This window comes from Nocardioides sp. NPDC006303, from assembly GCF_040613175.1.
In the GTDB taxonomy this organism is placed as follows: Bacteria; Actinomycetota; Actinomycetes; order Propionibacteriales; family Nocardioidaceae; genus Nocardioides.
On record NZ_JBEXRR010000011.1, the window covers coordinates 1 to 57,521 of the forward strand.

At 67.8% G+C, this 57,521-nt stretch carries 52 protein-coding genes; 29 read left to right on the forward strand and 23 right to left on the reverse strand.

Annotation, left to right across the window (positions count from 1 at the left end):
• Positions 1–181 precede the first annotated feature (181 nt).
• Positions 182–655 carry a hypothetical protein gene (locus tag ABZY89_RS10975; protein WP_355227049.1) on the forward strand — a complete coding sequence of 158 codons (474 nt, stop codon included), beginning with the start codon at positions 182–184 and terminating at the stop codon, positions 653–655.
• Positions 652–1,254, forward strand: a complete 603-nt coding sequence (locus tag ABZY89_RS10980; protein WP_355227051.1) for a hypothetical protein — start codon at positions 652–654, stop codon at positions 1,252–1,254. Before ABZY89_RS10975 ends, ABZY89_RS10980 begins: the two co-directional genes overlap by 4 nt.
• 98 nt (positions 1,255–1,352) lie before the next feature.
• Here ABZY89_RS10980 and ABZY89_RS10985 read toward each other — a convergent pair whose 3' ends face one another.
• From ABZY89_RS10985 to ABZY89_RS10995, 3 genes are read right to left on the reverse strand one after another with little or no spacing between them, the layout of a single operon-like run.
• Positions 1,353–3,404 carry an FAD-dependent oxidoreductase gene (locus tag ABZY89_RS10985; RefSeq protein ID WP_355227053.1) on the reverse strand — a complete coding sequence of 684 codons (2,052 nt, stop codon included), beginning with the start codon at positions 3,402–3,404 and terminating at the stop codon, positions 1,353–1,355.
• A complete protein-coding gene (locus tag ABZY89_RS10990; RefSeq protein WP_355227054.1) occupies positions 3,401–4,915 on the reverse strand; it encodes an APC family permease in 1,515 nt (504 codons plus the stop codon). The genes ABZY89_RS10985 and ABZY89_RS10990 overlap by 4 nt, the downstream gene beginning before the upstream one ends.
• A 29-nt stretch (positions 4,916–4,944) precedes the next feature.
• A complete protein-coding gene (locus ABZY89_RS10995) occupies positions 4,945–6,429 on the reverse strand; it encodes an aldehyde dehydrogenase (protein WP_355227056.1) in 1,485 nt (494 codons plus the stop codon).
• Between the two features lie 99 nt (positions 6,430–6,528).
• Here ABZY89_RS10995 and ABZY89_RS11000 point away from each other — a divergent pair, with 99 nt between their 5' ends.
• Entirely contained in the window at positions 6,529–7,182 is a 654-nt protein-coding gene (locus ABZY89_RS11000; protein ID WP_355227058.1) for a TetR family transcriptional regulator, read from the forward strand.
• Positions 7,183–7,184: 2 nt separating this feature from the next.
• Here the strand turns inward: ABZY89_RS11000 and ABZY89_RS11005 are convergent, their stop codons facing one another.
• Entirely contained in the window at positions 7,185–7,772 is a 588-nt protein-coding gene (locus ABZY89_RS11005) for a GNAT family N-acetyltransferase (protein ID WP_355227059.1), read from the reverse strand.
• Positions 7,773–7,953: 181 nt separating this feature from the next.
• Positions 7,954–9,177 (reverse strand): MFS transporter, encoded by a 1,224-nt coding sequence (locus tag ABZY89_RS11010; RefSeq protein WP_355227061.1) that lies wholly within the window; start codon positions 9,175–9,177, stop codon positions 7,954–7,956.
• Between the two features lie 11 nt (positions 9,178–9,188).
• On the opposite strand from ABZY89_RS11010, the gene ABZY89_RS11015 reads away from it, so the two are divergent.
• From ABZY89_RS11015 to ABZY89_RS11055, 9 genes are all read left to right on the forward strand, one after another.
• Positions 9,189–9,860, forward strand: a complete 672-nt coding sequence (locus tag ABZY89_RS11015; protein WP_355227063.1) for an FCD domain-containing protein — start codon at positions 9,189–9,191, stop codon at positions 9,858–9,860.
• 133 nt (positions 9,861–9,993) lie between these two features.
• On the forward strand, positions 9,994–10,683 hold the full coding sequence (locus tag ABZY89_RS11020) for a hypothetical protein (protein WP_355227064.1): 690 nt from the start codon (positions 9,994–9,996) through the stop codon (positions 10,681–10,683).
• Between the two features lie 178 nt (positions 10,684–10,861).
• Entirely contained in the window at positions 10,862–11,515 is a 654-nt protein-coding gene (locus ABZY89_RS11025; protein WP_355227065.1) for an ANTAR domain-containing protein, read from the forward strand.
• A 60-nt stretch (positions 11,516–11,575) separates the two neighbouring features.
• On the forward strand, positions 11,576–12,175 hold the full coding sequence (locus tag ABZY89_RS11030; protein WP_355227067.1) for a chemotaxis protein CheB: 600 nt from the start codon (positions 11,576–11,578) through the stop codon (positions 12,173–12,175).
• A complete protein-coding gene (locus ABZY89_RS11035; RefSeq protein WP_355227068.1) occupies positions 12,175–14,100 on the forward strand; it encodes a CheR family methyltransferase in 1,926 nt (641 codons plus the stop codon). Before ABZY89_RS11030 ends, ABZY89_RS11035 begins: the two co-directional genes overlap by 1 nt.
• Positions 14,101–14,126: 26 nt before the next feature.
• Positions 14,127–14,975: a GAF domain-containing protein gene (locus ABZY89_RS11040; RefSeq protein WP_355227070.1), complete on the forward strand. Its 849-nt coding sequence runs from the start codon at positions 14,127–14,129 to the stop codon at positions 14,973–14,975.
• An 80-nt stretch (positions 14,976–15,055) separates the two neighbouring features.
• A complete protein-coding gene (locus ABZY89_RS11045; protein WP_355227071.1) occupies positions 15,056–15,934 on the forward strand; it encodes a DUF1295 domain-containing protein in 879 nt (292 codons plus the stop codon).
• The gene (locus tag ABZY89_RS11050) at positions 15,931–17,049 is read left to right on the forward strand and encodes an FAD-dependent oxidoreductase (RefSeq protein ID WP_355227072.1); all 1,119 of its coding nucleotides are present in this window, start codon (positions 15,931–15,933) and stop codon (positions 17,047–17,049) included. Before ABZY89_RS11045 ends, ABZY89_RS11050 begins: the two co-directional genes overlap by 4 nt.
• Positions 17,050–17,157: 108 nt before the next feature.
• A complete protein-coding gene (locus ABZY89_RS11055) occupies positions 17,158–17,868 on the forward strand; it encodes a hypothetical protein (protein WP_355227073.1) in 711 nt (236 codons plus the stop codon).
• On the opposite strand, the gene ABZY89_RS11060 is transcribed toward ABZY89_RS11055, so the two are convergent.
• The 7 genes from ABZY89_RS11060 to ABZY89_RS11090 form a co-directional block, all read right to left on the reverse strand.
• Positions 17,865–20,006 carry a hypothetical protein gene (locus tag ABZY89_RS11060; protein ID WP_355227075.1) on the reverse strand — a complete coding sequence of 714 codons (2,142 nt, stop codon included), beginning with the start codon at positions 20,004–20,006 and terminating at the stop codon, positions 17,865–17,867. The genes ABZY89_RS11055 and ABZY89_RS11060 overlap by 4 nt on opposite strands.
• A 190-nt stretch (positions 20,007–20,196) precedes the next feature.
• The gene (locus ABZY89_RS11065; protein WP_355227077.1) at positions 20,197–21,048 is read right to left on the reverse strand and encodes a class II fructose-bisphosphate aldolase; all 852 of its coding nucleotides are present in this window, start codon (positions 21,046–21,048) and stop codon (positions 20,197–20,199) included.
• Between the two features lies 1 nt (position 21,049).
• Positions 21,050–21,958, reverse strand: coding sequence for a hexose kinase (locus ABZY89_RS11070; protein WP_355227078.1), 909 nt, complete (start codon positions 21,956–21,958; stop codon positions 21,050–21,052).
• Positions 21,955–22,893 (reverse strand): ROK family protein, encoded by a 939-nt coding sequence (locus ABZY89_RS11075; RefSeq protein ID WP_355227079.1) that lies wholly within the window; start codon positions 22,891–22,893, stop codon positions 21,955–21,957. Before ABZY89_RS11075 ends, ABZY89_RS11070 begins: the two co-directional genes overlap by 4 nt.
• 4 nt (positions 22,894–22,897) lie before the next feature.
• A complete protein-coding gene (locus ABZY89_RS11080; RefSeq protein WP_355227081.1) occupies positions 22,898–23,818 on the reverse strand; it encodes a sugar isomerase in 921 nt (306 codons plus the stop codon).
• 91 nt (positions 23,819–23,909) lie between these two features.
• The gene (locus tag ABZY89_RS11085) at positions 23,910–24,692 is read right to left on the reverse strand and encodes a DeoR/GlpR family DNA-binding transcription regulator (protein WP_355227083.1); all 783 of its coding nucleotides are present in this window, start codon (positions 24,690–24,692) and stop codon (positions 23,910–23,912) included.
• Positions 24,693–24,730: 38 nt separating this feature from the next.
• A complete protein-coding gene (locus tag ABZY89_RS11090) occupies positions 24,731–28,591 on the reverse strand; it encodes an endo-alpha-N-acetylgalactosaminidase family protein (protein ID WP_355227084.1) in 3,861 nt (1,286 codons plus the stop codon).
• 105 nt (positions 28,592–28,696) lie between these two features.
• On the opposite strand from ABZY89_RS11090, the gene ABZY89_RS11095 reads away from it, so the two are divergent.
• Entirely contained in the window at positions 28,697–30,463 is a 1,767-nt protein-coding gene (locus ABZY89_RS11095; RefSeq protein WP_355227086.1) for a beta-galactosidase family protein, read from the forward strand.
• Between the two features lie 26 nt (positions 30,464–30,489).
• Entirely contained in the window at positions 30,490–32,184 is a 1,695-nt protein-coding gene (gene ilvD / locus ABZY89_RS11100; protein WP_355227087.1) for a dihydroxy-acid dehydratase, read from the forward strand.
• Here ilvD and ABZY89_RS11105 read toward each other — a convergent pair.
• Both ABZY89_RS11105 and ABZY89_RS11110 read right to left on the reverse strand, forming a co-directional pair.
• Positions 32,174–32,995, reverse strand: a complete 822-nt coding sequence (locus ABZY89_RS11105) for a TIGR02452 family protein (protein ID WP_355227088.1) — start codon at positions 32,993–32,995, stop codon at positions 32,174–32,176. The two genes, ilvD and ABZY89_RS11105, sit on opposite strands and share 11 nt — an antisense overlap.
• Before the next feature lie 78 nt (positions 32,996–33,073).
• Positions 33,074–33,901, reverse strand: coding sequence for an AraC family transcriptional regulator (locus ABZY89_RS11110; protein WP_355227090.1), 828 nt, complete (start codon positions 33,899–33,901; stop codon positions 33,074–33,076).
• Between the two features lie 18 nt (positions 33,902–33,919).
• Here ABZY89_RS11110 and ABZY89_RS11115 point away from each other — a divergent pair, with 18 nt between their 5' ends.
• Positions 33,920–34,285: a DUF4345 family protein gene (locus ABZY89_RS11115; RefSeq protein WP_355227091.1), complete on the forward strand. Its 366-nt coding sequence runs from the start codon at positions 33,920–33,922 to the stop codon at positions 34,283–34,285.
• A gap of 143 nt (positions 34,286–34,428) precedes the next feature.
• Positions 34,429–34,866, forward strand: a complete 438-nt coding sequence (locus ABZY89_RS11120) for an NUDIX domain-containing protein (protein ID WP_355016884.1) — start codon at positions 34,429–34,431, stop codon at positions 34,864–34,866.
• A gap of 68 nt (positions 34,867–34,934) precedes the next feature.
• Here the strand turns inward: ABZY89_RS11120 and ABZY89_RS11125 are convergent, their stop codons facing one another.
• From ABZY89_RS11125 to ABZY89_RS11135, 3 genes are read right to left on the reverse strand one after another with little or no spacing between them, the layout of a single operon-like run.
• Complete coding sequence (locus ABZY89_RS11125) at positions 34,935–35,339, reverse strand: Rid family hydrolase (protein WP_355227093.1); 405 nt, start codon at positions 35,337–35,339, stop codon at positions 34,935–34,937.
• A 52-nt stretch (positions 35,340–35,391) separates the two neighbouring features.
• Positions 35,392–35,769: a nitroreductase family deazaflavin-dependent oxidoreductase gene (locus tag ABZY89_RS11130; protein ID WP_355227095.1), complete on the reverse strand. Its 378-nt coding sequence runs from the start codon at positions 35,767–35,769 to the stop codon at positions 35,392–35,394.
• A 1-nt stretch (position 35,770) separates the two neighbouring features.
• Positions 35,771–36,253 (reverse strand): nitroreductase family deazaflavin-dependent oxidoreductase, encoded by a 483-nt coding sequence (locus ABZY89_RS11135; RefSeq protein WP_355227097.1) that lies wholly within the window; start codon positions 36,251–36,253, stop codon positions 35,771–35,773.
• 52 nt (positions 36,254–36,305) lie between these two features.
• Here ABZY89_RS11135 and ABZY89_RS11140 point away from each other — a divergent pair, with 52 nt between their 5' ends.
• The 3 genes from ABZY89_RS11140 to ABZY89_RS11150 all read left to right on the forward strand — a co-directional run bounded on the left by ABZY89_RS11140 (position 36,306) and on the right by ABZY89_RS11150 (position 37,874).
• Positions 36,306–36,689 carry an MmcQ/YjbR family DNA-binding protein gene (locus tag ABZY89_RS11140; protein ID WP_355227099.1) on the forward strand — a complete coding sequence of 128 codons (384 nt, stop codon included), beginning with the start codon at positions 36,306–36,308 and terminating at the stop codon, positions 36,687–36,689.
• A gap of 96 nt (positions 36,690–36,785) precedes the next feature.
• The gene (locus tag ABZY89_RS11145; protein WP_355227101.1) at positions 36,786–37,340 is read left to right on the forward strand and encodes a putative glycolipid-binding domain-containing protein; all 555 of its coding nucleotides are present in this window, start codon (positions 36,786–36,788) and stop codon (positions 37,338–37,340) included.
• A 123-nt stretch (positions 37,341–37,463) separates the two neighbouring features.
• Positions 37,464–37,874 carry an MmcQ/YjbR family DNA-binding protein gene (locus tag ABZY89_RS11150; protein WP_350665160.1) on the forward strand — a complete coding sequence of 137 codons (411 nt, stop codon included), beginning with the start codon at positions 37,464–37,466 and terminating at the stop codon, positions 37,872–37,874.
• A 379-nt stretch (positions 37,875–38,253) separates the two neighbouring features.
• Here ABZY89_RS11150 and ABZY89_RS11155 read toward each other — a convergent pair whose 3' ends face one another.
• Positions 38,254–38,679: a hypothetical protein gene (locus ABZY89_RS11155; RefSeq protein ID WP_355227103.1), complete on the reverse strand. Its 426-nt coding sequence runs from the start codon at positions 38,677–38,679 to the stop codon at positions 38,254–38,256.
• A 606-nt stretch (positions 38,680–39,285) separates the two neighbouring features.
• Between ABZY89_RS11155 and ABZY89_RS11160 the strand changes: the two genes are divergently transcribed.
• The 6 genes from ABZY89_RS11160 to ABZY89_RS11185 all read left to right on the forward strand — a co-directional run bounded on the left by ABZY89_RS11160 (position 39,286) and on the right by ABZY89_RS11185 (position 46,335).
• On the forward strand, positions 39,286–42,651 hold the full coding sequence (locus ABZY89_RS11160) for a hypothetical protein (protein ID WP_355227105.1): 3,366 nt from the start codon (positions 39,286–39,288) through the stop codon (positions 42,649–42,651).
• Positions 42,648–43,547 carry a hypothetical protein gene (locus ABZY89_RS11165; protein WP_355227107.1) on the forward strand — a complete coding sequence of 300 codons (900 nt, stop codon included), beginning with the start codon at positions 42,648–42,650 and terminating at the stop codon, positions 43,545–43,547. Before ABZY89_RS11160 ends, ABZY89_RS11165 begins: the two co-directional genes overlap by 4 nt.
• A gap of 233 nt (positions 43,548–43,780) precedes the next feature.
• On the forward strand, positions 43,781–44,359 hold the full coding sequence (locus ABZY89_RS11170) for an ISAs1 family transposase (protein ID WP_355227108.1): 579 nt from the start codon (positions 43,781–43,783) through the stop codon (positions 44,357–44,359).
• On the forward strand, positions 44,356–44,517 hold the full coding sequence (locus ABZY89_RS11175; RefSeq protein ID WP_355227110.1) for a hypothetical protein: 162 nt from the start codon (positions 44,356–44,358) through the stop codon (positions 44,515–44,517). Before ABZY89_RS11170 ends, ABZY89_RS11175 begins: the two co-directional genes overlap by 4 nt.
• Before the next feature lie 36 nt (positions 44,518–44,553).
• Positions 44,554–44,838, forward strand: coding sequence for a transposase (locus ABZY89_RS11180; RefSeq protein ID WP_355227111.1), 285 nt, complete (start codon positions 44,554–44,556; stop codon positions 44,836–44,838).
• A 582-nt stretch (positions 44,839–45,420) separates the two neighbouring features.
• Entirely contained in the window at positions 45,421–46,335 is a 915-nt protein-coding gene (locus tag ABZY89_RS11185) for a tyrosine-type recombinase/integrase (RefSeq protein WP_355227113.1), read from the forward strand.
• 287 nt (positions 46,336–46,622) lie between these two features.
• On the opposite strand, the gene ABZY89_RS11190 is transcribed toward ABZY89_RS11185, so the two are convergent.
• Positions 46,623–47,648: a hypothetical protein gene (locus ABZY89_RS11190; RefSeq protein ID WP_355227115.1), complete on the reverse strand. Its 1,026-nt coding sequence runs from the start codon at positions 47,646–47,648 to the stop codon at positions 46,623–46,625.
• A gap of 1,613 nt (positions 47,649–49,261) precedes the next feature.
• Positions 49,262–49,978 carry a hypothetical protein gene (locus tag ABZY89_RS11195; protein WP_355227117.1) on the reverse strand — a complete coding sequence of 239 codons (717 nt, stop codon included), beginning with the start codon at positions 49,976–49,978 and terminating at the stop codon, positions 49,262–49,264.
• Positions 49,979–50,343: 365 nt separating this feature from the next.
• On the opposite strand from ABZY89_RS11195, the gene ABZY89_RS11200 reads away from it, so the two are divergent.
• Positions 50,344–50,877, forward strand: a complete 534-nt coding sequence (locus tag ABZY89_RS11200; RefSeq protein ID WP_355227118.1) for a DUF1990 domain-containing protein — start codon at positions 50,344–50,346, stop codon at positions 50,875–50,877.
• Between the two features lie 92 nt (positions 50,878–50,969).
• Here ABZY89_RS11200 and ABZY89_RS11205 read toward each other — a convergent pair whose 3' ends face one another.
• The gene (locus tag ABZY89_RS11205) at positions 50,970–51,308 is read right to left on the reverse strand and encodes a S1 RNA-binding domain-containing protein (protein ID WP_355227120.1); all 339 of its coding nucleotides are present in this window, start codon (positions 51,306–51,308) and stop codon (positions 50,970–50,972) included.
• A 56-nt stretch (positions 51,309–51,364) separates the two neighbouring features.
• Positions 51,365–51,751 carry a hypothetical protein gene (locus ABZY89_RS11210; RefSeq protein WP_355227122.1) on the reverse strand — a complete coding sequence of 129 codons (387 nt, stop codon included), beginning with the start codon at positions 51,749–51,751 and terminating at the stop codon, positions 51,365–51,367.
• 386 nt (positions 51,752–52,137) lie between these two features.
• Between ABZY89_RS11210 and hrpB the strand changes: the two genes are divergently transcribed.
• Together hrpB and ABZY89_RS11220 are read left to right on the forward strand one after the other, a co-directional pair.
• Complete coding sequence (gene hrpB, locus ABZY89_RS11215) at positions 52,138–54,687, forward strand: ATP-dependent helicase HrpB (RefSeq protein ID WP_355227124.1); 2,550 nt, start codon at positions 52,138–52,140, stop codon at positions 54,685–54,687.
• A 37-nt stretch (positions 54,688–54,724) separates the two neighbouring features.
• Complete coding sequence (locus tag ABZY89_RS11220) at positions 54,725–56,458, forward strand: helicase (RefSeq protein ID WP_355227125.1); 1,734 nt, start codon at positions 54,725–54,727, stop codon at positions 56,456–56,458.
• A 134-nt stretch (positions 56,459–56,592) separates the two neighbouring features.
• On the opposite strand, the gene ABZY89_RS11225 is transcribed toward ABZY89_RS11220, so the two are convergent.
• Positions 56,593–56,925: a hypothetical protein gene (locus ABZY89_RS11225; RefSeq protein WP_141793738.1), complete on the reverse strand. Its 333-nt coding sequence runs from the start codon at positions 56,923–56,925 to the stop codon at positions 56,593–56,595.
• 192 nt (positions 56,926–57,117) lie between these two features.
• Between ABZY89_RS11225 and ABZY89_RS11230 the strand changes: the two genes are divergently transcribed.
• The gene (locus ABZY89_RS11230; RefSeq protein WP_355227127.1) at positions 57,118–57,507 is read left to right on the forward strand and encodes a hypothetical protein; all 390 of its coding nucleotides are present in this window, start codon (positions 57,118–57,120) and stop codon (positions 57,505–57,507) included.
• Positions 57,508–57,521: the final 14 nt, after the last annotated feature.

The following is a 57,521-nucleotide window of genomic DNA, read 5'->3' on the forward strand; positions in this document are numbered from 1 at the left end:
ACCCGGCCGCGGCCAAGAAGCACCTCACCGAGGCCGGCGCCGAGTTGCCGTACCCGATCACATTCACCAACCCGCAGAGCGACAGGGGTTACTCGCAGGTAACCCCTGTCGACCTCCCCGTCGTACCTGGACCTGTGGATAACTTCTGCGGGGAAATTCGACTCTGGGTGATGATCCCGGCATGCCCGTATCCGCTCAGGACTTCGAGCCGCAGGACTTCCACGGGAACCGGCCATGGCTCGTACGCCCTGTGCGCATCGATCCAGCCGGGAAGGTCGGGCCGACGCGAGGTCAGGTGGCCGGCAAGGGGTGGCGACGGGCGAGTCGGGGCTTCTACCTGCCCGCGCGGTACACCGCAGACACGCCGGAGCAGCGGATCGTCGAGGCCGCGATGGTGCTCGGCCCTCACGATGCAGTGACCGGGTGGGCGGCGCTTCGCTGGCTCGGCGCGGAGGCGTTCGACGGCCTCGAGGTTCGACGACCTCAGGACAACGGCTCGACCGCGAGCGGCCGGTTCCGCTCCTGGTGGACGGTCATCGGGTCGACCCGCCCCGGGGCGCGTTCATCACGGCCGAGAGGCGCCAGCTCGACGATCGACGGGTCGTCGATGGCTTGCCGGTCACGCATCCGCTCCGGTCCGTCTGCTTCGAGATGAGATTCGCATCCACGCTGGCCGAAGCGGTCCAGATCTTCGACGTCGCCGCGCAATCCGATCTGGTCTCGAAGCAGGAGGCCGAGACGTACGTCATGCGCCTGTCCGGTTGGACGGGCGTCGACCGATGCCGCGAGGCGATCGCGCTCGGCGACGAGAACACGTGGTCGCGGATGGAGACCGAGATGCGCCTGCTGTGGCGTGACATCGGCCTCGTCGACGTCGTCACCAACCATCCGGTGTTCGACGCGGCAGGCAACCACATCGGTACGCCCGATCTGCTCGACCTCGACCACGGCGTGGTCGGGGAGTACGACGGCGCATTACACCTCGAAGGCAAGCAGCGAGCCAAGGACATCCGCCGTGAAGGAGCATTTCGCCGCGTGGGTCTGGAGTACGTGACCATGGTCGCCGCCGACCGTCGCGATCCCGCCGACTTCCTCCGACGCACCCAAGACGCATGCCGGCGGGCCGGTCGAAATCGGACAACGGGGTGGACCCTGACCCCGCCAGATTGGTGGCTCCCGACAACCACAGTCGAACAACGCCGCTCCTTGACAAGAGATCAGCGCTCGAGAATCCTCCACCGCCGAGCCAGCTGACCCGTACCGGGTACGACGGGGAGTTCTGCAGGGGTTACTCGCGCGTAACCCCTGCAGAACTCCCCGTCGTACCTGTTTCGGCCGCAGAGACGGACGCCTCAGGCCAGCTGGGTCACCTCGCGCCGGAACGGCACCTCGTCGTTGGAGGGCAGGACGGCGTCGAACTCCTCGGCCGCGCGGCGGCCGGACCAGACGGCGGCCGCGATGGTGCCGGGGCCCCAGGAGTCGCCGATGCCGCGTACGGAGGCGATCTCGCCGGCGTCGCGACGGGCGAGCAGGTCGAGGTAGAGCTCCTCGCGCGGGAGGCGGGCGGTCACCATGACGACGGCGTCGCAGTCGAGATCACGCTCGATGCCGGCGTAGACGTCCTGCACCCGGACACCGCTGGTCCCGACCGACGTGACCGCGTGGTCGGTCACCCGGGTGATGCCGTTCTCGATGAGCCGACGCTGGATCCGGTTGATCTCGAAGGTGTTGTTGGTCCACGACGACACCTGCGCGCCGGTGGTGACGATCGAGACGTCGTAGCCCTTCTGCACGAGCAGCTCGGCGAGGACGCCGCCCAGGTAGTAGTGGTCGTCGTCGTAGACGACCACCTTCTTGCCGTCGGGCAGCCGGCCGGCGAAGAGGTCGTCGGGCCCGAGCACCTGCGCGCCCTCGGCGATCGGCATCGCGGTGGTGTGGAAGCGGGCGACGCCATCGGTACGCCACGTGGCACCGATCGCGGTGATGACGTGCTCGAAGCCGAACTCGACGATGTCCTCGGCGGACATCGGGCTCTCGCGGTAGATCTCGACGTTGGGGAGGTCGGCGAGGACGGCCTCGCGGTACTCCTTTACCCGGCCCCAGGCCGAGAGCCCGGGCAGCTTCGACTCGGCCGTCACCCGGCCGCCGAGGTCGCGGCCGGCCTCGGCCAGCACGACGTCATAGCCGCGTACGCCGAGCGCCCGGGCCGCTTCCAGGCCGGACGGACCGGCGCCGACGACGAGGATGCGGGAGTCGCTCTCCTTGGCCCGGATCCGCTCCGGGTGCCAGCCGCGGCGCCACTCCTCCCCCATGCTCGGGTTCTGGGTGCAGCGGATCGGCGACATGGTGAGGTCGCCGGAGACGCAGATGTTGCAGCCGATGCACTCGCGGATCAGGTTGAGCCGGCCGTCGCGGATCTTGTTCGGCAGGAACGGGTCCGCGATCGACGGGCGCGCGGCGCCGATCAGGTCGAGGATGCCGGCCTTGACCTGGCGCACCATCGCGTCCGGCGAGGTGAACCGGCCGACGCCGACGACGGGCTTGGAGGTGAGCTTCTTCAGCCCGGCGACGAACTCCTCCTGGCGGCCCTCGGGCGCGAACCGCGAGGTGACCGAGTCGCCCTCCCAGCTGCCCATCGCGAAGTCCCACAGGTCCGGCAGCTCGCCGAGCTCGCGCAGGACGCCCTCGATGTCCTCGCGGGTGATGCCGCCGTCGATCTCCTCCTCGACCGTGATCCGGCAGGCCACCGCGGCCCGGCCGGCGACCTCGTCGATGGTGTCCTCGAGGAGCTCGCGCAGCAGTCGCATCCGGTTCTCCAGCGAGCCGCCGTACGCGTCGGTGCGGTTGTTGTAGCGCCGCGAGAGGAAGTGGTGCGGGGTGCCGTAGCCGTGGGCGCCGTAGACGTAGACGACGTCGTAGCCGGCCTCGAGCGAGCGGCGTACGGCATTGCGGTGCCAGCGCCGCAGATCCTCGATGTCCTGCAGCGACATGGCCCGGGCCTGGACCGGCGCGATGGTGTCGGGAGCGACCGGGAGGTGCGCGGGCCCGAGCGGGGTCTCGCGGCTGAGCTGGTTCGGTGCGTTCATGCCGTTGTGCGCTAGCTCGATGCCGGCCAGGCCGCCGCCCTCGTGGATCGCGTCGGCGATCCGCGTGAGCGCGGGCAGGTCCTGGTCGTCCCAGATCCGCAGCTCGATGAAGGGCGCGATGTCGGAGGTCGCGTGGATCTCCACCTGCTCGGTGCACACCACCGACCAGCCGCCCTCGGCCTTGATCTTGCGCATCGCCGCCTGGGCGCTGGGGTCGCGGTAGCCCATGCCGTTGCAGTGGGGCACCTGGTAGAAGCGGTTCTTCGTGGTGAACGGCCCGATCTGCACGGGCTCGAACAGGATGTCGTACGCGGTCATCGAGTGGGCTCCTCGGTGGGAACGGACGGGACGGGGGCGCCGACCTCGGCGCGGACGCGGGCACCTCGGACGTACCCGATGCCGCAGAGCAGGAGCAGGCAGCCGAGGGTGCCGAGCGTGAAGACCTCGAAGGTCACCTGGCTCACGCCCCAGATCTCCTTGAACGGGTACGCCTCGCCGAACAGTCGCTCGAGGGTGCCCGGGAACACCGCGACCCACGAGCCGAGCAGGACCCAGGCGAAGGCCACCCAGCCGAGCACCGCGAAGCCGCGGTCGGAGACGGGGACGCGGAAGGGGCGCGGGCGGTCGGGGTAGCGGGTGCGCAGCCGGATCGCGGCCGGGATGACCAGCAGGTAGCTGAGCAGGAACGTGGAGATCGAGATGGTGAGTACGACGCCGAAGATCGACGCGCCCGAGCCGGTCACCTGCATCGCGACGAGCAGGAACACCGTCGCCACGACACCGGAGAGCATGTTGACCCGCACCGGCGTACCGAGGCCCTCGTGGAAGCGGCCGAAGAACCCGCCGAAGAAGGCACCGTCGGCAGCGGTCATCGCCTGCATGCGGTCGGAGATGATCATCCACGCCGCGCCCTGGCTCATCAGGATGTAGACGAAGACGACGGCGGTGAGCGTGAGCAGCGGCTCGGCCGCGGCGCCGTAGACGGAGTAGACGGTGCCGACGGCGTCGAGGAGGCCGCCGATGCCGGTGATGTCGTCGCTGGGGACGACGAGCAGGATCGCGAAGATCGGCACCAGGTAGCAGACCGCGGCGGTCGCGCAGGAGCGGAAGATCGAGACCGGTACGTCGCGGGCCGGGTTCTCCATCTCACCGGCGGCGCTGTTGGAGGACTCGAAGCCGAGGTAGGCGAAGAGCAGGATCGGGACGGAGCCGAACAGGCCGAGCAGGGTCGGGCTGAAGTCGCCGCCGCTGAGGTCGACGACGCCGTTCTTGGCGGCGTAGATGACCGTGGTCAGCACGAAGAAGGCGAGCAGGCCGACCTTGAGGATCGCGCCGCTGGTCGGCAGCCATTTGCCCTTGGCGAGGCTGGCGATCGCGGCGACCACGGTGATCCAGATGAACACGATCTTGAACAGATAGTCGCCGACCGAGCCGTGCTCGAGCGGGGTGATGTACACGCTCACGGTCTCCGCGGCGAGGAAGGCCATCGAGCCGCCGACCCACACCGGCTGGGTGATCCAGGTGAGGATCGCGGCCACCGCGGCGGCCGGTCGCCCGAAGGCGTCCCGGACCCAGGTGTAGGCCCCGCCCTCCTCGCTGAACGCGGCACCGGTTTCGGCGAAGATCAGGCCGTACGGCACGAGGAAGAAGACCGCGAGCACGAGGGCCCACGTGAACGCCTCGGCGCCGTAGAGCGAGACCTGCCCGAGGGTCTCGAGGCCGACGACGGCGGCGATGAGCAGGAAGACGATGTCGAAGCGTCGCAGCGTCTTGCGTAGATGTGACTGTTGCTCGGCCGCGAGGGCGGTCGGCTGGTTGGTCTGCGTCATGGTGTGTCCCTGGCTGGTCGGGCGGGAGGTCAGTGGTTGATCCAGACGGTCTTGAGACCGACGTACTTGTCGAGGGCGTGCAGCGAGAGGTCGCGCCCGAAGCCGGAGCCCTTGAACCCGCCGAACGGGGTCCAGGCGCTGAAAGCGTCGACGCCGTTCACGGTCACGGTGCCGGCGTGGATCCGCTCGGCGAGCCGGTGCGCGCGACTCAGGTTGCCAGTCGCGACCGAGGCGGCCAGGCCGTACGGGGTGTCGTTGGCGAGCGCGACGGCCTCGTCCTCGGTGTCGAACGCGGTGACCGCGAGGACGGGTCCGAAGACCTCCTCGCGGGCGAGGGTGGAAGCGGGGTCGACGTCGTCGAAGACGGTGGGCTGGACGTAGCAGTCGCTGCCGTCGCGGGTGATCCGTTCGCCGCCGGTGACCAGGCGCGCCTTGGAGGTCTTGGCCTCGTCGACGAAGTGCATGATCCGGTCGGTCTGCTCGGGCGAGACGATCGCGCCCATCCCGGCGGCCGGGTCGAGCGGGTCGCCGGGGGCGTACGCCGCGGCCTCCTTCGCGACGAGGTCGACGAACTCCTCGTGGACCTCGCGCTGGACCAGGACGCGGGAGTGCGCCGAGCAGACCGCGCCCTGGTTGAACCAGATGCCGAAGGCGGTCTGCTTGGCGGTGGTGGCGAGGTCCTCGGTGTCGGCGAAGACGACGTGCGGGCTCTTGCCGCCGCACTCGAGCCAGACCTGCTTGAGGTTGGACTGGCCGGCGTACTGCAGGAAGTACGCACCGACCTCGGTCGATCCGGTGAACGCGAGCACGTCGACGTCGGGGTGGAGGCCGAGCGCCTTGCCGGTGGTCTCCCCCAGCCCGGGGACGACATTGAGGACGCCGTCAGGGATCCCAGCCTCGGCGGCGAGCTCGGCGATCCGCAGCGCCGAGGACGGCGACTGCTCGGCGGGCTTGAGCACGACGCTATTGCCGGCGGCCATCGCTGGGGCGACCTTCCAGGCGAGCATGTCGACCGGGTAGTTCCACGGCACGACCGCGCCCACGACTCCGAGCGGGACTCGGCGGATCAGCGCGGTGGTGCCGGGCGGGGTCGGTGCGACCTCGTCGTTGATCTTGTCGATCGCCTCGGCGTAGTAGCGGAACAGGTTGACCGAGAACGGCAGGTCGAGGTCGTACGCATCCACGACCCGCTTGCCCATGTCGAGCGAGTCCAGGACGGCGAGCTCGGCGGCATGGTCGGCCAAGAGGTCGGCGAAGCGGAGCATCCGCTCCCGGCGGAAGGCGACACCCGCCCGCGACCAGCCCCCGTCGTCGTACGCCGCCCGTGCCGCGCGCACGGCCGCGTCGACACCGGCGGTGCCGGCGTCGGCGACCTCGGCGAGCAGCGCGCCGGTGGCGGGGTTGCGGTTCTCGAAGGAGCCCTCCGCGGTGTCGACGGAACGGCCGCCGATGAACGGTCGGGTCCGGAGTCGGACCTCGGCGGCAATCTCTCGCCAGTCCTGGTGGGTACGCACAAGCAAATCCTTTCTTTGCGCTTCACCGCAAATATGAGCCCCGCCACACCAGGTGTCAATCATTCGCCCACAGATTTCACATACGCGTTACGGTTGAGCATGGCTCGACGCAAGGACCAGGCCGCTCGGCGCGAACATCTGACCGCGGCAACACTCACCGTGATCGCGGCCCACGGATTGGCCGGCGCCACGATGAAGAACATCGCCGCGGAGGCCGGGATCTCACCGCGCCTGATCGCCTACTACTACCCCGAGCTCGACGGCCTCATCGAGGCCGCCCACCAGGCCGCGACCGACCGCTACTACTGGTCCCGGCAGCGCGCGATCGAGGGCGACCTCTCCCCCGCCGAGAAGCTCGGCCGCCTGATGTACTCGGGTCTTCCCCGAGGTGAGGACCTTCTCCTGAGCCAGGTCCTCGATGAGATCTCGGTCAACGCGAGCCGCAGCCCGATGCACGCGACGCTGATGACGCTGCTCTTCGACCGCGAGGTCTCGCTCTACAGCGCCGTGCTCGAGGTCGGGCGCGCGACCGGCGTCTTCACGCTGACCGACTCGGCCGAGGCGATCGCCCGCAACTTCGTCGCCCTCGAAGACGCCTTCGGCCTCCACCTGCTCGCCCACAACTCGTCACTCACCCTGGAGCGCGCCGAGCAGCAGCTGGCCAGCTACGCCCACTCCGCCCTCGGCGTCCGGGTCACCCCGATCGACCCCACCTTGCCGACGGACGCAAAGAATTCGGGTCTACGACCCTGACCTCAGGCAGGCTCGACGGTCTTCACCATGACGCAGTTCTTGAGGCCCTTGGGCCGGTCGTAGGTGAAGCCGAGCCGCTCGTAGAGCCGACGGGTGCCGTTGTAGAGGAACGACGACGACATCTTCTTGGTCTGCTCGGTCAGGTCGTGCGGATAGCTCTCGACCCGCCCGCCACCGGCATGCGCGATCTGCTCGAGCGCACCGGTGATCGCCAGCTCCGTCACGCCCTGTCGCCGGTAGCGCTTGTCGACGAAGACGCAGGTGATCCGGTAGTCGGGGTCCACCGTCTTCGTGGCGTCGTACTGCTTGAGGTGGTGGAGCGTGGGCAGCTCGGCCGGGGTGCCGTACTCGGCCCAGGCGACAGCCTCGTCCCCGTCCATCACCAGGGCGGCATGCGCCTCGCCCTGCTCGACGTAGGCCTTCTTCAGCGCCCGGTTCGCCTCTGCCCCTTGCCCGCGCTCGGGTCCGTCCGGATGGAACCAGATGCACCAGCAGCCGCCGAAGATCCCGTTGTGCCGCTGCACGAGTGCATCGAACGCCGGCCAGGTCTCAGGGCTTAGCGGCGCGATGGTGAACGACTCGGTAGCCATGCCGCCCACGGTATTCGATCCCGCACAACCTGGGGCCTCTAGCTCGATACGCCCTACGCTCAACTCGGGTGGAAGAAAAATTTCTTCCACCCGCCAACGCCACCCCGGTCGAGGCGGCATCTTGCGCCGAACGAATTTTCGTTCGCCTCCCCACCCCCGCCATGGCGTGCTCGCTGGTGCTTCAGTCCTCGGCGCGGGCTCCGATGACGACCGGGCGGCCCGCGACGTACCCGGCGCAGATCTGGACGAGGGCGAGCCCCAGAAGGAGTGCGATCGGGACCGACCACGACCCGGTGGACTCGCGCAGCAGGCCGACGAGGAACGGGCCGGCGGCTGCGAGCAGGTAGCCGATGCTCTGTGCCATCGAGGACAGCGCGGTGGTGCCGGCGGTGGTCGCGGTGCGGATGCTGAACAGGGTCAGGGTGACCGGGAAGACGGCGCCGCCGATGCCGACGAGCACCGCCCAGAGCCAGGCACCGGCGACGGGAGCAAGCCAGAGGCCGGCGAACCCGATCGCCAGCAGCGCGGTCAGGACCGCGATCAGGTGTCCCTGCGTGGATGCCCGGATCGCGAGCGTCGGGGCCAGGAAGAACACGGGTACGCCGACCAGGATGCTCACCGCGAGCAGCAGCCCGGCAGTCTCATGACTGAAGCCGGCGTCGGCGTAGATGCTCGGCAGCCAGCTCATCACGACGTACGCGAAGAGTGACTGGGTGCCGAAGACGATCGTCACAGCCCACGCCACCGGCTCACGCCACAGCGAGACCCGGACCGCGCCCCCTCGACGCAGGCCGCGGTCGCGCAGGTGCGGTACCCACGCCAGCAGCGCCAGGGCGGCGAGCAGGGCCCAGACGCCGAGGCCGATCCGCCAGCTTCCGGCCGCATGGGCGATCGGCACCGTGACCCCGGCTGCGATCGCCGCGCCGAGCGACATCACCGCGCTGTAGGCGCCCGTGACCGCGCCGACCCGGTTCGGAAAGCCCTCCTTGACCACGGCGGGAAGCAGGACGTTGGCGAGCGCGATGCCGGCACATGCGACGAACGTGCCGGCGAGCAGCAGCCAGGGGTCGCCGATCACCCGGACCAGCAGCCCGGCGACCAGGAGGCCGAGCGCGACGCCGATGCCACGATGTACGCCGAGCCGGCGCGCGAGCGACATTCCCGTCGCACCGACGACCGCGAAGCACAGCACCGGCAGCGAGGTCAGGAAGGCCCGGGTGCCGGCCGAGAGCCCGTCGAGACTGTCGAGCAGGGCACCGAGGGACGTGATGCCACCGCGCAGGTTGGCAGCGACCAGCAGGACCGCGACCAGCAGCCACACCGTCGACCGAACGGCTGTGTTCGACGGCGGAGAATCGGGGCGGGGCTGGATGCGGGAGTTCACGACCTCTAGGATGCCAGACATCGGATGATTGGATGAAAGGACGGCACGTGCCGCTCTCCACCACCACGCCTCGCTCCCTGGTCGACCAGGCGATCGACGGCATGCGCGCTCTGCTCGCCGACGGCGAGTGGGCCGTCGGCGCCCGCATCCCGCCCGAGCCCGAGCTCGCCGCGGCCCTCGGAGTCAGCCGCAACACGGTCCGCGAGGCCGTACGGGCGCTGGCCCACACCGGCGTGCTGGAGGTGCGGCGCGGGGACGGGACGTACGTCGCCGCCTCCAACGAGGTGGCGGCGATGATGCGTCGTCAGGTCGGCCGGGTCGACCTGGCCCACGTCCTCGAGGTCCGTCACGCGATCGAGACTCGCGCCGCCGCGCTGGCGGCCGAGCGTCGTTCCGAGGACGACCTGCGAACACTGACCGCGATCATGGAGCGGCGCACCGCCGCCGTCGCAGCCGGCAACGCCGACGCCTTCGCCGAGGCCGACGCGGAGTTCCACCTCGGCGTGGTCACCGCGACCCACAACCCACTCCTCATCGAGCTCTACTCCGGCTTCGAGGACACCCTGCGCGCGACCATCCACCTCGACGACGAGACGGCCGAGATCGCCGACGAGCACCTCGGCGTCTTCGACGCCATCCGCGCCCAGGACGCCGATGCCGCCGCGGCCGCCGTCACCGGCCTGCTCCACACGCTCGCTCGCTAGCCACCGGATCGTGTCACTGGCGTCGCCCGGCTGATAGTCTGCTGTTGACCTCGCGGTCTCCCCGTGACCACGAGCCCAACGCCCCTGACCCCGGTAGTCGATCCGTTACGTCTCGGCTCTTGGGGGAGCAGCGATGTCAACACCATCCTCGACCAACGATGCCGGCCGAGACCTTCTGCAAGAGCGCGAGCGCATCGCCGAAGAGCTCCGGGACGTGGCGATGGCGCGCCTACTCACTCTCGGCTTCAAGCTCGTCTCGATCAACAGCTCGGTCCAAGGACCCGCGGCGGACCGGCTGCGAGACGCAGTCGGCGACATCGACGACATCATCCGAGGCCTTCGCAGACTGGCGTTCGGACTCGACCGGCGCGACGACCACGACATCGACCACGACCCGAACGGACTCATCCTGCAGACACTGCTCGACGCGAGCGCCGACTTGTCGGCGCCCAGCGCGAGCATCTCGGTGCACGGCGACCTCGTCCGGCTTCCAGCGACCGTGGCCCGAGGCTTGGCCGAGCTCCTCGGGGGTGTGGTCGTCTCAGCGGCCGCGAGTTCGGGCCGCGGCCGGCCCGACATCACGATCGCGATCGGCGAGCGCGCCATCGACGTCATGGTCACCGACTGCGGCGCCTGGCAGCGCGGAGCCGGTGCCGGCCTGGACCTCGTCGGGATGCTCGACCGCGCCCAGCACCTGGGCGGACGCTGCACCTTCACGCTCGACCCGGACGGCGGCTCCGTCATGCACTGGGACATCCCGTACGCCCCGGCGGGCACCACTTCGGTGACCTCTCCGCGTGCCGACTCCCGCCTGGCCCTGTGACACAGAGCGAGTGGCGCGACGCGTCCCGAAGGGGCATGATCGAGGCGAGGGGAGAGAGGCGAGCGTGAGCAACCCGGAGACACCCTGGCCAGACCTGAGCGACCTTGTCACTGTGCTCGCTGCAGGCGAGTTACCGTCCAACGACCTGGACGTGATCACCGCAGCGGCATGCCGTCTCATGTCCGTCGACGCGGCGGTGCTCAGCAACGCCCACGACGCCGTGCTCTCTCGGGCCACACCTCGGCTCACCTCGCTGAGGGACCTGCCTGCCCCACCGCTGCTCGGGGACCGGCTCATCGCGATGGCCGACACCCGCACGGCCACCGTCGCCGTGGTGCAGGACCTGCGCCACGTATCCCTCACCGATGAGTCGATGAGGGCCGAGCTCGAGGTCGCGGACAGTCTCGGCATCCGTACGATGGCGCACGTCCTCCTTCCCCTCGGCCAGGAGGCCGGCGAAGGCGGCCTCACCCTCTACTCCCAGGAGCCGCACCTCTGGACCAGCGAGGATCTCGGTCTCGCCGGCTTCATCGGTGCGCTGACCTCGGCGTGCCTGACCTCGGCGACGCGCTTGGCCCACGAGAAGAAAGCCGTCGGCCAACTCCAGCACGCACTCGACTCCAGGGTCATCATCGAGCAAGCCAAGGGGGTCCTGGTCGCCAGCGAGTCGATCGATGCCGACGAGGCCTTCGGCAGGCTCCGCGACCAAGCGCGCCGCCGGGGCGTCACGGTGAGAAGCATCGCCGAAGCGGTCGTGAACAACGGATATCGGCCAGGTCCACAGCGGTTGCCGATGCCACCTCGGCCACGCTCCACACATGCGTCCGGATAGATCGTGACGGCCCCATGCTGAAGCCCGATCTCGAACGGGTCCTCCGCTATGCTCGATGATGTGTCTGCTGCCCCGGCGCGATCCACGGCGTTCGATGTCATCGCGATCGGCTCTTCGGCGGGCGGAATCACCGCCTTGGGTCTCCTGCTCGCGGATCTCGCCGCGGACCTACCGGTCCCGCTCCTCCTCGTCCAGCACCTCGACCGGCGCCACGAGACCGTCATCGCCGAGGTTCTGCAACGCCGGTCCCGACTGCGCGTCAAGCTCGCCGAGGACGGTGAGAGCGCAGCACCGGGGATCGTGTACATCGCGCCGCCCGACCGCCACCTCCTGGTCCGCGAAGGCGGCGTGCTGACCCTCACCGAGAGCGAGCTGGTCCACTTCGTGCGTCCATCTGCCGACCTCTTGTTCGAGTCGGTCGCCGCGACGTACGGTGACCGCGCGATCGCCTGCGTACTGACGGGCACCGGGGTCGACGGCTCGATGGGGGTGACCGCGGTCAGCGACCGTGGCGGTACGGTGATCGTCGAGGACCCGGAAACGGCTGAGTTCAACGGGATGCCCGAGGCCGCAGCGGCCACCGGAGCGGCGGCCTTCGTCCTCCCCCTCGACCAGATCGCCAGCGTCCTCGACGGGCTGGTCAGACAGCGGAGAGCATGATGACAGACGACCAGGAGCCCGAGAACCAGGGCCCGCGCGCCGAGTCACCGATCGATGGACAGGTCGATGGACAGGTCGATGGACAGCTCGATGGACAGCTCGAGGAGCTGCTCGTGTTCATCCGCGACGCCCGCGGGTTCGACTTCACCGGTTACAAGAGGTCGTCGCTTGCGCGTCGGATCCAGAAACGGATGACCGACATCGGCGTCGAGAGCTGGACCGACTACCGCGACCGACTCGAGACGGACGCCGAGGAGTTCAGCTACCTCTTCAACACCATTCTCATCAACGTCACGAGCTTCTTCCGCGATGCCGAGGCCTGGACGTACCTCCGGGAAGAGATCATCCCGAAGATCCTCGCGGACGCCGAAGGTGAGGAGGAGATCCGGATCTGGAGCGCCGGCTGCTCCAGCGGCGAGGAACCGTACTCGATCGCGATCGCGTTCGCCGAGGCCATGGGCCTTCAGGAATGCCTCGACCGGGTGAAGATCTACGCCACCGACGTCGACGAGGAAGCGCTGCAGCAGGCGCGGGCGGGTGCCTACGGTACGCGAGCGCTGAAGAACCTGCCCGAGGAACTGCGAGACCGCTACTTCGAGCAGAACGGCACCAGCTACGGCTTCCGCCCGGACCTCCGCCGCAGGGTGATCTTCGGACGGCACGACATCACTCGGGATGCGCCCATCTCTCGGCTCGACCTGCTGGTGTGCCGCAATACGCTGATGTACTTCAACGTCGAGGCCCAGCGCGAGATCATGGACCGGTTCAACTTCGCCCTGGGCGACGGCGGCTTCCTCTTCCTCGGCAAGGCCGAGATGCTCACCTCGAGCGACCGGTTCGGTGTCGTGAACATGCGTCAGCGGATCTTCCGGCGCAACAGCCGCTACGCCCGGGGAAGGGCGCCAGCCGTACGGCCGCGGCCCGAGTCCGCTTACGGCGAGGTCACCAGCGGTGCCAACGGCCGAAAGCGACAGCTGCGGGACAGCCTGCTCGACGTCGCACCGTACGCCGTTCTCGGCATCGACTACGACGGCATCCTGGTCTCCGCAAGCAGCGCCGCACGGACCCAGTTCGGGATCGGGGTGCAGGACATCGGCAGGCCGTTCCGCGATCTCGAGCTCTCCTACCGACCGGTGGAGGTGCGCTCGGTCATCGAGCAGGCGACCAACGAGCGTCGCACGATCCGGCTCACCGGGGTGGAGCGCCGCAGCGCCGACACCACCGAGTCCCAGTTCTACGACGTCGTCGTGCAGCCGTTGACCACCGCGAGCGGCCAGCTGCTCGGTGCCTCGATCGCGTTCGTCGACTGTTCCGCCCAGGTGCTGCTCGAGCAAGAGGTCAAGCGCGTGCGCGAGGACCTCGAAACGGCCTATGAGGAGCTGCAGTCCACCAACGAGGAGCTCGAGACCACCAACGAGGAGCTCCAGTCCGGGATGGAGGAGCTGGAAACCACCAACGAGGAGCTCCAGTCGACCAACGAGGAGCTCGAGACCACCAACGAGGAGCTTCAGTCCGGCAACGAGGAGCTCGAGACGATGAACGAGGAGCTCCGGATCCGCTCAGGCGAGCTCGACGAGACGCGCACCTTCTTGCAGAGCGTGCTCTCGAGCGTGGGCCTCGCGATCGTCGTGCTCGACGACCGGCTCACCGTACGCAGCTGGAACGCCGCCGCTGAGGACATGTGGGGTCTGCGCGCCGACGAGGTGCGGGACGAGGTGTTCTTCGGGCTGGACTTCGGGCTGCCCGTCGCCGAGATCCGCGGCGTCGTCGAGCAGGCCCGCACAGACAACGCCCGCACCGGCCCGGTCGAGGTGCCGGCGATCGACCGCAAGGGCCGCGCCCTGGGCTGTCAGATCATCTGCTCGCCGCTCGTGGGCGAGAGCGGCGGCGTGGTCATCATCATGGAGCCGATCGACCGGCCCTGATCCAGCGACAGGCGTATCCTGGACAGGTGGCCCGCTCCGGTCGATGGGATCTCAACCTGCTGCTGACGCGTGCGGCCGCGGAAGACACCCGCGCCGACTCGGCGGCCGCTCGCGCCGCCGAAGCCGAGCTGCGCGCCATGAGATGCGCCCCGGAGATGCACGACATCCACGTCTCGGCCGCCCGGGTCCACCGTCGTAACGAGGAGCTCCACCGGGCCACCGCCCGGCTCCACCGGTCGCTTGCCCGCCAAGTCACGACCCAGGCGGTGGGCGCCTCGGTCGTCACAGCCATCTCGGAGGCGACGGATGCACCCGATGTTGCACTGCTGCTCCTCACCAGCGACGGAGCAGCGGCGGGCTCTCAGGCCACCGACGGTCTCGGCGAGAGGGCGCAGGACCTGGAGCTCGTGCACGGGGAGGGCCCGTCGCACTCGGCCTGGAACTCGCGGCAGCCGGTCCTGAACGAGGGCGACGAGATCGCGCATCACTGGCCCCACCTCGGGCCGCCGCTGCGCAGTCTGGGGATCAGCACGGTCCTCGCCGTCCCCATCCGTGTCCCCCACGGGGTGCTCGGCGCGCTCACGCTGTACAACCCCCCGGCCCGAATTCGCTGCGGCAGCGCGTTGCAAGGGGCCGCCGATGCCTTCGCTCACTTCCTGGCCCGCACAGTCGATGTCGGCCATGCCCCGGACTCCCTCGATCTGGCCGACATCGACGGGGTGAGCCGACTCCACCGAGCTGCCGGCGTCGTCGCCGTCGACTGCGACTGCAGCGTCAACGATGCCCTAGCGCTGATCCGCGCGCGGTCCTTCGTCGAGAACTGCGCCACCAGCGCCATCGTCGAGCGCGTCCTGAGCGGCGACCTTCGGCTCTGACCGAGCGACACCGCATCACCGAGCCGGCCCCACCGCTAGAACATGTTCCAATTCGTCGGAAGGTCCACTACCTTCGAGCAGTGAGTAAGGCAGAGTCTCTCGTCCGCGTCGCCGCGGCGTACGTCATCGCCCTCGCTGTGGCTTCGGCTTGGCTGATCTGGGGACCCGACACGCGTCACCTGTGGCTCGACGCCCTGATCGCAGACGTCCTCGCGACGCTCGTCATCTTCGCTGCAAGCCGGTTGCACAAGAACTCCAGCTTCTACGACGCGTACTGGAGCGTCGTTCCTCCGCTTCTCCTTCTCTATTGGTGGGCCTCGGCGGGCGAGGACGTCCCCGACGCCCGCGTCATCCTCGTCGCGCTGGTGGTCCTCGGTTGGTCGATCCGGCTGACCGGCAACTGGGTGTACTCGTTCCCCGGGCTCCATCACGAGGACTGGCGCTACCCGCTGTTTCGCGAACGGGCCGGCAGATTCGAATTGATCGTGGACCTCGTCGCGATCCACCTCATCCCGACCTTCCAGGTGTTCTTGGGGTCGTTGCCGATCTACGTCGCGGTCACCAGCCCGGGTCAGGACGTCGGCTGGCTCGACATCGCCGCCTGCGCGCTGGGCCTTGGCGCCGTGGCTCTGGAGTTCGGCGCAGACCTTCAGATGCACCGGTTCACCCGCGACAGCCGACCGGGCCAGGTGATGGACCGCGGACTCTGGGGCTGGTCGCGGCACCCGAACTATTTCGGAGAGATCAGCTTCTGGTTCTCCCTCGCGCTGTTCGGCCTGGCCGCCTCGCCCGACAACTGGTGGTGGCTGTTCGCCGGCACCGTCGCGATGACGGCGATGTTCCTGGGCGCGAGCATTCCGATGATGGAGAAGCGCAGTCTCGAGCGGCGGCCGGCGTACCAGGACGTCATCGACCGGGTGCCCCGCCTCGTGCCGAGACCGCCCAAGGCCGCAGGATGAGGCGCAAGCGGGTCATCATCGCGGGGCTCGGCGAGACGGGTGTCCTGACAGCGGTACGCCTCTCGAAGCACGCCGACGTCGTCGGGATCTCCACCAAGCCAGGGCTGATCAGCGGCCAAGAGCTCGGCGCTCGGGTCAGCAGGCCGGCCGAGTGGGAGCGCGACTACCGGATCTCGTTCGACCGGTTCCGCGGACTTGATCGGGCCGATTTCATTCACGGCACTCTCGTCGGTCTCGAGCTTGCGCACAGGGCCGTCCATGTCGAGTTGCCGGACGGCACAACCCGCCCTGAGCCGTACGACCTGCTGGTGATCTCGACGGGAGTCACCAACGGGTTTTGGAGAAAGCCGGGCTTCCAGACGGACGACCAGATCGATGCCGACCTGCAGCACGTCCACCAACAGCTGCGGAGAGCGGCCTCGGTGATCGTCATCGGCGGTGGCGCAGCGGCCGTCAGCAGTGCGGCCAACGTCAGCGGCACATGGCCGGACAAGCAGGTCGACCTCTACTACCCGGGCGAGCACGCCCTCCCCCAGCACCATCGAAAGACGTGGCAGAGCCTGGAGAAGCGTCTTGTCGAGAGAGGCGTCGGGCTGCACCCGGGCCATCGCGCCGAGCTTCCGCGCGGCTTCGTCGGGGACGAGATCACCAGCGACGCGGTCACGTGGAGCACCGGCCAACCCCCGGCGAAGGCCGACGCGGTCCTCTGGGCCATCGGCCGCGTGCACCCCAACACCGGCTGGCTTCCCGCGGAGATCCTCGACGACCGCGGGTTCGTCGTGGTGGATCCGAATCTCCAGGTCAAGGGGCAGAGCGGCGTCTTCGCGGTCGGCGATGTCGCGGCCACCGACGAGCTGAGATCCTCCGCAAGGAACCGCGCCGACCGACTCCTCGCTCGCAACATCAAGGCAGTTCTCAAGGGGAGGCCGCTCGACAGCTACCAGCCACCCCGTCGCCGGTGGGGCTCGGTGATCGGCGTTCAGCGAGACGGTCTCCAGGTCTTCGCGCCCAACGGACTCCCGTTCCGCTTCCCCGCGTGGACGATCAACACCGTCCTGCAGCCTTGGATCGTGCGTTGGGGCATCTACAAGGGAGTACGCCGCGACCGTGGCTGAGTCACAACGGCGTCGTGACGACCGACGTCGACGTCACGTCTCGGGTGCCCGCATCTGGGGGCGCCATTGTGGTGTCCACGTGAGGGTGGGGAGCCCTACCATCGGCGCATGATCGAGTTCGTCAAGCTGATCGTCGACGTGGTCCTCAAGGCCGTTCCGGGCATCGTGAGCAGAAGCGAACGCGACAAGGCGGCCTATCTCGGGGCTGATCTCTTCCTCCTCTACGTACAGATCAACGACGTGCTCGTGCGGGCCGAGCAGATCGTCACCCAGATGGAACGCTACGACCGGGCCTCGGACATCGAGCTCGCGACGGCACGCGGCGCGCTGCTCGAGCTGGTGACGGATCAGATCTCCGACCTCCGGGTGATCACCGAGCGCCTGCAGGGGCTGCGCTGGGAGCTCCACGTGATCGAGGGCCCGTCCGTCGTCGCCCTCGACCTCCTCCTCACCATCAAGAGCGCGGCGTTGGACATGCTCTCGTACGCGGTCGACCACGACCACCTCCCGCTGGGCACGACGAGCATCGAGGTCGACGAGGAGGGAGTTCGGTGGCCAGGCAACTCGCCCTCGTTCCGTTCCAGCCAGACGATCCTTCACAACATGTTCGACGAGCTCGGCCGGGACAACCCCACGCGAGACCACGAGGTACGCCGCATCCGGGCCTATCTCGAGCACCGGCAGCCGCGGGAGGAGATGCGGGCGATCCGCGAGAACCTGGAGACGCTGCGCGAAGCGATCGCGGCCAACTTCACCATCCAGGACATCCTGATCCGGGCCGGCGACCCACGCCTCGACCGCAGGCGCCGGTTTCGTTAGCGACCCGGGAGATCGACCCGGATGAACTTCGGCCGATACAGGAGCGGGTTGCGCAGGACCGCGCCGAAGTCGGTGCTGTTGCGGCTGTAGGAGACGATCACCGATCCGGGCTGCTCGAGGATGTCGGGGTGAGCCAGCGGCATGTAGCGGAGCTCGCCGCGGGCCACTCCGGACGGAAGGGTGCCGACAGGCGGTTGCGCCCGGAACGGACCGGTCGGTGACGAGGAGGTCCAGAAGACGAGGTCGTCGCCGAGGAACTCGTCGCTCTTGCTGAAGGCGTACCAGCGCCCGTCGCGTTCGAAGACGCTCAGCGTCTGGGAGACGCCGTCGGTCGCGGGGATCAGCTCGCTCGAGGAACCGGCCCGCTTGTTCCAGCCGGTGCCGTCCCAGTAGGTCCATCGGTCGGGGTCGGCGACGTGGTCCGGCGCGACGCGGGCGACGTGCAGGGCGAAGCCGGTGCCGAGCGGCGGGTCGGGCTCACGGGCGGTGCCGTAGAGGTAGAGCCACTCCCCCGACACCGCCGCCGCGGCGCCCCACATCGGCCGGCGGGTGTCGGCGTCGTCGGCACCGATGTCGGTCACCGCGATCAGCTGCGGGACTCCCCCGTCCGGGACCACGAACTGGGCGATGGCGGGTCCGAGTGCCTCGAAGCCGAACGCGTCGTCGGAGTCGGTCGTACGGACCCGCTGCACGGCCACCATGACGAGGGCATATCCCGGCTTGTCGAGCGTGGTCACCGACATCGGCCAGTAGCCCACACCGTCGCCCCGGTCGGGGATGATGGCGCCGCCGGACTCCGGGAGCACGACCTGCAGGCAGTCGGGCTCGACGAGCAGCATCGAGTTGCGTACGAAGCCGGCGCCGGAGAACTTCTCGTCCCGCAGGGTGTCGCCGAACATCCAGATGCTCCGCCCATCACTCAGATGGGCGCTCACCCCCACGTCGCCGCCCTGGAGCGCCGGCTCGGCGCGGAGCCTGGTGATCCGGTTGAGGTCGTCGACGTCCTCGACGGGTCCCGCCGGGATGCACTGGGTCGTCGAGGCGAGGCTGGCGAGCGGGCGCGGTACGGCTTCCCTGTGCAGTGCGGAGGTCAACGCGGTCGCGAGGATCGTCAGGCAGGTGGCCGAGGCGAGGACCAGGCCGAGGTTCCGCCGCCAGGACCGCACCTCCGCGAGAGCGCCATGGTGTTCGACGTCGATCCGGACCAGCCACCGGATCGCCAGCAGCACGACCAGACCGAGCAGCGCCGACCCCGCGATGGTCACCACCGGTTGAGCGATCCCGGTGCGGCCGTCCCCGGAAGCCGCCCACAGCAGCGACTCGCCGGCCCCCGTGATCGTCCATCGGGAGCCGATCGCCCACGCGTCCGCGAGCAGCAGGCGGTCCCCGGCGAGGAGTAAAGGCACCGGCCCAGCGACGATCACCGTCGCCGCGAACAGCAGCCCCGGCAACCCGCCGATGATCTCGCAGGCGAAGGTCAGCGCGCCCGCGGCGAGCAGCGTGGCAGCGAGGACCGACGCCACCAGCATCCGCTCCCCCGCCGGCGCCGGCCCCGCGAGCAGCCAGCCGAAGACGCCCGCTCCCACCGCCAACGCGGCGAGGGCGGTCAGCCGCGCCAGGAGCCGAGGCAGCGTACGCGCGAACGGGCCCCACACGAGCGAGACGACGCACACCAGCAGGAAGCCGGCCAGCGCCGTCGCGAAAGTGACCCAGGACAGCGGCCGCCCCTCGAGCCGATCAGGCGGCGCAGCGAGCACGACCGTACGTCCACGGGTCTCCTCGATCCGCTCCACCTCGGCCTGGACCGCGCGAGCGAGCGCCGGCCGGTGTGCCGTGGCCAGACGCAGCTCGTCCTGGGTGCCGGACAGGTCGAGGTCGAGCTCGGCGACGACGTCACCGCGCTCCAGCAGCTCCGCCGCCTCGGCGCGGCTGTCGACCGCTCCGGCCGAGAACGGGCGCCCCGGCACCGCGTTGACCTGCTTGACCAGCGGAACCGTGACGACGTCGGGCCCGACCAGGACCACCGGAGCCTCGTGCAGCTCTCCGGAGTCGGCGCGGAGCCCGGTGACGATCCAGCCCAAGGCGATCAGCATGAAGACGGCACAGAGCACCACCTCACGGCGACTGCCTGGTCGCACTGCTCACCACCGTCCTCCGTCACCGCAGCGCGCGGTTCATGAGGCCATGTAAGCAGTGCGACCGGGTGGGTCTAGTTCGGGGTGGCGCGCCACCGCTGCGACGCGGCCGCGGTGTCGGTCTGTTGCACGATCAGCCCGTTGGCGCCGGCCGCCAGGTCAATCGCAAGTTGCGAGGCGCCTGTAACGCAGGTCACACTGCGCGGTCTACCCTTGGTCCGCCGATCAGCGCGAGCAGCCGGGCGGCCTCTCCGGCCACCGCATCGCGGCCGGCGCCGAGGTACTTGCGCGGGTCGACCTTGCTCTCGTCCGCGATCGCCGCGCGGACGGCGCGGGTGAAGGTCGCGTTGAGGTGGGTGGCGATGTTGACCTTGGTCATCCCGGCGGCGATGGCCGCCACGATGCCCTCGTCCGGGACCCCGGAGGAGCCGTGCAGCACGAGCGGCACGTCGACGGCGGCGGCGAGGCGGGTGATGAGCTCGTTGTCGAGGCTGGCGGTACGCGTCGTCATCGCGTGCGAGGAGCCGACCGCGACGGCGAGCGCGTCGACACCGGTGGCTTCGACGTACTCCGCGGCCTCGCCGGGCTGGGTGCGGACCCCTGGTGCGTGCACTCCGTCCTTGCCGCCCACCTCCCCGAGCTCGGACTCGACCGAGGCGCCACGCTCGTGACACCAGGCCGCGACCTTGGCGGTGGCGGCGACGTTCGAGTCGTAGTCGAGCTTCGAGGCGTCGAACATCACCGAGGGACACCCCAGCTCGACGGCCTCCTCGACGAGCTCGACCCGGGTCGCGTGGTCGAGATGTACGCAGACCGGCACGGTGGCGCGCTCCGCGATCGCGATGCTCGCCCGCAACAGGGGCGCCACGGAGCCGCGGTAGTCGACGGTGTTCTCGGAGATCTGCAGCACCACCGGACGGCCGGCCTGCTCGGCGCCGGCGACGATCGCCTCGGCCAGCTCGAGCTGGATGACGTTCATCGCGCCCAGGCCGCGGCCGGTGCCGCGGGCGTTGTCGAGCAGCAGCGACATCGGTACCAGGGGCATGTCAGTCTTCCTCGTGGTCGATTCGGCTGACCCTGACGTCGGCCAGGAACGATGCGTACGCGTCGGGGTCGATCTCGCCGGCGACCGGGGTGACCACCGCGGCTGCGCCGAGCGCGGCGGCGTCGCGAAGGATCTCCGGCCACGGCCTGCCGTTGGCGATACCGCGGGCGAGCCCGGCGGCGGCCGCGTCCCCGGCGCCGGTCGGGTTGCCGGTGACCCCGGCGGGCGGGCTCACCTCCCAGCAGCTGCCGTCGGCGTACGCGACCAGCCCGTGGTGGCCGCGGGTCAGCACGACCGGGCCACCGTGGCGGGTGGCGAGCTCGGTGACCGCGGCGGCCGGGTCGTCGAGGGGCCGGCCCAGCAGGCGCGCGGCCTCGTCCTCGTTGGGAGTCAGGACCGCGCCGGTTCCGACCGCGGCGGCCAGCGCGGCGTCATCGAGATCGAGGAGCACCGGTACGCCGGCGGTTGTCGCGAGCCGTGCGATCCGTGCCGGGAGGTCGGTGGGCACTCCCGGCGCCAGGCTGCCGGAGACGACGATGGCCGTCGCGTCTGCGATCAGATCGGCGAGGAGGTCGAGCAGTCGCTGGTCTGCTCCGGGAGCCGCCTGCCGGCCCGGTTCCCACAGCGACGTCGTCGACTCGGCGACGACGACCAGCGTGCGGCGTACCTCCTCCAGCTCGGGCAGGAACGTCGACGGGAGTTCCTGCGCGAGGGCTTCGGCGAAGTCCTGGTCGGCGAGGCCGACGGCATGGGTCGGCTCGCCGAGCTGGTGCAGGACCCGGGCGACGTTCACGCCCTTTCCGCCGAGCCGGCTGGCGACCTCGGCGACCCGGTGGACCTCGCCCACCCGCAGCCGGGGCAGCCGGTAGGTCACGTCGATCGCCGGGTTGAGCGTGACGGTGATGATCATGCGCCCGTCCCCGTCGACGCCAGGGCCAGCCGGGCGGCGCCGACCAGGCCCGCTCGGCCGCCGAGCGCGGAGAGGCGTACGGGCGGGACGGCGGTCACGCCGGCGCGCTCGCGCATCCGGACCTGCAGCGGTTCGAGCAGGTATCCCCTCGCCTCGGCGACGCCACCGCCCAGGATGATCTCGCCGGGCGCGAGCAGTGCACCCACCGCGAGGAAGCCGTCGGCCAGGGCGGTGATCGCCTCGGACCAGACCCGGGCGGCGCGCGGATCGTGCTCGACCCGCGCGACGAGCTCGGCGACGCCGGAGACCCCGGAACCGCCCAGCGACGCGTATCGCCGCAGCATGCTCCGAGCGCCCGCGCGCGTCTCCACGCAGCCGTGGAGCCCGCAGATGCACAGCGGCCCGGCCGGATCCACCACCAGATGGCCGAGCTCACCTGCCTGACCCGAGACGCCGACGATCGGCCTCCCTTCGACGTACGTCACTGCAGCAACACCCGTCCCGAGGACGGCGACGAACGCGGAGGCCGGCGAGCCGGCGTCCACCCAGATCGCCCCCGCGGCTGCGGCCGTGTCGTGCGAGACCGAGACCGGAAGGCCGAGCCGCTCGGCCAGCGGGGCTGCCACCGGCGTGTCGACCAGCCCGAGGTTGACCGCCTTGAGGGAGATCCCGGACTCGGTGTCGACGAGTCCGGGGAAGGCGACCCCGACCCCGGCGACCTGCGACCGGGCCACGGGGCTCAGGCCGGCGAGCAGCTGCTCGCCCAGCTGCGCGATGTCGTCGAGCACGGCCGGGCCGGTGCGGGTGGCCACCCGCGACTCCGCCAACGACACGTCGCCGGCGCCGACCACGGCTCCGCGCACGGAGGTGCCGCCGACGTCGAACGCGAGGGCGAGAGCTCGCTCCGCGGCTGGTTGCGTAGGAGACTCGCTCATCGATTCACTCGGAAGGAACAGCAGCCGGGCTCAGGATGATCGAGCGCGTGAGGTTGCGCGGTGCGTCGGGGTCGAGACCGGCCCGACGGGCCCGCTCCACGCAGAGCAGGTGCACGCGCACCAGCTCGGCGAGCGGGTCGATCTCGTGGTGCACCAGGTCGGCGCCGGTGACCGCGACGTCCTCGGCGAAGCCCGGCACCAGGTCGCCGAAGGCCCACACGACCCGGCCGGGGGCGCTGATCGAGAGCGGGCCGTGGCGGTACTCCATCATCGGGTAGGACTCGGTCCACAGTTGCGCGGACTCCCGGAGCTTGAGCGCCGCCTCCTGCGCGACTCCGTTGGTCCAGCCTCGGCCGACGAAGGTGAGCTGCTCGGCGGTCAGCGCCGCACCAAACGCGCTCTCGCCGGCGCCGATGATCTGCTGGGCCTGCTCGGCGGCGAGGCTCAGGTCCTCACCGAGGTGCCAGCGCAGCATGGCGAGCGTGGTGGTCGCGAAGCGTGTCTGGACCACCGACTTCTCGTCCACCTCGGGCATGAGGATCGGCTCGGCCAGCTCGAGGGCCGGAGTCCCGGGAGAGGACGAGATCACCGTCGCCGGAATCCTGCCGCGGACCCGCGCGAGCAGGTCGACGACCTCGGTCGTGGTCCCGGACCGGGTGATCGCCAGCAGCCGGTCGTAGTCCCGGTCGAGCCGGGCCTCGGTCGGCGTCCAGGCGTCGGTGATGCCGTGACCCTGCTCCTCGCGCAGCGCGGCGTACGCCTGGGCCATGTAGAGCGAGGTCCCGCAGCCGATGACCGCGACCTTCTCCCCCGCCTTCGGCAGGGCATCGGCCGATCGTTCGGCGGTGCTCCTGGCTGCCAGCCAGTTGGCGGGCTGCGTCGCGATCTCGGCTGCGAGATGCGTCGTCGGTGCAGATGCGGTCATGGTGTTGGGTCACCCTCCGATGTGTTGCCGGCTGGACCCGAATCATCCAACGCACTGCGCGTTTCTGTCAATAAAGCACGACAAATGATCATTATCGCTCAGTCGTGACGATGATCTCCGTACCGCCATCGGTCAGTGCCTTCGCGAGCGACTCCGGCACCGGTTTGTCGGTGACGAGCATCGAAACACCAGAGAGGTCGCCGATGCGCGCGAAGGTCGGATGCTCGAGCTTGGTGCTGTCGGCCACGACGATGGTGCGCTGCGCCGCGGCGATGAAGTCGGCGCTGATCTTGGCCTCGGCCGGGTGGATCGTGGTGAGCCCGGCCCGGGTGCTGATGCCGTCGACGCCGAGGATCGCGGTGTCGATGTGGATCTTCGACAGCACCCCCTCACTCAGCGGGCCGACCAGCTCGTAGGACTGGGTGCGAGCGGCCCCGCCGGTCACCACGATGTTGACGTTGGGCCGGATCGAGAGCTCGTAGGCGATGTTGAGCGCGTTGGTGACGACGGTGATGCTGTCGTCCTCGGCCAGGTCGGGGTGGCGCCCGATCGCGCGCGCCACCTCGCTGGTGGTCGTGCCGCCGTTGAGCGCGACCGTCTCACCCGGCACGAGCAGGTCTGCGACCGCGGTCGCGATCGCCCGCTTCGCGTCGGCCTGGCGACCGATCTTGTACTGCAACGGCAGCTCGTACGCCGAGCCGAGCGCGGTCGCGCCGCCATGTGTCCGGGTGACCAGCCGCTGGTCGGCGAGGTGCCCGATGTCGCGGCGGGCGGTCGCTGCCGAGACACCGAGCGCGCTCTCCACCTCCGCGATCGACACGTGCCCGTGCTCGCTGATCAGCTCGAGCAGCTGGTTGAGTCGCTGTTGCCTCATGGGGCCCCTTCCTGGGTCCCGGACAGCCTACGCAGATCTCAGCCCCCGCAGTGGAAGGTAGCGTCGGCCCAGTCGGCGTGGTCGTTGCCGTTCCCGTCGCCGGCATCGCCGGCCACCAGATCGACATAGTCGGCACCGGTGACATCGGCCGTGATCGGAACGGTGGCACTGGCCGGCCCCAGGGTGCCGGTCTCGGTGACCGTCGTCCCGTCCGCGACGACGGAGAACCTCACCGAGCCCCGGGACGTCTGTACGTCGTCCACCCCGACGTCGGCGGTGAAGCTGGTGCAGTTGCCGGCCAGGTAGTAGCGCACCTTCGAGACCGCGTGCGTGCCCAGCCCCTTGGTGTAGACCTTGCCGGCGAGCGTGATCGGCCCACCGTCGCCGGCGCCGTTCTCCCCCACGCTGGAGTCGCGCTCGACCGGTCCCCAGCCGTTGGTGGCCGAGATCCAGCCGAGATCGCTGGCGTAGGTGTCCGCGGTCGGCGGGGGCGGCGCGGTCTGCACCGTGGCCGAGCGGGTCACCGTACGCGTCTCGCCACCGAAGTCGTACGTCGCGGACCCGGTGAGCTCATAGCTCGACTCGGCCGCGTCGGCCGGCGGCGTGACCTTCCAGGTCACCGAGTGGCTCGCCCCGGGAGCGAGCGAGTCGAAGGCCGCGGGCGTGGTGGCCTCCGCCGTCCAGCCCTCCGGCACCTCGAGACCGACCGTCCCGGCGCCGGTCTCCGAGGCCTCGTCGCTGGTCAGCGTTGTGGTGACCTCGGTGTCCGCGCCCGGCAGCAGCTTCTCGTCGCCGGCGTCGACGGCGAGAGTCGCACAGGCCGGCAGATCACCCGCCGCACCGAGATCCTCGACGGTGAAGTCGTCGATGCTGATGTCGCCGTTCGCCCCGTTGTCGTCTGCGGTCCGCAGACCGACCCAGTAGTCGCCGCAGCCGCCGGCGACGAACTCCTCGCTGAACCGAGCCGTCTCGACCTGCTTGCCGATCGGGCGAGCACCGACCTCGACCGTGCGCGGGTCGCCGCTCGCGACCGAGTCGTAGCCGGTGACCCACTCGTAGTCGTCGGCCCGCTCGGTCTGGTGGTCGAACGAGACGCGGTAGCGGTGTCCGGGCTCGAGACGTACGGTCTGCGGGACCGTGCGGTAGACGAGACCGCCGTTCTCGGCATGCGACTTGAGCGACCAGTCGCCGCTGATCACGTCGTCGGTGACCTTCCCGTTCCAGCCGCTCTGCGTGTACGGCTCGTGCCGTTCCGCCAGGTGGGTGCGCGGGTCGGTGACACCGCCCGAGGTGCCCTTGACGAACGGCGACCAGCCCTGGACGACCTCCTCGAAGTCCTCCTTCACGATGACCTTCGCCCCGGGCGCGGCCGGCAGGTCGCGCTTAATCGCGACGACGCGTACGTCATCGAGGCGGACACGGCCGGCCCCCGCCTCCGCGGAGATCTTGACGGTCGCCGTGCCGTCACGGCCGGCGTCGAAGGGGACCTCGACACGTTGGAAGTAGGTGCTGTGCAGCTCGTCGGCGGCGACCAGGTTCTTCGCCGTCGATCGCTCGACACGGTTGGTGTAGGTCTTCCCGCCGGAGGTGACGCTGACCGAGGTGGCCCGGCCGTGGCCGGGCTCGACCTCCACCCAGACGCCCAGCGCGTTGCGCCCGCTGCGCAGGCCCTGGAGGCGCTGGCTGATCGTGGCCCGCTCACCGGCACCCAGGACGGCGACCTGCTGGCCGGTCGCGGTCCGCCCGGTCGTGGCCGGGCCGCTCGGGTGCCAGGCGTCGAGGTCGCCGGCGTTGAAGCCCGGGTCGGCCACGTGGCTGCCCTGGCCCCACTGCGGGTCGGGCGAGCGGTCGGGAGACTTCGTCAGGACGTACGCCGTCCCGGCCTTCGCCTCGAGAGTGACCTTGCCGTTGCGCACCGGGACGCTGCCCGCCGAGACCCGGCCCTGCTCGGTGAGCTCGTAGACGTTGAGCCGGCCGCTCCGGCTCCACGCGTCGGTCAGGCCCCAGGTGGTCCGCCCGCCGTCGGCGTTGTAGTGGTAGAGCTTCGCCCCGTCCTGCTGCCTGTCCTTCCACGGCAGGAGGTAGGCGTCGCCGTCGAGCACGAGATCGCCGTCCTGGTAGATCTTCCGGGTCGCGTCGGTCTGGCCGGCGTTGACGACGCGTACGCCGCCGCCCTGGACGATCTCGTCGCGGCTCCAGCGCAGGATCGGGTTCTTCTGCAGGTACTTGGTCGGCAGGTTCGTCTGCCAGATGTTGTCGTAGAAGGCGTCGACGTCGTTCTCGCCGGTCCATCCCTCGAACTCGACGATCTCGGTGTGCCCGAGCAGCTTGTCCGGGTTCCAGGTGTCCTTCTGCCCGTTGCGTACGAACCGGATCATCTGGCTGTTCAGGCCCTTGTTGGTGGCCCCGCCGTAGGACTCGTCGTTGGCCCAGTGGGACCAGAGCGCATCCTCCTCGAAGTGGTAGGACCACTCGGTGCCGATGTTCCAGCCCTGCCCGCGGAGGTCCTGGGCGAGCCGCTCCTGGAGCCAGCCGTAGGAGTAGTAGACGTCGATGTAGAGGAAGTCGAGGTTCGGGTGTGTCTCGCGGCGCAACTGGGCGAAGCGGTCGACGATGTTCTTGGTCGCGAGGTCGGTGCGCTGGTCGATGTAGTAGGACTGGTCGATCCAGTCCCAGCCGGGCTTGCTCTCCTCGACCAGCGTCTCGTCGAAGGCCTTGGCCTCGGGGTAGGCCTCGGTCGCGTTGACGTGGACGCCGAAGTCGGCGCCCCACTTCTCGCCCGCGCGGACCAGGGTGTTGAGATCGTCGAGCCCACCGGCGCGGGTGTTGTAGTTGCCGCCGTAGTCGGGGTGCGCGGAGTCGTGGCCCTCGGAGCCGTAGCCCTTCAGCACGGCCAGCTGACCCAGCCCGTCGGTGGCCAGCGATACCCGCTTGACGTCGTCGAGCGTACGCAGGAACGGATGGGTCGCCTGGCTGGCGAAGTTGAACGGGATGTGGGTGACCACCCGCTCGGGGGTCTCGTCCGCGCCGTTCATCGGCCGCTGGATGTCGCGCAGCGCGATCGCGCCGTCCTGCCAGTCGACTGCCTGGTCACCGTTGGCGTCGGGGGTGATGGTGACCTTCGCCCATGGGAGCTCCTCGGTGTAGGGCGAGCCGGCCGCCCGGTAGGTCCACTGGCCGCTCCACAGCCCGACCCGGCGGCCGCTGTCGGTGGCGCTCACGCTGCGCCAGATCCGGCCGCGCTCGTTGGTCGAGTCGCCGCCGCTCTGGTCGTAGACCGAGTTGGTCTCGATCGCGGCGGCGAGCTGGTCGGTGTCGACGATGGCGTACGCGGATCCGACCGGCTTCTCGGTCGTGGCCAGGCCCGCGGTGACCTCGGTGTGGGTGTCGCCGTTGGTCGTGCGGTCCGCGCTCACGACGGCGGTGTTCACGGTCGCACCGGCCTGGTCGGAGCTGACCGAGAGGAGATCGTGCCCGGGGATGTCGAGGGTGCCGACCCGGTGCTCATCGGTGTCGGTCACCTTGGTGACCGCGAAGGTGACGACGTCGCCGGCCACCTCGAGCTTCGCGTCGAGCTCGACGCCGGGCAGGGCGGCGAATGTCAGCCGGTAGGTCGCGGTGTCGGCGTCGACCTGGGTGCCGGTCACGGTCGCCGTGCGCGCGGTGCCGTTGATCCGTACGGCGGTCGGCGTTGTCGTGGCGCCGCCGATCTGGCCACCGGCGGTGTGCCGGTAGCCGAGCACGGCCGGGAAGTCCTCGGCCACCTGGACGCTGAGGACGGGCGAGGTCAGCGTGAAGCCGCCGCCCGCGGGGGCGGCATGGCTTTCGGGCGCGATGGCGACGACGCCGGCGAAGGCCGTCACGGACGCGAGGAGAGCTGTGGGGAAACGCTTCGGCATCGTGACTCCCGAGGGTGGGGGTGGGCCTGACGAGGTCCGTCCATCATGCAGAGTTTTGCGCGGGTTGGCTAGGTTGTGCTCAAAAGTTGTCATAACCTCGGGCGAGTGATCCCCACCTTGACCTGGCGCGCCGGCGAGTTCCTGAAGCACGGTGTCCCCCACCGGATCCTGTCCGGGTCCATCCACTACTTCCGCATCCACCCAGACCTTTGGGAGGACCGGCTGCGCCGGGTCGCCGCCACCGGGTTCAACACCGTCGACACCTACGTCGCCTGGAACTTCCACGAGCAGGACGAGGGCTCCCCGGACTTCACCGGGCCTCGCGACCTGGCCCGCTTCGTCACGATCGCCGGCGACCTCGGGCTCGACGTGATCGTGCGCCCCGGCCCCTACATCTGCGCCGAGTGGACCAACGGCGGGCTCCCGTCGTGGCTGACCGCGCGCACCTCGGCGCCGCGCAGCACGGATCCGGTCTACCAGGACGCGGTCGCGCGCTGGTTCGACACCCTGCTCCCCCATCTCGTCCCGCTCCAGGCCGGTCACGGCGGGCCGGTCGTTGCCGTGCAGGTGGAGAACGAGTACGGCTCCTACGGCGACGACGCCGCCCACCTCACCTGGCTCCGGCAGGGGCTCCTCGACCGCGGTATCACCGAGCTGCTCTACACCGCCGACGGCCCAACCGAGGTCATGCTCGACGCCGGCATGGTCGAGGGCACGCTCGCCGCGGCGACCTTCGGAAGTCGCGCCGAGGCGGCCCGGGCGATGCTGCGGTCGCGGCGGCCCAGCGAGCCCTTCCTGTGTGCCGAGTTCTGGAACGGCTGGTTCGACCACTGGGGCGAGAACCACCACGTACGCTCCCCCGAGAGCGCCGCCGCGACGCTGCGCGAGATCATCGATCTCGGCGGCTCGGTCAGCGTCTACATGGCACACGGCGGCACCAACTTCGGCCTCTGGGCCGGCGCCAACCACGACGGCCGCCGCATCCAGCCCACGGTCACCAGCTACGACTCCGACGCTCCTATCGGCGAGGACGGCCGGGTCTCGGAGAAGTTCCGGCTCTACCGCGACATCCTGGCGCCGGCCACCGGCCGCACGGTCGACGCGCTGCCCGCGCTGCCGCCGGATGCTCCGCGCCACGCGTTCTCCTCGGCGCCGTTGTCTCCCGGCGCCGACCTGCTGTCCCTGGTGACCAGCGGGCCCGCGACGCGCGCGGCCGGGCCGTTGAGTTTTGAGGAGCTCGGCATCGACGCTGGCCTGGTGACGTACCGCTCCTCGGTCACGCTCCCCAGCCACGACGTCCATCTCACCGTGCGCGGGCTGCACGACAGGGCGTACGTCTTCCTGGACGGGCGCGCCCTCGGCCTGCTCGAGCGGGACGACGCCGAAGCCGCGGTGCTGACGCTTCCCGGTCTCGGCAAGGTCGCCGAGCTGACCCTGGTCGTCGAGGCGCTCGGCCGCGTCAACTACGGCCCGCTGCTCGGCGAGCACAAAGGGATCCTCGGCGGAGTCCAGGTCGACCGGCGTCTCGTCCACGGCTGGAAGCACCACCCCGCACCCCTCGACCGCTGGGCCCTGGACGACCTCGACGGCGTCGCACATGCCGTCATCGAGGTCGACGGCCCCGCCGACGGCTGGCTCGCCGTCCCCGGTGACGGAGACCGATTCGTCTGGCTCAACGGCACCCTGCTCGGCAGGCTGTGGAGCAGCGGCCCCCAACGCCGCCTGTACGCCCCCGCTCCACTCTGGCACACCGGCGCCAACAATGTGGCCGTCCTCGACCTCACCCACCCAGCGACGTACGTCGAGGTCCACCCGGACCCGGACTTCGGTCCGACGGAGGAGTACATCGAGGCGTTGCCGACCGGCGTCTAGGTCACCACACGGTTAGCCTCATACATGTGAACTCACTCAACTCCGACACCCCTGACATCAAGCCCAGGTCGCGCGCCGTCACCGATGGCCTGGAAGCCACCGCTGCCCGAGGCATGTTGCGGGCCGTCGGCCTTGGAGACGACGACTTCGCAAAGCCGCAGATCGGCGTCGCATCGTCGTGGAACGAGATCACCCCCTGCAACCTGTCCCTGGACCGGCTCGCCAAGGCAGTGAAGAACGGCGTTCACGCGGCCGCCGGTTATCCGCTGGAGTTCGGCACCATCTCCGTCTCCGACGGGATCTCGATGGGCCACGAGGGCATGCACTTCTCGCTGGTGTCGCGCGAGATCATCGCCGACTCGGTCGAGACCGTGATGAGCGCCGAGCGGCTCGACGGCTCCGTGCTTCTCGCGGGCTGTGACAAGTCGTTGCCGGGCATGTTGATGGCGGCTGCTCGGCTCGATCTCGCCTCGGTCTTCCTCTACGCCGGCTCGACCATGCCCGGGCAGGTCGACGGCCGCGACGTCACGATCATCGACGCCTTCGAAGCGGTCGGGGCCTGTATCGCGGGGAAGATGAGTCGCGATGAGGTCACCCGCATCGAGAAGGCGATCTGTCCTGGCGAGGGCGCCTGCGGGGGTATGTATACGGCCAACACGATGGCTGCTGTCGCTGAGGCGCTTGGCATGTCGTTGCCCGGCTCGGCCGCGCCGCCCGCAGTCGACCGACGCCGCGACGGCTTCGCCCACCGCTCGGGCGAGGCGGTGGTCGGGCTTCTGCGGAAGGGCATCACCGCGCGTCAGATCATGACGAAGGAGGCCTTCGAGAACGCCATCGCCGTCGTGATGGCCCTCGGCGGCTCCACCAACGCCGTACTGCACCTGTTGGCCATCGCCAACGAGGCTGAGGTCGACCTGACTCTTGACGACTTCACCCGGATCGGAGAGAAGGTCCCGCACCTCGCCGACCTCAAGCCTTACGGCAAGTACGTCATGAACGACGTCGACAAGATCGGCGGGATCCCGGTCGTGATGAAGGCGCTCCTGGACGCGGGCCTGCTCCATGGCGACTGCCTCACGGTGACCGGGAAGACCATGGCGCAGAACCTCGCGGAGCTGAGCCCGCCCGCGCTCGACGACGACGTGATCCACTCCTTCGAGCGGCCGATCCACCGCACCGGTGGTCTCACCATCCTGAAGGGCTCGCTCGCGCCCGAAGGTGCAGTCGTCAAGACAGCCGGCTTCGACGACACCGTCTTCCGCGGCACTGCCCGAGTCTTCGACGGGGAGCGGGCCGCGATGGACGCCCTCGAAGCGGGACTCATCGTCGCGGGCGACGTCGTGGTCATTCGCAATGAGGGCCCGAAGGGTGGCCCGGGCATGCGGGAGATGCTTGCCATCACGGGAGCCATCAAGGGCGCTGGTCTCGGGAAGGATGTCCTGCTGATCACCGACGGCCGGTTCTCAGGGGGAACCACGGGTCTCTGCGTCGGCCACATCGCCCCAGAAGCCGTCGATGCCGGCCCGATCGCCTTCGTCCGCGACGGCGACCCCATCGTCCTCGACGTCGTCAACCGCACCCTCGAGGTAGGGGTGGAACCCGAGGATCTGGAGCAGCGGAAGGTCGGCTGGGAGCCACTTCCCTCGAAGTATCAGCGCGGAGTGCTCGGCAAGTACCGGCGTACGGTGCAGTCCGCCGCGGTCGGCGCCGTCACGAGCTAGCGAGGTCCGCGAAGGCATCCTCGAAGGCCTGCCGGACGACTGCACCCGGCGTACGGTCGAGAACTCCGAACACGACCTGCTCGAACGTTCCCCCGAACCGGCCCCCTGGACCAAGCAGATCTCGGAACGATCCGGCGACCATCGCCGGGTCGTTCTGGAACACGCCGCACCCCCAGGCGCCGAGGACGAGGTTGCGATACCCGTTGGCCGCCGCGGTCTCCAGGATCCGAGCCGCACGAGTCGCGAGCGCAACCGGGATCTCGTCCGTACGCTCCGGAACCTGCTGGCGGATGACGCCTGCGTTCGGCGCCGGTGAGGTCAGGAAGCCGACCTCGACGGGCTCGTCGAGCAGTTGGCCGCGATCGTCACGGAAGACCGGTACGCCCGGCGAATGGATGACACGATCGCTGTAGAACGGGTCGCGGACGGCGCGATGATGCTCGTAGTAGGCGGGAGCCTCCAGCAGGCAGGTGTAGAGCGCCGAGGCCCTGCACAACGCCTCCTCCTGCGCCTGAGCTCCGTTGAGGTACCCGCCACCGGGGTTCCTCGCCGAGGCGAAGTTCAGCACCGCCACCGGAGCCGGCAGCTGCCGCGCCTCCCACAGGCTGCTCCCGCCGGTGACCGCGAACCGCGTCTCCACCCGCTCCGTCGAAGGCACCTCGACGGGCTCCGGCCCGTACAGCCGTGTCCCCGCCCGCGCCGCCTCGACGGCATCGCCGATGTGCACCTTCGTGCCGTCCGTACGCCGGTAGAACCCGGCCTCGATGAACTGCTCGTTCTCCTGCGCGAGCGCGCGCAACTGCGCTCTCATTCGGTCACCCGCCTGGTGACCGCCGTCGCCCGTGCGACGGCCCATTCGATCTCTTTCACAGTACGAATCGTCGGGCTGTCAATGACTCGCCCGCAACCGGGTTTCGTCGACCGCGCGGTGCTCCATCACCACGATCCGGAGCTGGTTGGAGAGCAGCTGCGTGGCAGTGAGTCCGAACATCGCCCGGAAGGTGTCGCTGAAGTGGCTCGGTGAGGCGAACCCCGCGTCGCTGGCGGCCGTCGAGAGATCCGCGCCCTGGCTGACGGCCGCTGCCGCGTACTGCATCCTGGCCCAGAGGCGGTAGCGGCGGAAGCTCGTCCCCGAGTGGGCGGAGAACAGGTGTAGGAAGCGCGACTGGGACAGGTTGACCGCCGCGGCCATCTCCGCCGCGCTCCCCCGCTCACCGGGTCGGTCACGAAGGCGCTGCATGGCGACGCGGATCCGCTCGTCGGTCGGGTTCGCCTCACCGGCATCGAGCAGACGTCGTCGCAGCATCTCGGGATCCGTGACCGGCCCCTGCGCCCAGTCGGCGATCAGCGCCGCCTCGTCGCGGTGGTCGTACGCGATCGCGCCGGCCCGGTCGGTCATCGCCCCCAACAGATGCGCCGTCCCGGATGCGCCCGGGTCGACGTAGAAGAACAGCATCGTCTGCTCCTCACCCGCGACGATCTGATGGGACGTACGCGCAGGGATCAGCGCGCTCCGCACCCGCCGTGGCTCCGCCTGACCTGACCGCAGCAGGAACGGAGCGTCCAGGCCCAGCGCGAAGCAGGTCACCGACCCGGAATGGGTGCCTAAACGCAGCGACGGGCCCCGATATGCCGCGTGCCCTGACCAGAGCCACACCGTCGGCCGTGCGTCGTCGCAGCACGAATCCGGAAGCGGCTCGGTCGCCATGCGCGTCATGATCCCACGGTGAACACCGTGGCCAGCCTGACCATCGCCGTCATCGGCGTCTTCTTCCTCGCGATGGGGACGTACGCCCTGGTCACCCCGGGCGCACTCGCCGCCCCGTTCAACCTCTCGGCGAAGACGCCCGAGTCCCGCTCCGAGATCCGCGCGGTCTACGGCGGGTTCGGCATCGCCATGGCGGCCGTGCTCGGCGCCGCCGCTCTCGACATCGGCGACATCCGCACCGGCGCCGTGACCACCGGCGGCCTCGCCCTGATCGGGATGGCTGGCGGCCGACTGGTCTCGCGCCTGCTCGATACCCCCGTACGTTTCTATCCGATCTGGTTCTACTTCGGAGTCGAACTCGTGGCCGGCACGGCCCTGCTTGTGTGCGTTTGACCTCGCTAAATTCGGCTATGCTCGGCGCCGTGGGATCTCGGCCGACATCAGACACGTCTGTACATACGCCACGTCCGCGCGCGCCTAGGGCGAGCCACCTGGGCCAACGAGTCGACTGGCACAACGATCCCTCGGCCCCCGAGGTGAACAGCATCCGACCCAGCGCCGGCGCCTTCGTGCTCGACGACCCGGGCAGGATCCTGTTGATCCGCCGCAACGACACTGGCAACTGGACGATGCCCGGTGGGGCGATGGAGCCCGGCGAGTCCCTGACCGCGGCCGCGGTCCGCGAGACGCTCGAGGAGACCGGCATCACCATCGAGGTGACCGGCCTGGTCGGGATCTGGACCGACCCGCGCCACCGCATCGAGAACACCACCAACGGCGAGGTACGCCAGGAGTGCTCCATCATCTACGCCGGCCGCTACCTCGCCGGCGAGCCCACTCCGTCGGCTGAGAACACCCACGCCGAATGGGTGTATCCCACGATCGTCCCCAGCCTTCAGATGGACCGGAGCCAGCGCGTACGGATCGACTGGGCCCTCAACCGCAACTTCCCCCACCTCGATCCCAACCCCTGATCGCAGCCGCCGCGCGAGCGATCCGTCTCGCCGCGACTCTCCATTGGGGCGAGCGGACCCGACTGTGGTCAGCTGGAAACCGCGGCAATGGCCTCGATCTCGACCAGCTGATCCTCATAGCCCAGCACTGTCACACCCATCAGGGTGCTGGGCACGTCATGATCCCCGAACGCCTCCCGCACGATTTCCCACACCGCGACGAGATCCGACCGCTGCGAAGATGCCACCAGAACCCGGGTGTTCACCACGTTCTCCAGCGTTGCGCCCACTGCCCGGAGAGCCTCGCTCAGAGTCTCAATGCACTTCGCAGCCTGGCCTGCGTAGTCACCCACGGCCGCCGTCGTCCCGTCCTTTTCGAGAGGGCACGCCCCCGCGAGGAAGACCAGGCGCACGCCACTATCCACGACCGACGCGTACGCATAGGGTGCGGCACTGAGTTCGGCAGATCGAATGAGACGGATTGCAGGATTCACCTGGGGATCCTCTCACCTGCGGTTGAGCGACATGACCCAGTTCGCCACAGGATCAGGCCGTACGCAGCAGCCTGAACTCGTGCTTCTGCAGCACCTGCAGCACCAGCTTCGCCGGATAACCGAAAGCGTCCCGCCCCGCCTCGGACGTATAGGGCTCGATCGCGGAGACCTGGTGCCACTTCCCGTCCACGAACACCTCACAGCCTCCGGCCGCGACGATGTTGCGGTACCAGTTGACATCCTCGCCGTACGTCAGCTCCGCGATGAAACCTTCCGGCACCCGCGCGACGACGATCGGCGTCTCGTACGTCTTCCCAGACTTCCGGCCCACGTGACGCACGAGCGAGAACGGGCCGTGTCCGGTACGAGCCACCCGCATCGTCACCTTGTTGAGCGTGTTCTTGATCAACCACAGCCACTTGCGACGCATCTCAGTCTCCTACGAGTCTTAGGTTCACCATCGGCAGTCCCTCGACCTCGTGACCGACCGCCGTCTCGATCGCACCGCGCAGGCGCCGCCAGGCCTTCGGGTGTGCCTTCTGATAGCGACCCAGTACCGCAGCGGAATCCTCCTCCGAGAGTAACGTCGCCTGCGCCGCGACGCTCGTACGCTTTCCGATGCTGACGCGACACGCAGGCTCGGCCATAAGGTTCCGATACCACTGCGCCCCGGTGCCGAAGCCGCTCACCACCACGATCTCGTCCACGCTCGGCCGCTCGACGACCTCGAGACAGACATATCGCGGGACCCCTGATCGGCGTCCGATGTGCTCGAGCATCAACATCCGGGATCCGAGGAGCCACCCGGCCCGGTGTCGATAGAGCCAGATCGGCGCGCGTACGACAGCGCGGGTACGCAACAACCGGGACACGACCGAGTCGACCATGGACGTCACCGAACTGACCTTACTCATCGACTCGGTCGATCCAGCCCGATCGAGCGGCGCGACGAACTACGCTCCAAGCATGGCAACGCTCCAAGACGTCGCTCGGATCATCGCTGAGCTGCCCGAGGTCACCGAGGGCGAGCGTTACGGAAACCCGACCTGGTCCGTACGCGGCAAGGGCTTCGCCTGGCTCCGCCCGTTCAGCAAGGCCGACCTCAAGCGCTTCGGCGACCAGACCCCGCCCGACCCGCCGATCCTCGCGGTCAACACCGCCGACCTGCACGAGAAGGAAGGCATCCTCGCCGCCGGCATCGACGGCGTCTTCACCATCGAGCACTTCAACAACTACCCCGCCGTGCTTATCGAGCTCAGCGTCATCACCCCAGGAGATCTCCGCGACCTCCTGGTCGACGCCTGGCTCGCCGCCGCCCCAGCTGAGCTGGTCGAAGGATTCGACGGCTGAAGTTCTGACTCGCCGAGATCGTGTGCGTGACGGGGCGAGACATACCGCCCACAAGATGCGCCACCTCGCTTGGGCGCTTGCTGGTTTACTCCCAACATGGCATACGAGGAGCTCCCGCCGTTCGCTGCGTGGCAGTTCGTCGACGCCGTCGACGGGTTCGAGGTCGTCTATCGAGACGCCTCCGGCATCCGTGGATACACCTCAGCCGTCGAGGCGGGCCAGGCCTACGCGGTCCACTATGAGATCTCGGTTGATGCCCTCTGGCGTACGCGCGAAGTCCACGTCCACAATGACACCGCTCGCGGGCGACGGTCCACTGTACTTGTCTCCGACGGCAAAGGTTCCTGGACCGTCGATGGCCGGTCGGCGCCCCAGCTCGACGGGCTCTACGACGTCGACCTCGAGGCCTCTGCCTGCACCAACACCCTTCCCGTCCACCGGCTGGATCTGCCGCTAGGCGACGTCGTCACCGCGCCAGCCGCCTACGTCCAGGCACTTGACCTTCAGGTCAGACGCCTCGACCAGTCCTACCGACGCCTCGACGGCCACCGGTTCGACTACCACTCCGAAGGCGGTTTCAACGCCGTGTTGGTGTACGACAAGTATGGGCTCGTCCTCGACTACCCCGGGATCGCGACGCGCTTCGCCTGAGAGACGAACCGTCCTGGGCGCACGGGCCGAGCACACAGCTCCAGACTGCTCTCGTTCCGCACAGGTCGCGTCGCGAGGACCTACCCACGCCGTCATCCGCGCAGTCGCTGACAGACTTGCGGCATGTCCCGGCCGCCGCGCATCGAGCCCGCCGCCGACGTAGTCGCCAAGGTTGCGTCGACCGCGTTGTCGCTTCCCGACGCCTACGAGGAGGATGCCTGGACCGGCGTCAGGTGGCGAGTCAGGAAGAAGACCTTCGCTCACGTCCTGGTTGCCCAAGAGGGGTACACGTCGGCGTACCGCGATATGACCGGGGTGACCGAGCCCACGACGGTGCTGACCTTCCGATCCTCCGGCGACGAACTGCTGGCTCTGGTCCACGCCGGGCCACCGTTCTACCAGCCTCCGTGGTCGCCCACCGTCGTCGGCATGGTGCTCGACGGCGATACAGACTGGGAAGAGGTGGCCGAGCTGGTGACCGAGAGTTACCGGTTCTGCGCTCCTAAGAAGCTGAGGCACCGGCTGGATCGATGATCGTGCGGTCCGTAGGGCGGTCACTGTGACAGAGGGGGTCGTGCCTGAGCGTCCGCGCGGCTGCCGCGACCGCAGCCATTGGAGCCTGTGCCAGCTCGGCATCGCTGCGCGCCCCCAGCAGGAACGTACCCCGGAGATGCTGATCGCGCGTGCCAGGCGCATCGAGCCCGTCGGTCGGCCGGGCGAGCGTCAGCGCCACTCCTCCCCCGGCTACTTCCTCCTGGGCCGCGTGCCCGATCACCCAAGTTGGCGGTCAGCCACGGCCGCGCGATCGCCGTGCTGCCCCGGCCGACGTCTGATGCATAGAGCCCCGGCCCGCCGTCTGTGCGGTCGGGGCCATGCGACGTCTGCGTCATGGCGCCGCCAACGAGTCCTCACGCTAGTCCGGTAAGTGCTCCCCGAGCCAGGTCGCTCTTCGGCGAGCTGAAGCGCGCGAAAGCCAAGCATCCTGTACGACCTCAGCGAGCTCGTCATAGCTGATCTCCCCAAGCCGGCTCGCTCGGACCAGAACCGACAGGTGGCCGTCGAAGTGCGGAGTAGTGAAGAACGGCGAGGACTCGTCCTGCACCACGGCAAGCTTGTCCCCCTCGTTAGGCACCCAGAAGACGATCACGTCCTCGTAGCGCTGGCCGGTGTCCGGGTCGAACGCGTCAGGACGGGGGTTCCTGAAGAAGACGAACGACTTTCCGCCCACTTGATAGACCGGCCTGTTCTGGGTGCCCACGTAGATGCGGACGTGGGGCATGCCAAGGGCAAGCGCGTGCACGTCCCCCACCCGCGCCGACCGGCCGCCCGTTCTCCTCACACAGTCAGGTTAAGTGTCACGGTCAACGCGCGGGCGGCCTCCGAGTGCGTCAATGTGCCCAGGATGACGCAGCCGACCTTCGCCTTCCCGAGCTTGATGAAGGACCGACAGAGGGACGGTGTCGGTTACGACCTTCTCTCCGTAATCGACGCTCGCGAACTTCATGTGGAGGTCACTGGACCATGAACTCGACCGTGGCGTTCAACCTGACGACCAAGGAGAGTTGGCGGGTGGAGACTGACCCGGACTTCGTCCTCATCGCAGTGACCAACGTTCTCTCACCCACCGCCTTCAACCTCAACCTGCCGTCAAGGGAGCAACCTGCCGGGCTGCTCGAGCCATCACCGGATACCGCCCTGAGTTCTAGCAAGCCCTCCGGCACAACGGGAACCCTCGAAGGCAGTGCGTGCCGCGGCCTACCCCGCGACAAGCGACACGCCTGTACCGTTAGATTCGAACGCCGTGGGCCGCCTGCCTGTGGCAACCTGTCCCCGTCGTTACCACCAAGGGTCACGTAGACATGGGAGTGCCCAGTTGCCAACAGAGCGAGACTTTGCAGCCCGTTTACGGGTTGGCCCGGCCGTACTACTTCTCGGTCAGGGCTACTTGGCTCTGGAGAGCGGAAGCGATCCCGTACGACAACTGGTCGCCTCAAAGTACGGTCCCGGAGAGGGCGCAGGTTACGACCAAATCCTCGTCGACGACTTCACTTCGCAGATCGAAGCCGCCGTCCATTGGCTAGACAGACAATCGAGCGGCCTGCCACAGCCACCTTCGCTGCAGACCGTCGCTTCGTTTCCGTGGTCCTCGCTGTACACCTCCGCAGTCGACAGCACCTGGATCGAGGCCTTCCGTACAGACTGGCGCCAACTGAGGCCTATCTACAACGAGCTCCAACGTCCCGACCAGCCGCGCAGCAAGATCGATCTAGTATGCACGCTCCTGTTTGGTTCAGCGCGTTGGCACGAGGTCGCGCCGATTCCCAGCAGCCAAATTGCTCTTCGAGTGCGCAGACCAGCCGCCACGAGCCTGCTACGACGGCTGCCAGAGTTGTTGACGCCACGCGGCGTATTGGCGATCGAGGGGTACGCCGCTGACGACTGGCTGACACCAGATGACCTCCTGTCGAGCTTGGACATGCTCGCCGATCAGCAAGCGCACCTGTTCAGTGTTTCCCCCGACCTCCGAGACCTTGACGTCATCCAGTACCTCACCTCCTCCAACAAGCTCGTTTTGCATGAGGAATCTCTCGCCTCGGCCGTACAGCGCGGTATCGATCAGGGACTGCTTCGGGCGGGAACGCCTGACACTGGGCTGGAGACCGGTCACCGCATTGAGTTGACCGACGACGTTCTGAACGTCCCTCGCGAGCTGTGGAAACGCGTTTCTCGAAGCGCCTTCATCCTTAACGATGACGACGTCTTTGCGCAGCCGCCCCCGCTTTCGAAAGCAGCGAGGTACGCGGCTTTCAGGAAGTTTCTGGAAACGTCGGAAGGTAAGCCCGATTGGCACGCCTACGCACGAGGTTTCGCGTTCGAGCGTGATTTCGAGCACAGCCTGTTTGATGTTGCGTCCATGGCCCTTGCGGCGAAGCAACTCCAGGAGAGGCCCATCCTTCTCCATGGGGCGACAGGAACTGGCAAGTCGGTGGCGATGGCCAGGCTCGCCTATCGGATAAGGCTGGAACGAAAGTATCCGGTTCTCTATATACCCAACAGGGTAAAGGTTCCCGCACTCGATGACATCGACGAGTTCGTGAGGTGGGCAGAGACCGCTGGGGCACCAGCAGTTTTGGTTGTCTGGGACGGCATGGCGACCCAGGACGAATACGATAACCTAGTCGGACTCTTGACGACCCGCGGCCGTAAGGCCGTCGTCGTAGGCTCTGCCTACCGTCAAGAGCCAACCCAGGACCTTCGCGGCGTAGAGGTACCCCGAGCGCTAACGAACGAAGAACTAACTCGCTTCAGTTCATACCTCCAGCAGGTTGACCCGGATATCGCGTCGGCAACTCCCGCCTCCGCGTTCATGCAAGGTAACGAATTCCTTGTTTCCCTATACCGTTTGCTTCCGCAGTCGCGCCTACAACTACGCCAGGGCGTAGCAAGGGAAGTCGGGTTCGCAGAGGCGGTGATGTCAAGGAAAGAACGCGAATCCTCAGTCATCGTCACACCTCGCACGGCCATGGAGTGGGCACTATTCGACAGCGGTGTTCTCGAGGACCTTCCTCCGCTCCTCACTGAGAGCACGGACCTCGCAGGAGAGGCTGTTCAGAACGTCCAGAGGCTGACCGGGCTGGTGATGGTACCTGGACAGTTCGGGCTGCCGATCCCTCTCGAACTTGTCCTCCGTGCACTTGGCCATGGGAGCTACTCCAACTTTGGCGAGTTGCTGCGGGGAACTGACGTATTCGAGTGGTATGAGGATCCCGAAGGCAACATAGACATTGGCCCGAGAACGTCTCTCGAAGCTCAGATAATCACTCAAAGCAGGCTCGGTGGACCATCAAGCGAGGTAAGCGTCAGCTGCGAGCTGATCAGAGAGATGACTCTCGATTCCATTAGTTCCGGTGGAAATCGCGAGGCCGACTTCATTGCCCGCCTTGCCCAGGCGTTCGACAGCGACAGGGCGGGAGTCGGCTACAGGCCGTACTTCAACGAGCTTGCAACCGCGCTAGAGTTCCTGCGAACCGAGCGAAGTGTCCAAATCCCTGAACTCATGCTTCAGGAAGCTCACCTACGTCGTGAGTGGACGCGCTCGGTGGAGGAGTCCGCCACACCGGACGACAGACTTCAGGCTCTCGTGCTGGCGAGGGAGGTGCTCGAATCGGCCCTGGAGGTCGAAGCAGACTTGCACCGCAGACACAAGTTCATGCGAATGTCACTTCTGACAGAACTTGCCTCCACATTGGCGACAACTGCCCGATTGCAGGTTACCGCTTTTGAGGAGCGCACCCAGGCATTGGCAGACTACGACGCCGCTAAGGCAGCCATCGAAGAGGCACGCAGGCTAGCGCCTGAGAATTACTACTCACTGGACGTTCTCGCATGGGCGACGTTCGATCTGATTGGAGCCGGCCTACTCGAAGGCGACTCACAACTTGAGGCCATCGCCAACTTGATTGTCGCATTTGAGACGTCGGACTTGGGTGGGGCAGGAACAAATGCCGACATGATGTTGAGGCGCCGAATGCAGATCGGTCAACTGTTCGGCAAGGCCGAACTGGAGGATAGCGCTTACGCCGACCTCCTGAGTCGAGGCTCTACAAGCGGAATCATCCTTCGTGCTGTTAAACGCGCCGGTGGACCCAGGATGTTGGACTGGCAACAGGAGGAAGCGGCCGCAGCATTCGAATACGCCGAAGCAGAGGCGCAGTCACTGTCAAAGGTTGACCAGAGGTTCCGAGAGGTAATATTGAACCTGTGGTTCGTCGGGGTATCGGGACACGCCCCGTTCGATCGGGAACGCATTGCAGCGTCCTTTGCGATGGAAGAATGGCAACAACTCGACGCACTAACACGTGCCGCCCTGGCCAGCGGCGAATCGACACGAGCCACCAATCTCCTATTCTTACGCGGCCTTGCCGAGTTCCACCTCGGATCATACGGGCAATCTCTCGAGACCTTCCGACAAGTGGAGCGCGATAGCGTTGGAATGCGAAGCAGGTGGAACGTCATTCGGTCCTATGTAGCATCGGATTCGTCCGGAAAGCCACGGCAGTTTCACGGCGTGGTTGTGGATGCGTACGAGGGCGGAAGTCGCGGCGAGCTCTACATCGAGGAGATTCAGCAGCGTATCGCGTTCCGCGGTAGAGACTTTGGCGGAGATCCTTTTGCCCGTGGCGATGCACTGCCGCCTCTGAACATAGCCTTCAGTCTGCAGGGTCCCATTGCGGATCCAGTCTCTGCGTATGACGTCGCCCGCGACCGCGAGAAGAAGCCGCGCTCCGCGCATACCAGGTCGCGGAGATGAGTGAGGCAGACCTCCTGGAGTTGGTTGAGAAGCTCCGGGCGGCGTTGGTCACGCTGCTAGATGACGAAGACGCACTCACCGGACCATCAGTGCCGCTGCGCGGCTTCAACGACCCCGAACTTGGAGTGTTGCGGCTGGCGAGCTGGCTGTACGCACTTCAGAACGAATCGGCGAAGGACGCATTCACATACCTGCTGGACATAGCGTGGAATACCCCGGTGGTCGACCTTTCGTCGCACATGGCCATCGTCCGAAAACTACGGACCTACTTTCAGCACCATCTCGCCGAATCCAGTCGTGATGAAGCGATCCGGCAAGAAGTCGAAACGTGGATGGCATCGGGTGCGGGGTTCGATGAAGATGATCCGGCACACTGGCGCAGCAGTCTGTCGAAACTGGCTGGTGACGCCACTCAGGGTCTACTAAGTCTGGTTGCGGGCGTAGAGGACGCTACTAAACTGGAGACCGCCAGCGCCGTTTCTTCGCAGTGGGCGATCTATAAGGAGAGAGCCATTCCTGCCCACGTTGTCGACAGTCGGATTGCGATATTGGCGGAGCAGATCGGGCTGAGCGATCTAAATGTTAAGTCGTTCCGCGATCGATACTTCTCGACTTGGAAAAAGAACTTGCAACTGCTGAATGCGAATGCCGACCCTACTGCTTACCTTGATGGACTCATCGAACGAGAACTGCTGAACCTCCAACAAGTTATGCCGATGCCAGTCAGCGGTGAAGACGTAATGGACGCCTTTGGCCTTGCGCCTGGCCGGGAGGTTGGTTCGATACTTCGCACCGTTTCTAAGCTCCACTCCGAGTCGGGAGGCACGAAGGAAGAGTTGCTGAGACAAGCAGCAACCATCCTCGACCTGGAAATCTACCTCGACCCGGCCGAATAGAAGCAGCTCCGCGATGGGCGAAAAACCCGCTCCGCGAGTACGTCATCGACTTCATCACACCAAGCCGGTGGGGGCCCAGGGACGCGGCATAGTCGCGAAGTCGGTGTGTGACCTGCGAGTTTGATGGTGCCGGTGTGGCGTGCGGCGTGTCCATGGGTGGCGGGTGGGGTCCGGGCGGAACGATGGAAGTCCTACGCTCACCATCGACTGCCACGAGGGATCCTCACCCGCCGATGTCATCTTCGTTCATGCCGGCTGCCTGTGGCCAGCCGCAGCGCCAGTACCTGCTGGACCTGCTCGACCAGATCCCTGACCCACGCAAGCGACGTGGGCGTCGTCACCGGCTGGCCGGGCTCCTCGCGGTCGGGATCGCTGCTGTGATCGCGGGCTCAAGGTCGTTCGCGGCGATCGGCCAGTGGGCGGCCGATGCCGGAGCCGAGGTGCTCGAGGACCTGGGAGCCAGGCGTGGACCGGCCGAAGCCTCGACGTTCCGCCGCGCGTTCGCTGCCCTCGACCCGGACAAGCTCGACCAGGTCCTCGGTGCCTGGTTGTGGACCAGGTCCGTGCAGGTCAAGGGCAGGTTGGTGATCGCCATCGACGGGAAGACACTGCGCGGGGCCAAGGACCAGGCGCACGGCATCGGCGCGGTGCTGGGCCAGGTCGCCGTCACGGCGAAGTCGAACGAGATCCCGGCCGTGCGGCGCCTGCTGGCCGCGTTCACCGATCTGGCCGGTGCGGTGGTCACCATCGACGCGCTGCACACCCAGACCGACACCGCGGCCGGATCCTCGACCGCAAGGCCGACTACGTGATGACGGTGAAGGGCAACACCCCGACCCTGTACAAGCGGCTCAAGGACCTGCCCTGGACTGATGCGCCAGCAACATCGTCGGTGACCAAGGGCCGCAGGCGTCGGATCCGGCGCACGATAAAGGTCGCGCTCGTGCCCGCCCAGATCGCAGAGGTTTGACGCACGGTCACCAAGCACGGCAAGAAGACGGTCGAGGTGGTCTACCTCATCACCAGCGACCGCCGTGTCGACCCAGCCACTCTGGCCGCTTGGGACCGTGGCCACTGGGAGATCGAGAACAAGCTCCACTGGGTCCGCGACGTCACCTACGGCGAAGACAACTCCCTGGTCAGGACCGGAAACTCGCCACGCGTGATGGCCACACTACGCAGCCTCGCGATCAGCCTGATCCGACTCGACGGACACGACAACATCGCCGCCGCCAACCGCCACCACGCCCAAGATCCCCAACGCACGCTCACGCTGCTTCAGACCGCATGAGCGACTTTGCCGCGTCCCTGGGTGGGGGCCGAGGGCCCAACGATTGAAAACCTGCGTCATTGCGCCGCCAGCGATGCGCCATCAGCCGCCTGACGACGCGGGCCTCCCGACGAGCAAAGGCGCCTGAGGTCAGGACCCGTTTGCGGGGTGCCCGTCGACCAAGTGGATGTGCTTCGTTCGCCCCGGTGAGAACTGAGCAATGTGCCGAGGGGTGCCGTGGTGCTCACGGCTCGGCTTGAAAAGACCACGAGCGACCGCGTCGTCATATGCCCCGACACCGAGCGGGTACTCAGTGAGGATTCCAGTGAGGCGATGGCTTTCGCCCCATGCCAGACCGTCCGCCTCGGTAGCGAACACCCCGCTCGCGAACCGTGCGCCTTCCCCGTGGAAGACCCAGACGCTGTCAAGTGCGGACTCCATACGCGAATGCTTGCAGACTGGCGCGGCGTACTCGCAGGTGCGTCCTTCCGCTGCCAGCGGCGCTAGCTCCAACGTCGTTAGCGTTGATCTGTTCGAGCGCCTCGCCGTGTTGGCGGCGGGCATGGCCCAGGCCTCGCTGTGAGTCGTCGCGTGAGGTGTCGCATGTCCACCACATCGAAGCTGCTGCAGTTCCAGCCCCTGTCGATGACGACCGCGGAGCTGGCCGCGGTCTCGTTCTTGGCCCGCTACGCGGGGCATACCCACGAGCTGTACTCCTACCAGTTGCGCCGCTGGTTCACGTGGTGCCAGACCAACGGGCTGGACCCGTTGACCGGGATCCAACGTGCCCATGTCGAGCTCTACATCCGCAACCTGGGCGAGGCCGGTCTCATGGCGTCCTCGATCAACACGATGATGCACGGGCTCCGGGGCTACTTCCGCTTCGCCCACATCGACGGACTGATCCCGGCCGACCCCGCCGTCTACGCGCGGCTGCCCAAGGTGCACGCAGACGAATCCCGAACCCAAGGTCTCGACCGGCTCGAGCTGATCCGCTTCCTTCAGATCGCCCAGACCATCACCGTCCACCACGGTGCCCTGGCCTACCTGTTGGGCATCAACGCGCTGCGTGCCTCCGAAGCGGCGGCGGTCCGGATCGAGGACTACGCTGAGACACTGCGGGGCCATCGAGTGCTGCACCTGGTCGGCAAGGGCGACAAGCCCGCGACCATGCCGCTAACCGTCCCGGTCCTTCGCGTTCTGGAGGCTTGCCGGGGCAAACGGAAGACCGGTCGGCTGATCCTGCGGCCGGTGTCGGGCAAGCCGATCGACCGTCGCGACGCGTACCGGATGGTCACGCGGGTCGCGAAGGCCGCGGGGATCCCGCGGCATATCAGTCCGCATTCGTTACGGCACGCAGCGATCACCAACGCCCTCGACGCAGGTGTGCCGCTCCGCGATGCCCAGATCCTGGCCCGGCACGCAGACCCAAGAACCACCGAGCACTACGACCGCGCCCGCGGGAACCTCGACCGCCACGGAGTCCACTTCCTCACCGCCTACGTCGCCGGCGTCTGACCGCTCAGCAGGGACACGTCAACTTCGCCCAGAATGACGCAGCTGAAACCAAGGTGAAATTGTACGGATCATCCTTGGATGCCATACCCCGGGCAAGGCGAAAGCGATCACCCGTGGCGGCAACGACTAGATGTCCGCCCCGACCCGGCCCAAAACCCAAGCAAGTATCGAGCGCGGTGTCCTGGCCTGGTTGACAAATGTCCGTGCCCGAGATCATCCTCACTGCGCTCGGCATGCAACGTTCGGACTTCGAACCCGACCTTCCTCGGGAGTGAGCCTCCCGTACGTCACGGCAGCTCGTCGCGCGGGACCTCGACCACCTGGACCGACCTTGTCTTCGGGAACTCGAGGTCAGCTGGCTCGATGGGGTTGCCATAGTGGCCCCAGGAAAACTCTCCGTCGGAGACGAACTGGCTGCATGCCGCCACCTCGTCGTCCGTAAGCGCACTCAACGGACGTCGTTCCCAGGACCGTAGCCCAGCTTGCCGGTCGGCGAGATCGAAGATCTCCAGGCCCCAATCCCTCCCCAAGCCAACGGCGCTCGACCGATACGCCGCGACCGGCAGGCCGTCGAAGTCGAGGAGATCCAGCGCAAGACCTTCTCTTTCCATGTACTCGGCGAACGCTTGGACGTATTTCCACTGCTCGTCCATGCCCTGTCGCCCAAGGGCGCCTTCGACCGCCTTTCCGAAAAGGAAGAGCCGTTCAGTCAGCATCAACTGGATGAGCGGCCGGATCACCTGCTTGCGAGCGCGGGAGATCGAGATCAGGTGGACCTCTCGGAATGGCGAGTCGATTAGAGCCTGCCGCACCCCGTCACTGAGTAAAGCGGTCACGGAGTAGTCGTCCGGCAACGGTTCGCCCGAGGGAAAGTATCGGTCACGTATAATGAGGTCAACATGCCCATCTTCGACGGCGTAGCCGCGCGACCCTTTGCTCCTGATCGTTGTTGCAATGGCCCGTCGATGGTCGGCCTCGGGTATCGGTGGGGTCACGATCACCGGCACGTTTTCAGCCTTGACAGCGCCGTCCTTGTCGGTGATCCGCGCCCAGGAAAGTGCGAACGGCTTCTTATCGTCCTTGTGCATGTACGGCCCACCGCGGAATAGGGCGTCGAGGTAATCCGGGTGGCGCACGGATCGGGCATCGGCCTCGTGCCGGAATAGCTCGGTGACCTCGACACCGAAAGGCACAGCGCCGTGACCGTCCTTGGACAGCAGGAAGTCGGGCCTCTCCGACTCATCAACGCCTGCGCACTCTTCGATGTCATACACCGTCCGCAAGATCGACCACTCGTTCGCGCGTTTGTCCACTGACCAATGACCTCCTCGTCGTCGAATGTCATCGCTTTTGGCTAACAGTCTCCGCCAGACCGGGATTGTCCGCGCCGCTGCCCTATCTCGGCTGGTGCCGTTGCGCCTCCGGGAGGCGCATCATTCGCGCGCCATCAACTCGCTCGAACACCTCGTTAAACCATTCGACCGTGCTAGACGCTGCCGCTTCTCGACCTACGACCGCACCCGAGAGGTACCGGCGACCGTCGTACACGACGCCGAACGTCATACCGTTGCCAATGCGGCGTAGTCCCACGAGTTGGGGACCGCCGCCGGTGTGGGGATCCGCACCCGCGCGCATCGACTCACAAAAGGCGCTAAAAGCCGCCCGACTCGTCCCGGCATGAGCGCTCGCCTGCCACAGGGTCTCAGCCGCGCGGACTTCTGCAGCCCCGCTTCCTGCGTGGATGAGGAACGAGGAGGCCTTAGGCATGTCTTCCTCGTGGAGGTGCCACTTCTGCGTCTTCGCGTTGAAAGCAAACACAGCAACGTAAAACCGTGCCGCCATCTTCTGGCCGAGTCTCGCGGCCATGATGATCGAGAAGTCGCGGTGTTCTTGATGGGGGTACTGCTTCCATAGGCGCCGGACCAAGCTTCCTACCTCACCAAACACCGATCGCGGTTGTGTGGTGAGAGCGCTGCTGGCCAAGTGTTCCTGCACCACAGGTAAGACCATCGAAGGAAAGAGAACGTCTCCGCAGTACCCGAATATGTATGGGTGAGTTGCAGATGCGAATGTCTTCCGACCATTATCCCAAGTATGGCTCGCACCCCAACTGATCCGACTATCACTGCCGATGTACACGGATGCCGGCCCACGGGTGTCTACTCCAACCCACGAGACTATTGAAGTCACCGCTATCCCCGTTCGTGGTGGTTCCCTTAAATCAGCCGTACACAAAGTCGGAGCTACCAGGAGGGCTGCATCCGACTCTGCAGCCACCGAAACCCGAGTGCCCACCGCCCTCGGGAGGGCGGCGGGCAGGGACACCTCGTACCGCCCCGTTATTGGCGGCCTCGGGAGTTGCGTCCCTAACGGAGCGTTGAGACTTCGCCAGGGTGCCAGCGCTGGCTGACAGCAAGAAGGATAGCGCCCCACGGGCTGCCGGGAGGGAGATTCGCTGAACAACTAAACGCGGTGACCATCGATCCGCCACGGGCCAACCTCAGACCGCGTCACCGCCTATGTCTGCAGGAGGACATCACGTCAGCGGACGAGCATCCGCGTCGCCCCAATGCCGTCAACCCGTCGGCCGGGGCAGCTCCGCCGCGTCATGTGATCTGTGACGAAATCTGGTCGCACACGCGGTCGCGAACGTCGGATGCCATCCGACTCCGACGACGTCGGACGCAACCAGGTCCGGCTTCGCGTCGAAGGTCGGGTCGACCCCGCGGTGACTCGCACGATGGGCGTGGTGAGGATGACGTTGGCCACGGCGTAGGCAGGGCCGGGGTACTTATTGGAGGCGGCCTCTGGCGTAGTGCAACCGCTTCTCTCATCTCCTGCAAGCTCCAACGATGGAGGGGAGGTGGGCGGAACGGACGCACGCCGGAGGCGGTCTGGGCTTCCCACCTGTGTCGAGCCGGAGGCTCTAGTCCCCCGCCCTGGAAGCGGTCAGGACCCTACGGAGGCGACGCCCTACTGCGCGTGTGCCGATCTGAACTGCCAAGAGACGTTGGGTAAGCGAGGCGGGGATCAGCCCTAGCGGAATGACCGGCGCGGACCAGAACAGGTCACCCGCACCGGTCCCATCGGCCCAGTTGAAGCGCATGCAGATGTCACTGATGTAGGCGTACTGCTCGCAGCCGACGAGTCGTGTGCGCTCCGGGTCCAACCAGCCTGCCGATGCGAGCACTCCGATGCCCTGATGGAAGTCCGACTCGCCGTCCAGCCGGATCGCTCGCTGCGCAAGCGAAGCCGACTGTTGACGCTCCAACATCACCCTGGTGTCGAGGAGTTCACCGCCATCCAGGAAATCCCTGAAGGCATTGGGGGGTGGAAACCCGCTTTCGGCGATCCAACACCCGAAGGACTTGATGCCGTAGCACCCGAGAAGCCGCGTTTGCTCCTCCCATCGCTCTCCGTACACATCCCGCCAGTCAATCTCTCGGGCCCGGGAAAGCCTTGCCGAATTCGAGTCGACGAATTGCGCGTACTCGTCATAGGCGTGATCGAAAGGCTGGCTGCGCTCGTTATTGCATTTCTGACACAGGACCTTCCCGAACTTGATGGTTCGACTCCTCCAGCTGGGAATCGGGTAGAGAGGTTCGCCCTCCCGACCAAGGAGGAGTCCTTCAGGCCCCCACATGCGCCGGAGGACGCTTGCCTTGTGGCGGTGTTCCCGGCTGTCTCCAGCGCCGCCGCACCACCAGCACACGCCACTTTGATCTCTGCGTAACCGTTCTAGATCCGCTTGCAAGTCCTCAATCCTCATCCCGTCGCAGCAATGGGACAGGACTCTACGGCGTAGCTCGTCGGCGGTGGTCAAGAAATGCGGTATGCCGGATGGTGAACCCGACGTCGTCATCGACGAGTCTTTGCGTTGTCCGGGGCCCTTCTAGCGCATCTGGTGATTCGAGAACCTGCGTCATTCCGCCGCCTGTGCAGCCGGATCGGCGCAGCGGTGAAGTGCTGATCCGGGTGTTCTGACTATTGATCAGCAAAGATGCCTCCATGGACGTGCAGGAGCTTCCGGAAGACGAGGCCGCCAAACTGCGTTCAGCTGCGCACACCTACGAAGAAGTCGGGAACACCGCGATTGGTCCAGTCGCCGGCTTCAACTGGTTCGAACGCTCGGTCATCTTGCAGCGTCGAGACTTCGAACGAGCCGCACAGGACCTACTGTCGTGGCAAGTGCAGGCGCGGTCGGGCCTACGGGTGTCTGCATCCGACACCCCGCTTCAACCCTCCACAGTCGTGCTCATGCGGCTCGGACCGGGTCCGCTGTCACTTCGCATCCCTTGCCGAGTCGTGTGCCTCATCGACGAGCCCGACCTCGTGGGCTTCGCCTATGGCACACTCCCGGGCCACCCGGAGGCGGGAGAGGAGCGCTTTGCGCTACGCCGCCACGCCAACGGCGGCCTCGAACTGACTGTTGCCGCCTTTTCACGACCGGCATCGAATCTGGCCAAGTTCGGCGGCCCATTCAGCCGCGTGTTCCAAGACGCCATGACCACGAGGTACTTGCGCGCGCTCGACATGCCCTGATGGCCATCCGGCACCGTCGTGTCGCACTCCGGACACGTGCATCACTCCCCCGCCTGCCGGCGGACTCAACGGCCTGCTGAGCGGCCGGCCCGTCAGAAGTGGGCGCGCTTGAGGTCTGACGGGCGCATGCTCAATCGGATCTGCCGGTTGTGATGGGTCGCGCCGAGTACGACGGCGCGCACTTGTGAACCGAGTGGTGGATAGTCACCCTGCGACAGTGGCCTGTCGGGATGGTCGAGCAGCATCGGGAGTTCGATCAGACCGATGACCGGCTCGCCAAGGTCGATGAAGAAGCCGAACCTGTGGTGGCTGAACACCGTCCCCTCGACGACGCAACCTGCCGTGAAGCGATGGACAGCGTCGGCCCATTCCGGGTCGGACGGTGCGGATCGAGACTCGAAGGCAGTCCATTCATTGGTCGGTCCCGTCACGTTGACAATCGTGCCGCATGATGCGGGATCGTCCTATCCCGCGAGTTGGGAAGCTCCTACGGTTGCTGAGTCATACGCAGCCAACGCTCCGGCGGCGCCTTGTGAGCCCGAATCGCCGCCGCCTCCAAGATCTCCCAGTGGTCGAAGACATGCCGCTCGAACTCACGCGGCAGGCGCACGCGATGGTCCTCGACGTAGTGCGCGAGTCCCTCTGGCCACAGATACACACCGTCGGTCAACTCGGCGCTTCCGTTCGCCGAAAAGTCACAGATCCGACAGGGCGAAAACCTCATCATATGGAGCACCGGCAGACCACCTCGAAGGTACGCGACCATGAGTTCCCGCTCGTCGTCGTCCCAAGTCTCATCAAGGTGTCCCCGCGGATCTGGCAGCGTGGGATCGTGCTTGCTGCGCCAATACCCGACACGGATGAGGCTCGTCATGTCACCATCCTGACGCAGCAGCCGTGACGACTCGCCACGTTGAGCCGTTCGCGAACCCTCCGAGCGCACCTCCGGAACCACGTCATATCGCCGCCAGCGGGGCGCACCAACTGTGTCGAGGCTTGAGGCGGTGGTGGACGGAAGTGCGAGTGGCCGACGCTGCACCGATCGACTGGAGCGCTGCGGACACCGGATAGCGACCGGCTGCGGACGCGACGAGCCTGAGACACAGGGCCCTTCAGCACTGCTTCCCGCATCCACCAGTCCCAGATCGTCACCCCGATGCGATGCGTCGGACAATCGGCTCGCCTGCTCGGGCGTCGTCGTGGTGACAGCCCTCGGCGCCGACGCGGCACCGGCCGAGGCACGTCAGGCACACTGCAGGAGTGTCCGACCCTCTGCGCAATCTGCTCGCCGCGCCGCCCGATCTCCCGGTCACCGCCGGCTTGGCCGCTCTCGACGAGGCGCTTCGTGCCCGCGGAGCCGCGGTGGTCCATGCACCGCCGGGCACCGGCAAGACGACCTTGGTCCCGCCCGCGGTCGCCGAGGTTGTCGCCGGACGGGTCGTCGTCACGCAGCCCAGCCGCATCGCAGCCCGTGCTGCTGCCCGTCGGCTGGCGCACCTGCTGGGCGAACCGGTTGGCGAGACGGTCGGATACTCCGTGCGCGGAGACCGACGCACCAGTCGACGTACACGTGTCGAGATCGTCACGACCGGCCTGCTGCTCCGGCGGATCCAGCACGATCCCGAGCTGGTCGGCGTCGGGGCCGTCGTGCTCGACGAAGTGCACGAGCGCCACCTCGACGCCGACCTGACCTTGGCGCTGCTCATCGACGTCCGGGCCCACCTGCGTGAGGACCTGTCCCTGGTGGCGATGTCGGCCACCATCGAGGCCGAACGGACCGCCGCCCTGCTCGGTGGGGACGACACCGCTCCGGTGATCCGCGTCCTGGGTGCTCTGCACCCGGTCCAAGCGGTCTGGTGCCCGCCGCCTGCGGGGGTACGCCGCACCGACGACCGGGGCATCACCCCGGCCTTCCACGACCATGTCGCAGCGACCGTACGTCGTGCGCTCGCCGAGCACGAGGGTGACGTCCTGGTCTTCGTGCCGGGTGTCGCGGAGGTCGAGGCGACCGTACGTCGCCTTGCCGGCGTGGACGCGTCCGTCCACGCCCTGCACGGACGTCTGTCAGGCGCCGAGCAGGATCGTGCGCTCAGCGAAGGCCCGCGCCGACGTGTGATCGTCTCGACCGCGGTCGCCGAGTCGTCGCTGACGGTACCTGGGGTACGTGTCGTGGTGGATGCCGGATTCTCGCGCGAGCCGCGCACTGACCACCGTCGCGGACTGGCTTCTCTGGTCACCGTCGCGGTGAGCCGGGCAGCGGCCGAGCAGCGGGCAGGTCGGGCCGGACGGCTGGGGCCGGGCGCCGTGCTGCGTTGTTGGTCCGAGGCGGAGCACGCGCATCTGGCCGCTCACCCGGAGCCCGAGATCGCCACCGCCGACCTGACGGCCTTCGCGCTGGAGGTGGCGTGCTGGGGCAGTGACGACGTGCACGACCTGGCGCTCCTCGACCAGCCACCGGCGCATGCGATGTCGGCAGCCAAGGAGGTGCTGGTGGATCTGGGGGCGATGACCGAGGAAGGGAGAGCCACCTCGCGGGGCCGGGTGATCGCTGGCGTACCGGCCGATCCCAGGCTGGCGCGTGCCCTCATCGACGGGGCTGGTCTCGTCGGGCCCAGGCGGGCCTCAGAGGTGGTCGCGATGCTGAGCGAGGACGTGCGCGCTCCCGGTGGCGACCTGGTTGCTGCGCTCCGGTCGCTCCGTGGCAACCAGCGTGCGGGCTCGTGGCGCAGCCAGGCCACCCGCCTGGAGAAGATCGTCGAGAAGCAGGGTCCCACAGGCGGCCGGAGCAGCGCGTCGGACCATTCCCAAGCAGCCCGAGCACTCCCCGATGACGTTGCGGTGGGGCTGGTGGTGGCCCTGGCGCATCCGGACCGGATTGCGCGCAAGCGTTCGAGTGCCGCGAGCTACCTGATGGCGTCCGGGACGGGCGCGGCGCTTGATCCGCGTGCCCCGGGACCCTTGGACGGGCTGGAGTGGCTCGCGGTCGGAGACGCGGAGCGGCGGCCCGGGCAACGTGAAGCCCGGATCCGAGCGGCGGCCCCGCTCACCGAGGACCTCGCGCTGGAGGCGGCCGGGTCCCTGTGGACCGAGGTGGACGAGGTCACCTGGACCGGAGGGCGGGTGCTGGCTCGCCGACGTACGCTGCTGGGCGCGATCGAGCTCCGCTCCGTCCCGCTCAGCGATCCACCGGCCCACGCCGTGACCGAAGCGATCCGAGAGGCGGTGGCGAGCGAGGGAATCGCTCTCTTCGCCTGGTCGGAGGCGGCCACAGCGCTGCGCGCCCGCCTCGACTTCCTGCACCGTGCGCTCGGTGACCCGTGGCCCGATGTGAGTGACGTGGCACTGACGCAGAACCTCCAGTCGTGGCTCGGGCCCCAGCTGGCGCGGGTTCGCTCGGCCCAGGATCTTCGTCGCGTCGACGTGGCCGCCGCGCTGCGGGCGATGGTGCCGTGGCCGCAGGCAGGCAGGCTCGACGATCTGGCTCCCGAGCGAGTGCAGGTCCCCAGTGGGTCGAGCGTGCGGATCGACTACTCCGCCGAACAACCGGTGCTCGCTGTGCGGATCCAAGAGGTCTTCGGCTGGACCGCAGCGCCGGTCCTCGCGGACGGCCACGTCCCGCTCCTGCTGCATCTGCTCTCCCCCGCGCGACGCCCAGCAGCCGTCACGGCAGACCTGGAGTCCTTCTGGGACAACGGCTACCCCGGCGTTCGTGCTGATCTGCGCGGGCGCTATCCCAAGCACGCCTGGCCGGAGGATCCCCGCAGCGCACCAGCCACCGCGCGTACGAACAATCCCCGCCGCGGAAGATGAGCGGCGGGTCGACTCTCCTGGAGGATAGCGTCTGGGTGTGGCCAGTCCTCGCCGATCCAGTGCTCGTCGCCGCGGCGGGCGTCCGCGCCGGAGCGGGACGCGACAACCGAAGCGGCCGTTGCCGGCCGTCGGCCCGGGCGAGCGGCTGTGGGTGCTCGACGTCCCTTACGGCACCCAGGTCGAGGGCGCCACGTGGCACCTGGGAGTCAAGACCCACCTGTACGTCGGGCACGCTGTGCCGGCGCACCTCGCGCCCTACGCTCCGGGTCCGTACACGCTCGGTCGGTTCATCGAGAGCACCCTCAATCCCGACCTTCCGACGCAGAGCCTCGAGGCGACCGACGCGCTCGAGCCGCGACGGATCCAGTACGAGGCTGCTGACGCCATCGCGGCGCGCGCTGCAGCTGGTGGGCGGCAGTTCCTGCTGGCCGACGAGCCCGGCGTGGGCAAGACGATCTCCGCGGTCCTCGGGGCGACGGCGGTGGGCGACCTCCGCGGTGCGCGACGGGTGCTGGTCGTCGCCGACCGTCCCGCCGCGATCACGATCGGCCACTGGTGCCGCACGATCGCGGCGCTGGGCGACGGCGGTCTCGAATGGGTCGTGATCACATGGGACCGCCTGGAGAAGGTCAAGGATCACGCGTGGGACGTGATCATCGCGGACGAGGCCCACGCGCTGCGACGTACGACGACGAAGCGGTGGAAGCTCTGGGCGCGGATCTCGGGCCACGGGCGGCCGCACGACAAGGCACCCTTCGTCATCGCGACGACCGCGACGCCCGGACACACGCCGCTCGACCTGCCATATCTCGCCCCGGCCTATGCGCAGGTCCTCGGCGAGCCGATGCAGGAGTGGACCTCGGCGACCCAGCCCGACGCCACGTTCGCCACCGCGCTCGAGCGCAACGGCGTCGGGGTCGAGCGCGGACGCTACGGCGCAACGTGGACCGCCGACCCGGCGCGGCGCGCCGCGGACCTCAAGCTGGTACGCGGCTGGCTCGAGGACGAGCGGCCGCCCGCGATGCTGCACCGCGCGGCACCGTGGGGGCCGGTGCCGATCTCCGGCATGCCGGTGACACTCACGCCGTCGGAGCGGACGGCGTACGAGGCCGAATGGGGAGAGTTCTGCCGCGAGATGGACATCGCCCGGCGTGGCCGCAATGTCGCGAAAGGGCGGGCAGCGCTGCTGCGCTTCCGGCAGAAGGCCGGGCTGATACGCGTCGACTCCACGGTCGCCTGGATCGCCCAGCAGGTCGAGGCCGAGCGACAGGTGGCGTGCTCGGTCGAGTTCGTCGCGACCGCCGCCGACCCGATCGCCGACCGGCTGCGTGACTCCGGCCTAGAAGTCGCCACGATCTACGGCCGCGACCGGTTCGACGCAGAGGCCGAGCGGCTCCGGTTCCAGACCGGGCAGGCGAAGGTCTGCGTCTTCACGACGGTCGCCTCGATCAGCCTGCACGCCGGCGAAGCCCTCGCCGACGGTCGCCGGGCTAGCAGCGAGCCGCGGGTCGGCGTCTTCCACCAGGCCCGCTTCTCGGGTATCGCAGGACGGCAGGTGACCGGCCGCACCCACCGCGACCACCAACTCTCGCCGTGGCGCATCGCGTACGCCGAGGGCACCGTCGAGGAGCAGGTCGGCAGGGTGATGGTCGAGCGGATCGCTGCGGCCTCTGCCACGGTGGGAAGCGACACCACCGGCCTCACCGCCCTCGCCCAGCTCCTCGGCGCCGACTGGCTTCCCTCCACCACCCTGACCGAGGACGGCGCCTGACCTCTCGGCTCATGCAAGGCACACCGGCACCGTGGAGAAACCCATGCAGAGGTGGCGCAGCATTCCGCCGCGAGCGCGCTACATCGCCGCGATGGGTCACTCACCGAAGGGGCGGGCTGTCGACGTCTCCCTTCCTATGGCGTCGTCGTGGCGAGGAGGCGTCGCGCACGACGACCCAGATCGCTCAGATCCACCCGACCCTCCTCAGCCGCGGCCGCCAGACGCGCGGCGAGGTCCATTGCCTCGTCGAGCTCGGGTGCGGTGACCGCGGACTCCTGGCCCATATCGCGAAGGATTGTGATCTCGGTCCTGGACGCGATCAAGGGGTCGGTGACCCCGTCGATCCAGACTCGAGTGCGGCGGCCATCGCCGCGTTCCTCCCCGGTGATGCGCTCCAGGGCGAAGATACGGTCGGCGCGCGCGAACTTTCCGAAACCCAATGCCACCATCCGGGAGTCCGATGCCATGTAGTCATCTTGCCATTACGCATCGAACCTTGATCTGGCGTGCAACCCCGGCTGACAGAAAGGGTGCCGCGTCATACCGCCGCGTGGAGGGCCTCTACGCCTCCTCGACCCTCTCGCAACGGTCGATGCGGCCGGCCGTCAACCGCGGCAAGTCCTGCGGCAGTGACACGCCGGTTGGTGCAGGGTATCCGCGTGGACGAACAGCAGATCCGGCAAGCGTTTGATGATGTGCTCGACCAGGCATTGGTCTTTCACGGCTTCGCCGACTACATGCGAGATTACGAGTTGTACATCTACGCAACGGCAGATCCGCGAACTGGGATCGAGCCCGAGCACCTGAGGTACCGGTTCACCCACTGTGTCCGCGCCACAGTGAACACGGCCGTCCGGCGTGATGTCTGGCTCTACTCGCAGGACGACGACCTGATCGACTACGACACCTGGATCCAGGCGGGTGAACGTGAAGCCTATGTCTGGGGCGTCAAGTGGCAGGCGTTGTACCCAGGCATGCAACTCGTGGAGGGGTCCCTCGAGGCCCATGAGTGGTCAGCCGAGATGGGACGGGGTTCCATGAAGCCTTGATCGAGACGAACGGC

Bases quoted from the DNA above. Each gene is read 5' to 3' on its own strand.
- ABZY89_RS11070 (WP_355227078.1), bottom strand. From the start codon at position 21,958: ATGATCATCACCGTCACGCTCAACCCGGCGATCGACGTGACCTACCGG.
- ABZY89_RS11055 (WP_355227073.1), top strand. From the start codon at position 17,158: ATGATCGAGTTCGTCAAGCTGATCGTCGACGTGGTCCTCAAGGCCGTT.
- ABZY89_RS11150 (WP_350665160.1), top strand. From the start codon at position 37,464: ATGTCCCGGCCGCCGCGCATCGAGCCCGCCGCCGACGTAGTCGCCAAG.
- ABZY89_RS11005 (WP_355227059.1), bottom strand. From the start codon at position 7,772: ATGGCTACCGAGTCGTTCACCATCGCGCCGCTAAGCCCTGAGACCTGG.
- ABZY89_RS11145 (WP_355227101.1), top strand. From the start codon at position 36,786: ATGGCATACGAGGAGCTCCCGCCGTTCGCTGCGTGGCAGTTCGTCGAC.
- ABZY89_RS11080 (WP_355227081.1), bottom strand. From the start codon at position 23,818: ATGACCGCATCTGCACCGACGACGCATCTCGCAGCCGAGATCGCGACG.
- ABZY89_RS11200 (WP_355227118.1), top strand. From the start codon at position 50,344: ATGGACGTGCAGGAGCTTCCGGAAGACGAGGCCGCCAAACTGCGTTCA.
- ABZY89_RS11110 (WP_355227090.1), bottom strand. From the start codon at position 33,901: ATGACGCGCATGGCGACCGAGCCGCTTCCGGATTCGTGCTGCGACGAC.
- ABZY89_RS11035 (WP_355227068.1), top strand. From the start codon at position 12,175: ATGACAGACGACCAGGAGCCCGAGAACCAGGGCCCGCGCGCCGAGTCA.
- ABZY89_RS11020 (WP_355227064.1), top strand. From the start codon at position 9,994: ATGTCAACACCATCCTCGACCAACGATGCCGGCCGAGACCTTCTGCAA.
- ABZY89_RS11130 (WP_355227095.1), bottom strand. From the start codon at position 35,769: ATGCGTCGCAAGTGGCTGTGGTTGATCAAGAACACGCTCAACAAGGTG.
- ABZY89_RS11225 (WP_141793738.1), bottom strand. From the start codon at position 56,925: ATGGCATCGGACTCCCGGATGGTGGCATTGGGTTTCGGAAAGTTCGCG.
- ABZY89_RS11090 (WP_355227084.1), bottom strand. From the start codon at position 28,591: ATGCCGAAGCGTTTCCCCACAGCTCTCCTCGCGTCCGTGACGGCCTTC.
- ABZY89_RS11140 (WP_355227099.1), top strand. From the start codon at position 36,306: ATGGCAACGCTCCAAGACGTCGCTCGGATCATCGCTGAGCTGCCCGAG.
- ABZY89_RS11050 (WP_355227072.1), top strand. From the start codon at position 15,931: ATGAGGCGCAAGCGGGTCATCATCGCGGGGCTCGGCGAGACGGGTGTC.
- ABZY89_RS10985 (WP_355227053.1), bottom strand. From the start codon at position 3,404: ATGACCGCGTACGACATCCTGTTCGAGCCCGTGCAGATCGGGCCGTTC.
- ABZY89_RS11170 (WP_355227108.1), top strand. From the start codon at position 43,781: ATGTCATCTTCGTTCATGCCGGCTGCCTGTGGCCAGCCGCAGCGCCAG.
- ABZY89_RS10975 (WP_355227049.1), top strand. From the start codon at position 182: ATGCCCGTATCCGCTCAGGACTTCGAGCCGCAGGACTTCCACGGGAAC.
- ABZY89_RS11185 (WP_355227113.1), top strand. From the start codon at position 45,421: ATGTCCACCACATCGAAGCTGCTGCAGTTCCAGCCCCTGTCGATGACG.
- ABZY89_RS11210 (WP_355227122.1), bottom strand. From the start codon at position 51,751: ATGACGAGCCTCATCCGTGTCGGGTATTGGCGCAGCAAGCACGATCCC.
- ABZY89_RS11025 (WP_355227065.1), top strand. From the start codon at position 10,862: ATGTCCGTCGACGCGGCGGTGCTCAGCAACGCCCACGACGCCGTGCTC.
- ABZY89_RS11000 (WP_355227058.1), top strand. From the start codon at position 6,529: ATGGCTCGACGCAAGGACCAGGCCGCTCGGCGCGAACATCTGACCGCG.
- ABZY89_RS11065 (WP_355227077.1), bottom strand. From the start codon at position 21,048: ATGCCCCTGGTACCGATGTCGCTGCTGCTCGACAACGCCCGCGGCACC.
- ABZY89_RS10990 (WP_355227054.1), bottom strand. From the start codon at position 4,915: ATGACGCAGACCAACCAGCCGACCGCCCTCGCGGCCGAGCAACAGTCA.
- ABZY89_RS11195 (WP_355227117.1), bottom strand. From the start codon at position 49,978: ATGTGGGGGCCTGAAGGACTCCTCCTTGGTCGGGAGGGCGAACCTCTC.
- ABZY89_RS10980 (WP_355227051.1), top strand. From the start codon at position 652: ATGAGATTCGCATCCACGCTGGCCGAAGCGGTCCAGATCTTCGACGTC.
- ABZY89_RS11165 (WP_355227107.1), top strand. From the start codon at position 42,648: ATGAGTGAGGCAGACCTCCTGGAGTTGGTTGAGAAGCTCCGGGCGGCG.
- ABZY89_RS11010 (WP_355227061.1), bottom strand. From the start codon at position 9,177: ATGTCTGGCATCCTAGAGGTCGTGAACTCCCGCATCCAGCCCCGCCCC.
- ABZY89_RS11105 (WP_355227088.1), bottom strand. From the start codon at position 32,995: ATGAGAGCGCAGTTGCGCGCGCTCGCGCAGGAGAACGAGCAGTTCATC.
- ABZY89_RS11085 (WP_355227083.1), bottom strand. From the start codon at position 24,692: ATGAGGCAACAGCGACTCAACCAGCTGCTCGAGCTGATCAGCGAGCAC.
- ABZY89_RS11075 (WP_355227079.1), bottom strand. From the start codon at position 22,893: ATGAGCGAGTCTCCTACGCAACCAGCCGCGGAGCGAGCTCTCGCCCTC.
- ABZY89_RS11015 (WP_355227063.1), top strand. From the start codon at position 9,189: ATGAAAGGACGGCACGTGCCGCTCTCCACCACCACGCCTCGCTCCCTG.
- ABZY89_RS11135 (WP_355227097.1), bottom strand. From the start codon at position 36,253: ATGAGTAAGGTCAGTTCGGTGACGTCCATGGTCGACTCGGTCGTGTCC.